Source organism: Streptomyces sp. NPDC048392, assembly GCF_043200575.1.
Lineage (GTDB): Bacteria > Actinomycetota > Actinomycetes > Streptomycetales > Streptomycetaceae > Streptomyces.
This window is the reverse complement of record NZ_JBICYB010000016.1, coordinates 115,344-162,421: the sequence shown is the minus strand read 5'-3', so window position 1 is coordinate 162,421 and position 47,078 is coordinate 115,344. Positions and strand designations below refer to the sequence as shown.

Annotated in this window: 42 protein-coding genes and 3 pseudogenes (1 of these 45 only partly in view); 23 read left to right on the top strand and 22 right to left on the bottom strand. The window is 71.8% G+C overall.

What is annotated here, in order from left to right; genetic code table 11:
* Window positions 1-123 precede the first annotated feature (123 nt).
* The 6 genes and pseudogenes from ACGFYH_RS22315 to ACGFYH_RS22290 form a co-directional block, all read right to left on the bottom strand.
* On the bottom strand, window positions 124-1,875 hold the full coding sequence (locus tag ACGFYH_RS22315; RefSeq protein WP_393804897.1) for a recombinase family protein: 1,752 nt from the start codon (window positions 1,873-1,875) through the stop codon (window positions 124-126).
* A 115-nt stretch (window positions 1,876-1,990) separates the two neighbouring features.
* Window positions 1,991-2,530 (bottom strand): annotated as a pseudogene (locus ACGFYH_RS22310) (biotin/lipoate A/B protein ligase family protein); the annotation flags it as partial.
* Between the two features lie 561 nt (window positions 2,531-3,091).
* Complete coding sequence (locus tag ACGFYH_RS22305; protein WP_393804896.1) at window positions 3,092-3,283, bottom strand: hypothetical protein; 192 nt, start codon at window positions 3,281-3,283, stop codon at window positions 3,092-3,094.
* 726 nt (window positions 3,284-4,009) lie between these two features.
* On the bottom strand, window positions 4,010-4,363 hold the full coding sequence (locus tag ACGFYH_RS22300; RefSeq protein WP_393804895.1) for a GntR family transcriptional regulator: 354 nt from the start codon (window positions 4,361-4,363) through the stop codon (window positions 4,010-4,012).
* 1 nt (window position 4,364) lies between these two features.
* Window positions 4,365-4,850: a hypothetical protein gene (locus ACGFYH_RS22295; protein WP_393804894.1), complete on the bottom strand. Its 486-nt coding sequence runs from the start codon at window positions 4,848-4,850 to the stop codon at window positions 4,365-4,367.
* A complete protein-coding gene (locus ACGFYH_RS22290; RefSeq protein ID WP_393804893.1) occupies window positions 4,847-5,308 on the bottom strand; it encodes a hypothetical protein in 462 nt (153 codons plus the stop codon). The genes ACGFYH_RS22295 and ACGFYH_RS22290 overlap by 4 nt, the downstream gene beginning before the upstream one ends.
* Window positions 5,309-5,630: 322 nt before the next feature.
* Between ACGFYH_RS22290 and ACGFYH_RS22285 the strand changes: the two genes are divergently transcribed.
* From ACGFYH_RS22285 to ACGFYH_RS22255, 7 genes and pseudogenes are all read left to right on the top strand, one after another.
* Complete coding sequence (locus tag ACGFYH_RS22285) at window positions 5,631-6,212, top strand: hypothetical protein (protein WP_393804892.1); 582 nt, start codon at window positions 5,631-5,633, stop codon at window positions 6,210-6,212.
* A gap of 116 nt (window positions 6,213-6,328) precedes the next feature.
* Window positions 6,329-6,928 carry an SdpA family antimicrobial peptide system protein gene (locus ACGFYH_RS22280; protein ID WP_393804891.1) on the top strand — a complete coding sequence of 200 codons (600 nt, stop codon included), beginning with the start codon at window positions 6,329-6,331 and terminating at the stop codon, window positions 6,926-6,928.
* The gene (locus ACGFYH_RS22275) at window positions 6,925-7,911 is read left to right on the top strand and encodes a sporulation-delaying protein SdpB family protein (protein ID WP_393804890.1); all 987 of its coding nucleotides are present in this window, start codon (window positions 6,925-6,927) and stop codon (window positions 7,909-7,911) included. The genes ACGFYH_RS22280 and ACGFYH_RS22275 overlap by 4 nt, the downstream gene beginning before the upstream one ends.
* Before the next feature lie 659 nt (window positions 7,912-8,570).
* On the top strand, window positions 8,571-10,406 hold the full coding sequence (locus ACGFYH_RS22270) for a gamma-glutamyltransferase family protein (protein ID WP_393804889.1): 1,836 nt from the start codon (window positions 8,571-8,573) through the stop codon (window positions 10,404-10,406).
* Between the two features lie 85 nt (window positions 10,407-10,491).
* Window positions 10,492-11,337 (top strand): inositol monophosphatase family protein, encoded by an 846-nt coding sequence (locus tag ACGFYH_RS22265; protein WP_393804888.1) that lies wholly within the window; start codon window positions 10,492-10,494, stop codon window positions 11,335-11,337.
* Window positions 11,338-11,446: 109 nt separating this feature from the next.
* Window positions 11,447-12,856, top strand: coding sequence for a phytoene desaturase family protein (locus ACGFYH_RS22260; protein WP_393804887.1), 1,410 nt, complete (start codon window positions 11,447-11,449; stop codon window positions 12,854-12,856).
* Between the two features lie 64 nt (window positions 12,857-12,920).
* Window positions 12,921-13,196 (top strand): annotated as a pseudogene (locus tag ACGFYH_RS22255) (macro domain-containing protein); the annotation flags it as partial.
* Window positions 13,197-13,358: 162 nt separating this feature from the next.
* Here ACGFYH_RS22255 and ACGFYH_RS22250 read toward each other — a convergent pair.
* Complete coding sequence (locus ACGFYH_RS22250; RefSeq protein WP_393804886.1) at window positions 13,359-14,747, bottom strand: ricin-type beta-trefoil lectin domain protein; 1,389 nt, start codon at window positions 14,745-14,747, stop codon at window positions 13,359-13,361.
* 282 nt (window positions 14,748-15,029) lie between these two features.
* Between ACGFYH_RS22250 and ACGFYH_RS22245 the strand changes: the two genes are divergently transcribed.
* Together ACGFYH_RS22245 and ACGFYH_RS22240 are read left to right on the top strand one after the other, a co-directional pair.
* Complete coding sequence (locus ACGFYH_RS22245; protein WP_393804885.1) at window positions 15,030-18,935, top strand: glycoside hydrolase family 2 TIM barrel-domain containing protein; 3,906 nt, start codon at window positions 15,030-15,032, stop codon at window positions 18,933-18,935.
* A gap of 38 nt (window positions 18,936-18,973) precedes the next feature.
* Complete coding sequence (locus ACGFYH_RS22240; protein WP_393804884.1) at window positions 18,974-19,852, top strand: DUF72 domain-containing protein; 879 nt, start codon at window positions 18,974-18,976, stop codon at window positions 19,850-19,852.
* Here the strand turns inward: ACGFYH_RS22240 and ACGFYH_RS22235 are convergent.
* The gene (locus tag ACGFYH_RS22235) at window positions 19,833-20,195 is read right to left on the bottom strand and encodes an ArsR/SmtB family transcription factor (RefSeq protein WP_393804883.1); all 363 of its coding nucleotides are present in this window, start codon (window positions 20,193-20,195) and stop codon (window positions 19,833-19,835) included. The genes ACGFYH_RS22240 and ACGFYH_RS22235 overlap by 20 nt on opposite strands.
* Window positions 20,196-20,275: 80 nt before the next feature.
* On the opposite strand from ACGFYH_RS22235, the gene ACGFYH_RS22230 reads away from it, so the two are divergent.
* The 3 genes from ACGFYH_RS22230 to ACGFYH_RS22220 all read left to right on the top strand — a co-directional run bounded on the left by ACGFYH_RS22230 (window position 20,276) and on the right by ACGFYH_RS22220 (window position 24,276).
* Window positions 20,276-22,222, top strand: coding sequence for a heavy metal translocating P-type ATPase (locus ACGFYH_RS22230; protein WP_393804882.1), 1,947 nt, complete (start codon window positions 20,276-20,278; stop codon window positions 22,220-22,222).
* A 67-nt stretch (window positions 22,223-22,289) separates the two neighbouring features.
* The gene (locus ACGFYH_RS22225; protein ID WP_393804904.1) at window positions 22,290-23,762 is read left to right on the top strand and encodes an AlkA N-terminal domain-containing protein; all 1,473 of its coding nucleotides are present in this window, start codon (window positions 22,290-22,292) and stop codon (window positions 23,760-23,762) included.
* 19 nt (window positions 23,763-23,781) lie between these two features.
* The gene (locus ACGFYH_RS22220) at window positions 23,782-24,276 is read left to right on the top strand and encodes a methylated-DNA--[protein]-cysteine S-methyltransferase (RefSeq protein WP_393804881.1); all 495 of its coding nucleotides are present in this window, start codon (window positions 23,782-23,784) and stop codon (window positions 24,274-24,276) included.
* 184 nt (window positions 24,277-24,460) lie between these two features.
* On the opposite strand, the gene ACGFYH_RS22215 is transcribed toward ACGFYH_RS22220, so the two are convergent.
* Complete coding sequence (locus ACGFYH_RS22215) at window positions 24,461-24,955, bottom strand: NUDIX domain-containing protein (protein WP_393804880.1); 495 nt, start codon at window positions 24,953-24,955, stop codon at window positions 24,461-24,463.
* Window positions 24,956-25,116: 161 nt separating this feature from the next.
* On the opposite strand from ACGFYH_RS22215, the gene ACGFYH_RS22210 reads away from it, so the two are divergent.
* The gene (locus tag ACGFYH_RS22210; protein ID WP_393804903.1) at window positions 25,117-26,259 is read left to right on the top strand and encodes a glycerate kinase; all 1,143 of its coding nucleotides are present in this window, start codon (window positions 25,117-25,119) and stop codon (window positions 26,257-26,259) included.
* Between the two features lie 343 nt (window positions 26,260-26,602).
* Here the strand turns inward: ACGFYH_RS22210 and pssA are convergent, their stop codons facing one another.
* The 9 genes from pssA to ACGFYH_RS22165 all read right to left on the bottom strand — a co-directional run bounded on the left by pssA (window position 26,603) and on the right by ACGFYH_RS22165 (window position 37,468).
* Window positions 26,603-27,421 carry a CDP-diacylglycerol--serine O-phosphatidyltransferase gene (pssA, locus tag ACGFYH_RS22205; RefSeq protein WP_393804902.1) on the bottom strand — a complete coding sequence of 273 codons (819 nt, stop codon included), beginning with the start codon at window positions 27,419-27,421 and terminating at the stop codon, window positions 26,603-26,605.
* 22 nt (window positions 27,422-27,443) lie between these two features.
* On the bottom strand, window positions 27,444-28,100 hold the full coding sequence (locus tag ACGFYH_RS22200) for a phosphatidylserine decarboxylase (protein ID WP_393804879.1): 657 nt from the start codon (window positions 28,098-28,100) through the stop codon (window positions 27,444-27,446).
* 170 nt (window positions 28,101-28,270) lie between these two features.
* Window positions 28,271-29,476 carry an acyl-CoA dehydrogenase family protein gene (locus ACGFYH_RS22195; protein WP_393804878.1) on the bottom strand — a complete coding sequence of 402 codons (1,206 nt, stop codon included), beginning with the start codon at window positions 29,474-29,476 and terminating at the stop codon, window positions 28,271-28,273.
* Between the two features lie 3 nt (window positions 29,477-29,479).
* Window positions 29,480-29,992: a MaoC family dehydratase gene (locus ACGFYH_RS22190; RefSeq protein WP_393804877.1), complete on the bottom strand. Its 513-nt coding sequence runs from the start codon at window positions 29,990-29,992 to the stop codon at window positions 29,480-29,482.
* 5 nt (window positions 29,993-29,997) lie between these two features.
* The gene (locus tag ACGFYH_RS22185) at window positions 29,998-30,996 is read right to left on the bottom strand and encodes an HpcH/HpaI aldolase/citrate lyase family protein (protein ID WP_393804876.1); all 999 of its coding nucleotides are present in this window, start codon (window positions 30,994-30,996) and stop codon (window positions 29,998-30,000) included.
* Window positions 30,993-33,020, bottom strand: coding sequence for a protein meaA (locus tag ACGFYH_RS22180; protein ID WP_393804875.1), 2,028 nt, complete (start codon window positions 33,018-33,020; stop codon window positions 30,993-30,995). The genes ACGFYH_RS22185 and ACGFYH_RS22180 overlap by 4 nt, the downstream gene beginning before the upstream one ends.
* A 10-nt stretch (window positions 33,021-33,030) precedes the next feature.
* Window positions 33,031-34,368, bottom strand: coding sequence for a crotonyl-CoA carboxylase/reductase (ccrA, locus tag ACGFYH_RS22175; RefSeq protein ID WP_393804901.1), 1,338 nt, complete (start codon window positions 34,366-34,368; stop codon window positions 33,031-33,033).
* Window positions 34,369-34,710: 342 nt separating this feature from the next.
* Entirely contained in the window at window positions 34,711-35,526 is an 816-nt protein-coding gene (locus ACGFYH_RS22170) for a TetR family transcriptional regulator (RefSeq protein WP_393804874.1), read from the bottom strand.
* 136 nt (window positions 35,527-35,662) lie between these two features.
* Window positions 35,663-37,468, bottom strand: a complete 1,806-nt coding sequence (locus tag ACGFYH_RS22165; protein WP_393804873.1) for a 3-hydroxyacyl-CoA dehydrogenase family protein — start codon at window positions 37,466-37,468, stop codon at window positions 35,663-35,665.
* 382 nt (window positions 37,469-37,850) lie between these two features.
* On the opposite strand from ACGFYH_RS22165, the gene ACGFYH_RS22160 reads away from it, so the two are divergent.
* On the top strand, window positions 37,851-38,444 hold the full coding sequence (locus ACGFYH_RS22160; protein WP_393804872.1) for an adenylosuccinate lyase: 594 nt from the start codon (window positions 37,851-37,853) through the stop codon (window positions 38,442-38,444).
* Between the two features lie 227 nt (window positions 38,445-38,671).
* Here ACGFYH_RS22160 and ACGFYH_RS22155 read toward each other — a convergent pair whose 3' ends face one another.
* From ACGFYH_RS22155 to ACGFYH_RS22140, 4 genes and pseudogenes are all read right to left on the bottom strand, one after another.
* Window positions 38,672-39,175 (bottom strand): GNAT family N-acetyltransferase, encoded by a 504-nt coding sequence (locus ACGFYH_RS22155; RefSeq protein WP_393804871.1) that lies wholly within the window; start codon window positions 39,173-39,175, stop codon window positions 38,672-38,674.
* A 38-nt stretch (window positions 39,176-39,213) separates the two neighbouring features.
* Window positions 39,214-39,612 (bottom strand): RidA family protein, encoded by a 399-nt coding sequence (locus ACGFYH_RS22150; protein WP_393804870.1) that lies wholly within the window; start codon window positions 39,610-39,612, stop codon window positions 39,214-39,216.
* 43 nt (window positions 39,613-39,655) lie between these two features.
* Window positions 39,656-41,230, bottom strand: coding sequence for an alpha/beta hydrolase (locus ACGFYH_RS22145; protein ID WP_393804869.1), 1,575 nt, complete (start codon window positions 41,228-41,230; stop codon window positions 39,656-39,658).
* Window positions 41,231-41,374: 144 nt separating this feature from the next.
* Window positions 41,375-41,728, bottom strand: a pseudogene (locus ACGFYH_RS22140) (radical SAM protein); the annotation flags it as partial.
* A gap of 56 nt (window positions 41,729-41,784) precedes the next feature.
* On the opposite strand from ACGFYH_RS22140, the gene ACGFYH_RS22135 reads away from it, so the two are divergent.
* The 9 genes from ACGFYH_RS22135 to ACGFYH_RS22095 all read left to right on the top strand — a co-directional run.
* Window positions 41,785-41,994 (top strand): hypothetical protein, encoded by a 210-nt coding sequence (locus ACGFYH_RS22135; RefSeq protein ID WP_393804868.1) that lies wholly within the window; start codon window positions 41,785-41,787, stop codon window positions 41,992-41,994.
* Between the two features lie 3 nt (window positions 41,995-41,997).
* On the top strand, window positions 41,998-42,180 hold the full coding sequence (locus tag ACGFYH_RS22130; RefSeq protein ID WP_393804867.1) for a hypothetical protein: 183 nt from the start codon (window positions 41,998-42,000) through the stop codon (window positions 42,178-42,180).
* Entirely contained in the window at window positions 42,177-42,470 is a 294-nt protein-coding gene (locus ACGFYH_RS22125; protein WP_393804866.1) for a hypothetical protein, read from the top strand. The genes ACGFYH_RS22130 and ACGFYH_RS22125 overlap by 4 nt, the downstream gene beginning before the upstream one ends.
* Window positions 42,471-42,876: 406 nt before the next feature.
* Window positions 42,877-44,061 carry a helix-turn-helix domain-containing protein gene (locus tag ACGFYH_RS22120; protein WP_393804865.1) on the top strand — a complete coding sequence of 395 codons (1,185 nt, stop codon included), beginning with the start codon at window positions 42,877-42,879 and terminating at the stop codon, window positions 44,059-44,061.
* A gap of 207 nt (window positions 44,062-44,268) precedes the next feature.
* Window positions 44,269-44,583 carry a DUF6415 family natural product biosynthesis protein gene (locus ACGFYH_RS22115; RefSeq protein WP_393804864.1) on the top strand — a complete coding sequence of 105 codons (315 nt, stop codon included), beginning with the start codon at window positions 44,269-44,271 and terminating at the stop codon, window positions 44,581-44,583.
* Window positions 44,580-44,786, top strand: coding sequence for a hypothetical protein (locus ACGFYH_RS22110; RefSeq protein WP_393804863.1), 207 nt, complete (start codon window positions 44,580-44,582; stop codon window positions 44,784-44,786). The genes ACGFYH_RS22115 and ACGFYH_RS22110 overlap by 4 nt, the downstream gene beginning before the upstream one ends.
* A gap of 204 nt (window positions 44,787-44,990) precedes the next feature.
* Window positions 44,991-45,287, top strand: a complete 297-nt coding sequence (gene tgmA, locus ACGFYH_RS22105) for a putative ATP-grasp-modified RiPP (RefSeq protein WP_393804862.1) — start codon at window positions 44,991-44,993, stop codon at window positions 45,285-45,287.
* 5 nt (window positions 45,288-45,292) lie between these two features.
* Complete coding sequence (gene tgmB, locus ACGFYH_RS22100) at window positions 45,293-46,264, top strand: ATP-grasp ribosomal peptide maturase (RefSeq protein ID WP_393804861.1); 972 nt, start codon at window positions 45,293-45,295, stop codon at window positions 46,262-46,264.
* A protein-coding gene (locus tag ACGFYH_RS22095) for a methyltransferase domain-containing protein (protein ID WP_393804860.1) crosses the window boundary here: on the top strand, window positions 46,254-47,078 show its 5' portion. It continues 459 nt past the right edge of the window; the window shows 825 of its 1,284 coding nt (coding positions 1-825); its start codon is at window positions 46,254-46,256; the stop codon falls past the right edge of the window. Before tgmB ends, ACGFYH_RS22095 begins: the two co-directional genes overlap by 11 nt.

Sequence of the window (47,078 nt, the reverse complement as noted above, 5' to 3'; positions counted from 1 at the left end):
CGGGCGGAAGTCGTCCGTGACGGCATCCTGCCCGCTACACTCCCACCGCTCCACGTTCCCTCAGGTCAAGCCACGAAGTACTGCTGGAGTACTAGCCGTCCGGTACGGAGTCGCCGCTGGTGGTCACGAGTCGGATGTCGGCTCACGAGGGACCCACGGCGGTGGGGCTTCCCAGAGTGGATAGACGCGGAGTTTTTCTGGGCCGCTCCTGCCCTTGTTCACGCGGATCTCGCGGACGAGCTTAGACACGAGCTCGCGCCGGTCGGCCTGCCCTGCGGCCAAGTAGATCTTGCGGGCCGTGAGGAGGTCCCCCTGGGGCGGACGGGGCTGCTGCACCGGAACTTCCTTCAACTTGGTGTGCAGTTCGGTCTGTTCCCGGATCAGGGCTTGCCTCTGGGTGTCCAACTCGGTGCGCTTGCGGCGGGCCGAGTCTTCTGACACCAGCTCCGCGAGGACGGCGTCGGTCAGCTTGTCGTCGTTGGTGCGGAGGCCTTGCAGCTGGCTCTGGACATCCTCAAGGCGGCGCAAGAGGGCCTGGTCGCCGTCGTTCTGCGTCCTGAGCGCGGCCGTCCTTGCCGCGAGCGCCTCAGCCTCTCGCTCGCTCATCTGCGCCTCGCGGTCGAGCCACTCGAGGAACCACTTCTCCGCGACGGCCAGAGATACGTAAGTGCCCTTGGCGGGGCAGGACTTCGAGTCGATGTGATTGGCACAGCGGAATGTCACGTCGAGAGGGTTGGGGAGACCGTCGACGAGTGGGCGGCGGTACTTCTTGTTGCGCAGGGCGGTCTGCATCCGGCCGCCGCAGCCCGAGCAGCGGAGGTGGCGGGAGAGCGAGTAGCGGGGTCGGTTCGAGAAGAAACTCTGGCCGCTCTGGGCCATGCGGCGCTTGGCGTAGGCGTCCCAGATGCGCTCGCACTCGGCCGGGTCGTCGATGACCGCGTCGTGGGCGCCGCCGTAGTACAGGAACGCCGTGACGTCGCGCTGCCGGTTCACCCGCTTCCTCTTTGTGGTGCCGTCGTCGTTCGTGACGACCTGGTGGGACAGCTCGGGTATGAGGTAGCGGACGTAGCCGAGACCGAAGCCGCTGTCGAGGACGGCGTGGAGGTCGCCGGAGGCGAAGGGCTTGCCGGTGAAGGTCCTGATGCCCCGTCGATTGAGGTCAGCCACCAACTTGCGGACTGAGATGCCGGCGGCGTAGTCGCGGTAGAGCTGGGCCAACACGGGGCCGGTCACCGGGTCGACCCTCAGGATCCCGTTGCGGCACTTTGGGCACGTCTCCAGCTTCTTGCCGAACTCCCACTTGGGGCAGGTCTCGCAGCGGTAGTACCCGAACCGGCCGCGGTTGGAGTGGGGGAGCCCCTTGTTCCGCCGGCGCTCGAAGGTGTCGCGCCAGGAATCGGCCTTCTGGTTCGACTCCAGCTCGGCGATGTTCAGCATCTGGGCGATGGCGAAGCGGCCGATGGTGGTCTTGCCGTCGAAGTCCTCCTTGGCGGCCCGTACTTCGACGCCGTAGTCCATGAGCGCGTCGAGGTGCTGGAGGGACTCGCGGAGGTTGCGTCCGAAGCGGGACCAGATCCACAAGATGAGCACGTCAAACTGCTTGTCGAGCGCCATCTGTTTGATCTCTTCGATCCGGCGCTCTTCGAACTGACGGCCCGACTCGCCGAGGTCCATGATGGGGTCGGCGATGACGTCGATGTTCTCCGACCTGGCGAGGGCCAGGGCGTGGCCGACCTGGAGTTCGGGACTGATCATGTCGTCACGGGCCTTTGAGACCCGGACGTAGATCAGGCCGCGCTTGCGGCGGTCGGCAGATGCGGGCTGCATCTCCAAGGGGCGCAGCCGGAGTGGTGCGGTTGTCACGGTGGTGCTCACAATCGCGCAGAGTAGGTCGCTCTTTTCCGGCCGACCTTTGTCACGATTGCCGCACTTGTGGTGCTTGAGTGCCGTGTGAAGGCTAGGCAGCGAGGCAGTAGTGCCTTCGCGTTGCGACGAACATCGCGCCGCCGCCGGAGACGCGGCGCACGACCTCGACGCCGTGCCGGGCTGCACCCTCGGCGTCCACCTCGTTGCGCAGCGACTGGAAACTGCCGATGATCACCGCTGGGGCGCCCCACTCCCAGACCCGCAGTGTCGGCGGGCGCCGGCCCGCGGCGACCTCGGCCGTCAGCACCTCGTCGAGCGCCATGTGCAGAGCGGGGGACTGCGGCCCCTCGTGGATCAACTGCCAGTCGTAGTCCGTCCAGTCCGTGGCGTGCGCGAGGGCGCGTCGTACGGCGATGCCGACGCCCTCCGAGGTCAGCCCGTACATCACCGTGCCCTCGGGCAGGGCCGCGTCGATCCGTGCGGCCAGCCCCGCCGCGTCCGTGTCCGCCGGGGCGCCCTCGAGCGCACGGTTCACGGCGTCCAGCGCCTCGTCGGGTTCCAGGAAGAAGTCGCCCGCCACGCGCACGTGCCGCAGCGCACCCCTCTCGGCCTCCACGTCCACGACGACCAGCTTGCCGCCGGGGATCTTGTATTCACCGTGCACCGTTTCGCCTCCGTTTCGCCTCCGGAGACAACAGGGCGCCCGGCCGGTGTGTTCCCGCCCGGCGCCGGTCCGGGCGGTCACCCGCTCCGGCCCCCCGCACCGCGACCGGCGTACCACCACCGCCGCCGCGCCGCCGCGGCGGCACGGCGGCACGGCGGCACGGCGGCACGGCGGCACGGCGGCACGGCGGCACGGCCGCACGGCGGCACGGCCGCACGGGCGGCCGTGGTGCGCCGCGGTCGTCTCCGCTCGGGACCCGGGGCGCGAGGTGGTGCGCCGCGGTCGTCTCGCGCCCCGGTTCGGCACGCCCCGGGTCGCCTCCTACTCCCGGGCCGGAAACCAGAGCCCGTCGCCCCCGGCCGGCCCGGGATCGCGGACGGCACCGCCACCGCCCGACGCGGCCGCCCGGCGAGCGCGCGCCGACGCGGGCCGGATGCTCGCCGCAGCCGCAGCCGCAGCCGCAGCCGCAGCCGCAGCCGCAGCCGCAGCCGCAGCCGCAGCCGCAGCCGCCGTCGGCGGCCGCGTGCTCCGGCGTCATCGGCCGAGGCGCGCCGCCGCTGCTCAGGCGGCTGAGCCCCACTCGCCGGGGAAGTCGTCGTCCTCAGCCGCGCGCTGGTGTGCAGCCTTCTCGCGGGCGCGCAGGACGGCCCAGACGAAGGCGGCGGTGCAGGCGAGATACCAGGGTGAGGGCCAGCAGTAGGCCCACCAGTCGGCCCGCGGTGCGAGAAGCAGCTGTGTCGCGGCGGTGGTCATGCCGCCCGCCAGGCTCCAGCAGAGTAGGCGTCCGGCGTATCGGACGGCGCGGGTGAGCCGGCGCGCGGGGGAGTGATGACGGGTGGAGGGAGAGCAGGGCGCGCGTCTTCCGGTTGGGTCCATCGGGGAAAAGGCCTTCACAGCAGGGGCGGGTGCCGCGGGCTGGGGGACCACGCATGCGGGACGGAGAAAGTGTGCATGGCGCGAGGAAGACGACGCAGCAGGGACTCGTGTACACCGCACCCATCTGAGACAACTTCCCTGCTCGGCGGTCTCCCCTCGTGGCCAGCGAGGAGGCCCGCCGCGTGCCACTCGACAGGCCGTCAGGCAGGTCTGAACCTGGCCGAAGAAGACGGTCGCGGTCTGGGAATGACCGCGGAGTACGCCCAGTCGAAGAGTTCCGGTCAAGGTGATCTTGGAAACCGGTCACGGAGCCGTCGATTCCACCATCGGCTCCTCTCGGTTCGAGTGCATAAGTTCCCCTTTGCCCGTTCGAAGCGGTGGGGCTGGTTCCGGCCCGTATACACAGGACGTTCGTGGGGATGTCGCGCGGGACTGTGTGCCTCCTGTGACATCTTGGGTGGCCCTGATGACCGCTGGGGTCGCCGACTTGGCAAGCGTCCGCATCCCGGTGCCGACCAACGCGCTGACAGAGGTGGCCGGGTGCTCCTCTCCCCCTCCTGGAGACGTCCCGGCCCCGGGTGCGGACGCCGATGCGTGGCTGCGTCAGGTGTGGAGACGGGCCTCGACCATGCTCAGGGTCTCGGGGCCGGAAAGGCCGGCCTGCCGTGCGAGGTGGACGAAGTGCCGGCAGGCGTCGACGGCGAGCGCGCGATCGGGGGCAGCGGCGCTGACGACCGCACCCCGGCCGGGCCGCATCTCGATGAGTCTCTCCTCCTTGAGAATCTGGTAGCCCCGGAGCACGGTGTGCATGTTGATGTCGAGAGCCTTGGCCAGGGCTCGGGCGGCAGGGAGGCGCTGGCCCTTGCGCAGGGTGCCCTCGGCGACCGCGCGGCGCACGCTCGCGGCGACCTGCTCGCCGAGGCTGACCGGGGAGGTGTGATCGATTCGGACCAGCATGTCACCGGGGTCCGTGATCTTGATCGAGCATCTGACCGATGAGGACCGCGGCGGTTTCGGCGTCGTCGACGGTGATGACGAACCGGGTCTTGTCGGTACAGGTGATCCAGAGGGCGTCGCCCTCACGCAGTGAGACGGCGCTGAGACCCGCGTTCCAGCGGTACCCCCATCCGCCGATCTCGGTGGGGCGGGTCCATCGGGCTGTGGCGCTCTCGATCCGGCCGAGAGGGAATCGTCGGCGCAGGAAAGGGAGCAACACCGAACTCGCGGTCACACCGCTCGGGGAGACCGTGACCGTGACGGCTCCGGTGGCCAGGAAGGCGGCGGGAATGATCAGCAGCCAGAGTGCCAGGGGCCGGTGCGCACCGACGAGGACGGCGACGACGAGTAGGCCGACCGTGGTAACCGCGCCGGTCGCGAGCATCCAGCCGGATGTGACGGAGCGGTGCCAGACGGCGACGGTGCCGCGCGGCGAAGGGCGGTTCACGCCCGCCTCCGCCCGACCAGCCAAGCCGCGCCTCCTGCGGCGAGGCCGACGACGACGGCGACGGCGAGCTGGTACGGGGGGAGTTGGGCCGTCCCGTCCTGGAGGGCCGTGCTGGCCTGCATCACCACCACGAAGAGGTAGGTGGTCGCGGCCGACAGACCCCAGGAGAAGGCGGCCACCGAGCCTCCTGCCCGAGGGCCTCTGATCGAAAGGAGCGCTGCGATGGAACCGGCGGCTTCGGTTCCGAATATCAGTAGATACAGGCCAATTGCGACTCCCGGAGAGCGGAATCCGTCGGCCGTCCCGTCCAGCGTGAAATGGGTGGCGATCTCGTCCGCGAAGGAGCCCTTGAAGAGCAGGAAGGCCCCGCCGGTGACGGCCGCTCCCACGACGTAGGGGGTGACCGTCGACACCGTATGGCGTCCGAGTCCGGTGCGGGGTGCTTCTCTGGTCGTCATGTGCGCCTCGTCCCTTCTGTGCGCCTTGCAGGCGATCCGATTGTTCGGCTGCGACTAGAACATTGCCAGGGGTGTTCCCGGATTCCCACGTGTGATGTGCAACGGCCGGAGAACGGCTCGATCCCGTGGTTCGGCGGCTCGCCGCCCCAGAAATCGATAGCGCTTTCGGGTGTCGTTGTTAGCGTGTTGGCGTCCGTGATCGCGGTATCGCGGGCAGTGACCATTCATCTATGACGGGGAGTCACCCATGCACAGACGCACGAGTGTTGCCGTGGCCGGCGTTGCCGTGCTCGCACTGAGCGGCATCGCTGTCCAAGGGGCCATGGCCAGCCCCACGGCACCCCGGACACACTCCGCGGCGACCGCCGCAACCCCTGCCGAGGCCACCGCGGAGGGCCGTGCGCTCTTCGCCGGCCTGACCTTTGCTCAGGGCGGTGTGGCAAAGGAACTCGCCGACTCCGGCAAGTTCGTCGACGTGGCCGCCCTGCGCAAGGAGAACAGCACGGCGGAGCAGAGGAGGGCGGCGGCGGCTCTCCTCGACAAGATCCAGAAGGAGCGGCCGCGGTTCTTCGGCAGCTTCGCGGGCAAGCTCCGCTCCGGCGACCCGAACAAGGTCCGAAGCGGCATCGACGAGGCCCGGGACATCATGAAGTCGCTGGCCGCGAAGGCCGAGGGCCCGGATGCCGGGCAGGGCGTGGGCCAGTGCGCGACCGTTGTCCTCGCCGTCAACGTGCTCGTCGCCGTGAACCTCGGTGGCGCCGTCAACGTCTCCGTCGCCGTCAACCTCCAGGCCGCGGCCAACGTGGCCAACGAGGTCAACTTCTGGTTCTCGCCCCCGAGCGGCGGAGACCAGCTCTCCAAGGACGAACAGGTTGCCGAGCTGACCACGGTTCTGGCCGCCTGAGGCGCTTCGGTGCGGGTGACGGGCCTCTCCAAGGCGCCTGGAGGGGCCCGTCACCCCCGGGAGGACTCTTCACAGCTGTGTCCGCCGGCCGTCAATCCCCTTGGAAATCCAGGATCATGCGCATATCCCGCAGACTTCGGATCAGTCCCGCCCGGCCCGCCCGCCGTGTCCCCGTCCCGCGCCTCTGGATCACCGCGCTCGCCGTGGGCTGGACCGTCGTGGCCCTGTACGTGGCGCAGAGTTTCCTTCCTCACAACGTCATCTCCCTGCCCGGCCAGGACGGTGCCCGAAGCGCGGCCACGGTCGTCGCACCACAGGGATGGGCCTTCTTCACCAAGTCGGCCACCGACCCCCAGTACGCGCCGTACCGCTTCCTGGACGGACGGTGGGAGAGTGCCTCGCTGACCCCCCACTCCCGGGCGCGCAACGCCTTCGGGTTCGACCGCGCCTCCCGGTCCCAGGGAATCGAGATCGCGCTGCTCCTGCACGAGGAGGGCATCGAGTGGACGAGGTGCGACACGTCCGCGCCGTTGGGCGAATGCCTTGGACGTGCGGCTGATCAGACGATCACCCTGACCAACTCCTCACCCTCGCCCACCCTGTGCGGGCGCGCCGCGGTGGCGGAGATGCACCCGGCCCCCTGGGCATGGCGTCACCTCTCCCCGGACCAGCACACTCCGAAGCGCGTAGCCGTCTGGGATGTGAAGTGCCCATGAGTGAGAAGACGATTCCGCTGCCGTGGACCAACGTCTACGGACTCGCCCGCACACTGGTCGCCCTCGGTACCGCCGGCACCCTCGCCGCCTCGAGTGCCGAGGCCCTGTTCCGTCCCGTGGCCACGGTCGGGGTCTACCCCCTGTGCGACTCGACCACCTCTGCCAGCCTGTTCTGCCTGGCCCCGGACAACTACTCGCACCTCACCTGGCTCAAGTGGGGCTGTGTCGCGGCCCTTCTGATCGTCGCGTCCGGATGGCGCCCGCGGTTCACCGCACTTCCACACGCCTACATCAACTACAGCGTCTTCGCCGGTATCGCCATCGTCGACGGCGGGGACCAGATCGCGCTGATCCTCTCGGTACTGCTGACGCTGCCGGCTCTCGGGGACCGTCGCCGGTGGCACTGGCAACCGGACCACGACCGGACGACCGACACGACGGCCGGTCGTGCGCTCGCAGTGGTCGGCGTCAGCGCGCTCGCCGTCCTCCGCCTGCAGATGGTCGTCGTCTACCTTCAGGCGGTCGTCGCCAAGCTCCCGCACCAGGAATGGCAGAACGGCACAGCGATGTGGTACTGGGGGAACAACCTGGAGTTCGGACCCGCGTCCTGGCTCGACACCTTGATCGCACCCGTCATCTCCACCCCGCTCGGCGTGGCGCTGATGACGTGGGTGCCGCTGGTGATCGAAGGGTCTCTCGCGGTCTGCCTCCTTCTGCCTCAGCGGTTGCGCTGGTGGGCCATGGGCGCGGGCATCGCCTTCCATCTGGCCATCGCTCTGACGATGGGGCTGTGGAGTTTCGCCCTGGCCATGTCCGGAGGCATCGTCGTGCTGTGTCTGCCCCTCGGCTCGACGATCCACGTCTCGACCACGCAGAGGCCGCACCCGGACGACGCCGGGCCGGACGACGCCGGGCCGGGCACCGTCCCGGAGCCGAAGGCCGAGCCGGGGTCCGCGCCGATGCCTCAGGCTCAGCCGCGGTAGGGACCGCTGGACGCGGGGCGGGGGCCGTACCCGTACAGCTCCCGCCCGGGCCGGTCTTCGCACCCTCCCTCGCCGGGCGCTCCCTCGCCCCCTGCGAACGCCGTCGTGGCCCAGCGGTGCGACCGGCTCGGCCTGGCGGGCGTTGAGCTGGAGAGGATGGCAGCCGACGATCTCGGAGGTGAGGGCGCGGCGGCTCGGGCGGTGGGTCCAGGACGGCGGTGACGGTGGCGGAGGAGCGCCGCACGAGTGCGGTCCGGGGGCGGGGGGCGTTCCACGTGGCCGAAAGGGCACCACGGACGTGGAGGAAGTCCGCGTCGGGCGGGCGGGGGAGGGGATGGCGCGGGCGTAGAACTGGGCAACGGGGAAGAGCGCGGTCACGCCGATCACCGCGCGGTGGTCCCGCCGACGGCCCCCCTCTTCGGCGCCCGGTCCGTAAGCGACGGTCCGCCGGCGCCCCCGAGGCGCCCACTTCACGCCGCAGGCGGGCAAGAAGGGTCGCAGGGCGATCGATAACCTCCTGAGGGAATCCCCCTGAGGGAAACCTCCTGAAAGAGCGGGAGAACGAGACGCCCAGCACCCACTCCCGGATTCTCCCCAGGTCCCGTCCCGAGCGCCCATCACCCGGGCCGCTACCCATGAACAGCGAGGTGAGAGGCCCTATGTTCACGACCCGACCGACCCTCCAGGGCACCTTCGGCATGGTGTCCTCGACCCACTGGCTGGCCTCGCAGTCGGCCATGGCGGTGCTGGAGGCCGGGGGCAACGCCTACGACGCCGCCGTGGCCGGAGCCTTCGTGCTGCACGTAGTCGAGCCGCACCTCAACGGGCCCGCCGGAGAGGTGCCGATCCTGCTCGCGCCGGCGGGCGGCGAGGTGCGGGTGCTGTGCGGGCAGGGTGTGGCCCCTGCCGGGGCGACGGTCGCGCACTACAAGGGGCTCGGCCTGCGCCTCGTCCCCGGCACCGGACCGCTCGCCGCCGCCGTGCCCGGCGCCGTCGACGCCTGGCTGCTCCTGCTGCGCGACCACGGCACCAAGTCGCTGGCCGAGGTGCTGAAGTACGCCGTCGGCTACGCGGAACACGGTCACGCGCCCGTGGAACGCGTCACGGAGACCGTCGAGACCGTCCGGGGACTGTTCGAGACGGAGTGGACGTCCTCCGCCGAGGTCTACCTGCGGGGCGGACGGCCGCCCCGCCCCGGCGAGCTGCTGCGCAACCCCGCCCTCGCCACGACCTGGAAACGGCTGCTCGCCGAGGCTTCCGGCGCGGGGGAGCGGGAGGCGGAGATCGACGCGGCGCGGGAGATCTGGCGCTCCGGGTTCATCGCCGAGGCCCTCGTGCGGCAGGCCGGGCGGCCCACCATGGACACCAGCGGCGAACGCCACACCGGCACCCTGACCGCCGCCGACCTCGCGGGCTGGTCGGCCCACTACGAGGCGCCCGCGACGTACGACTGGAACGGCTGGACCCTCTGCAAGGCCGGCCCGTGGAGCCAGGGCCCCGTCCTGCTCCAGCAGCTGGCTCTCCTGCCGCCCGAACTGCCCGCCTACGGCTCCGCCGACTACGTCCACCTGCTGATCGAGGGCTGCAAGCTCGCCATGGCCGACCGGGAGGCCTGGTACGGCGACGCCTACGGCGCGGACGAGGTGCCACTCGACGATCTGCTGTCGCCGCGGTACAACACGGCGCGACGGCAACTCGTCGGCGACAAGGCGTCCTTCGAACTGCGGCCCGGCACTCCTGGCGGGCGCACCCCGCGGCTCAGCGCGCACGCCCTCGTCGCGGCCGTGGAGGGGGAGGGCCTCGACGCGCCGGGGGCGGGCGAGCCGACGGTCGCCAAGAGCCCCACGTCCCCGGTGCCCGGCGAACCGGACATCGCCGCCGACGGGGGCACCCGCGGCGACACCTGTCACCTCGACGTCGTGGACCGCTGGGGCAACATGGTCTCGGCCACGCCCAGTGGCGGCTGGCTCCAGTCCAACCCCGTCGTGCCCGAACTGGGCTTCCCGCTCGGCACCCGGCTCCAGATGACCTGGCTGGAGGAGGGCCTGCCCAACACGCTCACACCGGGCCGCCGCCCGCGCACCACCCTCACGCCGTCCATGGCCCTGCGCGAGGGAGTGCCGGTCATGGCCTTCGGCACCCCCGGCGGCGACCAGCAGGACCAGTGGCAGACGCACTTCTTCCTGGCGGTCGCGCTCCGTGCACGGGTGCGCGGCGGTCTCGACCTCCAGGGTGCCGTCGACGCCCCCAACTGGCACAACGACAGCTTCCCCGGTTCCTTCTTCCCGCGCGGCATGCGGGCGGGCGCCGTCACCGTGGAGTCCCGCATGCCGGCGGAGGTCGTCGAGGAGCTGCGGCGCCGCGGACACGACGTGACGGTGGGCGGGGCGTGGTCGGAGGGCCGGCTGTGCGCCGTCGCGCGGGACCCGGAGACGGGCGTGCTGTCGGCGGCGGCGAACCCGCGCGGCATGCAGGGGTACGCGGTCGGCCGCTGACACCCGCTCCGGGTGTTCGTGCCGATTCCACCCGGAGTGCACCACCCGGGCGGGCATTGTCAGCGGCGCGTGCTCTCATGGAAGCATGATCGAGGACAACGAAACCATCGACGAGTTTCTCGCGCGGCACACCGACGAGGTGGAGGAGGCCGTCCGCAAGGCGGCCGCCCAGGAGATCATGCCGCGCCGGCGTCGGCTCGCGGCACACGAGGTCGACCAGAAGTCAGGCCCGCACGACCTGGTGACGGACGCCGACCGCAAGGCCGAGCTGTACCTCACGGAGGTCCTGGCCGACCTGCTGCCGGGCTCGGTCGTGGTCGGCGAGGAGGCGGTGCACGCCAACCCCGCGTCATACGGGGCGCTACGCGGCGAGGCGCCGGTGTGGATCATCGATCCGGTCGACGGGACGCGGCAGTTCGTGCGCGGCGAGGCGGGCTTCTGCACGCTGGTCGCGCTCGCGCGGCACGGAGTCGTGCACGCCTCCTGGACCTACGCCCCGGTCGACGACCGGTTCGCCACGGCCGTACGGGGACGGGGCGCCTTCCTGGACGGCGAGCGGCTGTACGCCGGACCGCCCGAGCCCGGCCGCGACCTGCGGGTCGCCACGTCCCACCCGGACTACACGACGGACGAGCAGAAGCGCGACCTGCTGGCCCTGCGCACCCCCGGTGTGGCACCCCGCCCCTGCGGCTCGGCGGGCCTGGAGTACCTGGCGGTCGCCCGCGGCGAGTCCGACGCCACGGCCTTCTCCTGGGAGGCCGCCTGGGACCATGCCGCGGGGCTCCTCCTGGTCGAGGAGGCGGGCGGCATCCACCTGACCCGCACGGGCGAGCCCTTCCGCATCACCGGTGACAATGCCCTGCCCTTCACCGCCGCCCGCGACGCGGCCACGGCGCGCCGGGTGGTGGCACTGCTGTCGGGCGGAGCCTGATCTCCACCGGCCGCCGCGGGCGGGCCCCGCGACCGCGCGGCGCCGGACCCCGGGCATATCCTGATCCCCAGTGGCCATCGGCTGACGAAGGGGTCCGAAGGTGCCGTCGATGCTCGATGCGGTCGTAGTAGGTGCGGGGCCGAACGGGCTGACCGCTGCCGTGGAGCTGGCCCGCCGCGGCTTCTCGGTCGCCGTGTTCGAAGCACAGGGCACCGTGGGCGGCGGGGCCCGCACGGAGGAGCTGACCCTGCCGGGCTTCCGGCACGACCCCTGCTCCGCCGCACACCCGCTGGGCATCAACTCGCCCGCCTTCCGCGGCCTGCCCCTGGAGCGGTACGGCCTCGAGTGGCTGCACGCCGCACTTCCCATGGCCCATCCCTTCCCCGACGGCTCGGCCGCCGTGCTGTCCCGGTCGGTCGGCGAGACGGCCGCCTCCTTCGGAGCGCGCGACGCGGGCGCGTACCGCAGGCTGGTCGAGCGCTTCCTGCCCAGGTGGGACACCCTGGTCCGCGACTTCATGTCGCTGCCGCTCACCGCGCTGCCGCGCGACCCGGTCACCCTCGCCCGGTTCGGCCTGGTCGGCCTGCCGCCGTCGACGTGGCTGATGCGCCGTTTCCGAGACGACCGGGCCAAGACGCTCTTCGCCGGGCTCGTCGCGCACGTCATGGCCCCGCTCGGCGGCTTCGCCACCGGCGCCATAGGCCTGGTCTTCGCCCTGGCCGCGCACGCACGCGGCTGGCCCGTGGCCCGCGGCGGCTCCCAGGCCGTCTCCGACGCCCTCACCGCCTACCTCAAGGACCTGGGCGGCACCGTCCACACCGACTACGAGATCAAGCGCCTCGACGACCTGCCGCCCGCGCGCGCGTACGTCTTCGACACCTCGCCCACGGCCCTGGCCCGCATCGCCGGCCTCGGCAGCCACTACGCGAACTACCGGTACGGCCCCGGCGTCTTCAAGATCGACTACGCCCTGGACGGCCCCGTCCCGTGGACGGCCGAGGAACCCCGCGGCGCGGGCACCGTGCAGATCGGCGCCGACAGCGCGGAGATCGGCGCCGCCCTGGACGCGGCCTCCGGCACGGACCGCGCGCCCGAGCGGCCGTTCCTCATCACCGTGCAGCCGAGTGTCGCCGACCCCACCCGCGCACCGGAGGGCAAGCACGTCTTCTGGGCGTACGGCCACGTGCCCAACGGCTGGACCGGCGACCTCACCGACGCCATCGAACGCCAACTGGAGCGCTTCGCCCCCGGCTTCCGCGACCGCGTCCTCGCCCGCGCCACCGCCGGACCGCCCGAACTCGCCGCCCGCAACGCCAACTACGTCGGCGGCGACATCTCCTCCGGCGCGGTCTCCGGCCTCCAGCTCCTGCTGCGCCCGAAGCTGTCCCTGTTCCCGTACTCGACCCCGCACCCGGCGGTCTTCATCTGCTCGTCGGCCACGCCGCCGGGCCCCGGCGTGCACGGCATGTCGGGACACAACGCGGCGAAGGCCGTCTGGCGCAGGCTGCGTCAGACCTGACCCCGGAAGGCCACCGGGCCGAGCGAGAAGCGGCCATGGTCCCCTCACCCTCGTCCCGGGCGGCATCACCCGGGAGAGCGCCGACGCGATCGTCAACGCGGCCAACTCCTCCCTCCCCGGCGGAGCCGGCGTCGACGGCGCCGTCCACCGGCGCGGCGGCCCCGCGATCCAGGCGGACTGCCGCAAGCTCGGGACGGGGCACCCGGGCAAGGGCCGCCCCACCGGTCGTGCGGCCGCCACCACCGCGGGCGACCTGGACACACGCTGAGTGATCCACACGGCCGGCCCGGTGCACCGCACCACCGAGGACCGCTCCGGCCTCCTCACCTCCTGCTACCGCGCCCACCGGTCCGGGTGGCGGAGGCGCACCGGGCCGCCACCGGCGCGGGGCCGCCGGCCGTCGGCCACGACCGCGTTCCCCTCGACCGCTGGCGCACCGCACCGTCGAGTGGGCTCCGAGGCCTCCACGACGACGGAGCGCCGACCCCTTCCCGGGGGTACGTCAGCGGGTGCTCCACTTCTGGTCGTCCTGGCCGTCGCACTCCCAGAGCTGGAGCCTGGCACCGTTGCCGGTCTTCCCGTCGACGACGTCCACGCACTTGTTGGCCTGCACGTTGACCAGGTCACGGGGGCCGGCCAGGATGAACTGCTGTGCCGGATTGCCGCTGCACACCGCCACCTGGACCACCGTTCCGTTGGCCGTGCCGCCCCAGGCCGCGTCCATGCACAGGCCCATCGACCGGATCGTGCCGTCGGACCGGAAGTCCCACCTCTGCCAGTTGTCGCCGTTGCAGTCCGCGATCTGCAGCGGCGCACCGTCCCTCCACTTGTGGCCCGTCACCTCGATGCAGCGGTCCGAGGCGTGGCCGTAGATGGTCGTGCCGGGAGCGACGGTCTCCGGGGCCGCGACGCGCGGCTCCTCCTTGTCGCCCCCGTCCGACGTCTCCTTCGCGGATTTCCTGGGCGCCGGTGCCTCTTCGCCGCCGTCACCTCCGCCCCCGTCGGCCTTCGGCTCCTGCGCGACCGGCTGCCGGGTCCGCGGCTGCTCGACGGGCGCGGACCCGGCGGTGCTGGGCAGGGTCTCGGGGGTGGTGCCGGGGCCGGGGGCGAGTGCGGCGCCCGCCTGCTGGGTCTGCTCGGTGGCGCTGGTGCGGACCTGCGGCTTGTAGGCGATCCAGATCATCACGAACGCGATGGTCAACGCCACCGCGATGCCGAGGAACGTCGCCAGCCAGCGGGGCAGGAAGCCGCGCTGCACGTAGGTGCCCTCGACCTCGGCCGGATCGACCCCCGACCGCCGCACCGCCAGCCGGTACGGCCGCTCCTCCTTCGACCCGAACCAGATGATCTGCCGCGGCTTCAGCGTGGTCTCCACGAAGGCCGCACGACCCGGCTCGATCTGCACGTTCGACGGCCGGATCTCGTACGACAGGTGGTCGCCGGTGTCACTGCCCGCGACCGACGCCGTGACCCTCGTGTTGCCGAGGTTGTCCACCGCCAGCCGCGGCCGCCCCCGGAAGCGACCCTTCACCGTCGGCGGCACCAGCTCGGCCCGCACCTCGGTGAACGGCGTGATCGTGAGGTTCCCCTCCGGAACCGTCACCGCGTCCGGATGCTCCGTCGGCGTGATCCGCACCGCATACGGATGCGGACCCGCCACCGCGTCAGGGGTACGCGGCGGAGCGAACGTCAGCTCCACCGTGCCCGTCGTCCCCGGATACAACCGCAGGGTCTGCGGCTCGACCGTCGTCCAGGGAGCCACCTCCCCGACCGGCTCGAACCGGTACTCATCCACCACGTCACCGGTGTTACGCACCCTCAGGCGCACACGCGTACTGCTGCCGGGGTCCACCGTCGCGGACGCGGGCTCCAGGGAAGTCCACAGGCTCACGGGAAGACGTTACGTGGTGACCGAGCCCCCGTCAGGAGCCCTGGGGGCAATCATGGGTGCCCCCGGGGCCCCGGGTCACGTGACCGGCCGCCCTGGAGACGGCCCTGCCCACCAGGAACAAACAAAGTCCGACGGGATAATTGCTTCGGTTCTGTTCGAGTTCTAGGGTGACCCTGATCCAGTAGTCACCGCGCCACCGGCAGTTGAGTCCCGCCCCACCGCCAACTGTCGTCGAGGCACCGTGTGTTGAGCCGCCCCCGAAGCCCACGGAAGGCCACGGTCATGCCGCACTCGCCCGTGTCACCCGCCCAGTTCCCGCCCCGCCAGGCCGTCAGCCGCCGCCGCCTCCTGGAGGGCGGGGCCGCCGTCCTCGGCGCGCTCGCCCTCTCCGCGTCGCCCGTCGCCGCGCACGCCACCGGCCGGAGAGCGGCGGCCGACGAGCCCCCGGAGTGGAACGACTTCGGTGTCTTCCGGCTCGGCACCGAACCGCCGCACGCCACGCTCACGCCGTACGCCGACATCAAGCAGGCCCTCGCCGGCGACCGCGCCCGCTCGCCCTACCGGCTGAGCCTGGACGGCACCTGGAAGTTCGCCTACGCCGACCGCCCCGAGGACCGGGACGCCGACTTCCACCGCACCGACCTGGACGACGGGGACTGGGAGACCGTCCCGGTCCCGTCCGTGTGGCAGCTGAACGGCCACGACTTCCCGATCTACGTGAACATCACCTACCCGTACTGGGGCCCCAACGGTCTCGGCGAGGAACCGCAGCCGCCCGCCGCGCCGACCCGCTACAACCCGGTCGGCCAGTACCGGCGGACCTTCACCGTCCCCCGCGACTGGAAGGGCCGCCGCACCTTCCTCCACTTCGAGGGCGTCAAGTCCGCGCACTACGTGTGGATCAACGGCGAACTGGCCGGCTACGACGAGGACTCCTTCACCCCGTCCGAGTACGACGTCACCGATCACCTCAGGCCGGGTACCAACCAGATCGCCGTCGAGGTGTACCGCTACTCCGACGGCGACTGGATGGAGGACCAGGACATGATCCGGCTGAGCGGCATCTTCCGCTCGGTCCACCTCTACTCCACCCCGGCCGTGCACCTGCGCGACTTCAAGCTGGACACTCCGCTCGACGACACCCGCACCGGCGCCGAACTGGCCGTCACCGCGAGCGTGCGGGCCTACGGCGAGGGCGGCACGGGGCGCTACACCGTCGAGACCCAGCTGTACGACGAGCGCGGCCACGCCGTCTGGTCCCGGCCGCTGAAGCAGCCGGTCGACGTCGGCGAGGCCCGCACGGGTGAGGACGTCACCGTACGGGGCGCGAAGGCCGTACCGAAGCCAAGGCTATGGTCCGCCGAACACCCCAACCTCTACACGGCCGTACTGCGCCTGCGGGACCCCGCCGGCAAGGTGACGGAGACACTGTCCCACCGGGTCGGCTTCCGCGAGTTCGCACTCGAGGACGGGCTGATGCGGATCAACGGCGAGCCGGTGTCCCTGCGCGGCACCAACCGCCACGAGATGCACCCGTCCCGCGGCACCGCGCTCACCCGCGAGGACATGGTGGAGGACATCAAGATCATCAAGCGGATGAACATGAACAGCGTCCGCACCTCGCACTACCCCAACAACCCGTACTGGCTGGAGCTGGCCGACGAGTACGGCCTCTACCTCGTCGACGAGACGAACCTCGAAACCCACGGCATCCGCGGCGAGTACCCCGGCGACCACCCCGAATGGACCGCCGCCTGCGTGGCCCGCGTCCAGAACATGGTGCACCGGGACAAGAACCACGCCTCGGTCGTCATCTGGTCCCTCGGCAACGAGGCGGGCGGCGGCTCCACCTTCACCGCCATGCACGACTGGATCCGCTCCTACGACGAAACCCGCGTCATCCAGTACGAGGGCGACGACCGTCCCGGCATCAGCGACATCCGTTCGGCAATGTACGACAGCCCGCAGCGCGTCGAGCAGCGCGCGCAGGACACCTCCGACACCCGGCCGTACGTCATGATCGAGTACGCCCACTCGATGGGCAACTCCACCGGGAACTTCAAGAAGTACTGGGACGTCGTGCGCGCCCACGACGTGCTGCAGGGCGGCTGGATCTGGGACTTCGCGGACCAGTCCATCCACACGCCCGTCCCCGCCCGCACCCTGCTCACCGAGGCCGGACCGGCCGGGCTGCGCGGCGAGATCCTCGCCACCCGCGGCACCCTCGACCGGGACGAGGGCCTGTCCGGCATCACCGTCTTCGAGCGCGACGACAGCCTCGACCTCACCGGTTCGCTCACCCTGGAGGCCTGGGTCACCCCGCACGTGACGGGCTACCACCAGCCGATCGTCGCCAAGGGCGACACCCAGTACGCGCTGAAGCAGAACGGCCGGACCCTGGAGTTCTTCATCCACTCCGAGGGGCAGTGGATCACCGCGAACTGGGCCCTGCCCGACGACTGGACCGGCCGGGAGCACCATCTCGCGGGCGTCTTCGACGCGGACGCCGGGACGCTGACCCTCTACGTCGACGGCACGGTACGGGCCACCCGCACCACCGACCGGCGCCCCAGCAGCAACACCGCACCCCTCGCGCTCGCCGGCGACGCCGACAACCAGGTACGGGAGTTCAGTGGCACCGTCCGCCGCGCCCGCGTCTACGCCCGCGCCCTCGGCGCCGCCGAACTGGCCTCCGACGGCCGCGGCCCCGGCGACGACGGCGCGCGGTTCTGGTTCGACGCGGCCACCGTGAAGAGCGAGCAGAAGCGGCCCGGGGACAAGACGTTCCTCGCCTACGGCGGCGACTGGGGCGACCACCCCAACGACGGTGCCTTCGCCGCGGACGGCATCATCACCGCCGACCGCCGTCACACCGGCAAGGCCGCCGAGGTCAAGCGCGTCTACCAGGCGATCAACGCCGCCCGCACCCCCGGTGGCGGGCCGGGCGCGGTCACTCTGACCAACGAGTACCTGTTCACCCACCTCCGCGAGTTCGACGGCCGCTGGGAACTCGTCGCCGACGGCAGGACCGTACGGCGCGGGAAGCTGACCCGGGACCAGCTGGACGTGGCACCGCGCTCGGAGAAGGACATCACCGTCCCCGTGCGTCTGCCTCACGACCCGGAACCGGGCACCGAGTACTTCCTCGAACTCTCCTTCACCACCAAGGAGTCCACCCCCTGGGCGAAGGCGGGCTTCGAGGTGGCCCGGCAGCAGCTGCCCGTCAGGACGGGCGCACCCGCCCCGGTCCCGGCACGCCTGGACAGCGTCCCGGCCCTGCGCCACAAGGAGCGCGACAGCGACGTCAGGATCACCGGCAGGGGATTCTCGGTCACCGTCGACAAGCGGACCGGCACCATCACCTCCTACGAGGCGAAGGGCACCCGGCTGATCACCGCCGGGCCCGTGCCCAACTTCTGGCGCGCGCCCACCGACAACGACAAGGGCAACGGCCAGCACACCCGCAACCAGACCTGGCGCGACGCGGGCGCCCGCCGGACGGTCACGGACGTCGCCGTGCGCGCGCTCGGCGACCGGGCCGTCGAGATCAAGGTCACCGGCACGCTGCCCACCACGGCCGAGTCGGCGTACACCACCACGTACACGGTGTTCGGCAACGCCGAGGTCAGGGTCGACAACACGCTGCACCCGGGCGCCGCGGACCTGCCCTACATCCCCGAGGTCGGCACGATGCTGTTCCTGCCGCGCCACCTGGACCGCCTGCACTGGTACGGGCGCGGCCCCGAGGAGAACCACTGGGACCGCAACGACGGCACCGACGTCGGCCTCTACTCAGGCACCGTCGCCGAGCAGTGGACCCCCTACATCCGCCCCCAGGAGAACGGGAACAAGACGGACGTCCGCTGGATCGCCCTCACCGACCGCCACGGCGTGGGCCTGCTCGCCGCCGGCGAGCCCCTGCTGGAGGCCAACGCCTCGTACTTCACGCCGGAGGACCTGTCGGCCGGCGTACGGCACGACTACCAGCTGACGCCGAGGGACGAGGTCGTCCTGCGCCTGAACCACCGTCAGATGGGCGTCGGCGGCGACAACAGCTGGGGCGCCCACACACACGACGAGTTCAAGCTCCTCGCCGACCGGAACTACGCGTACACCTACCGGCTGCGCCCGCTCACCGACGTCCGCGACGCGATGCGGGCCTCGCGGCGGCCCACGGCGACCGAGTAGCCGGGGTCGGGCCGGGAGCCCGGGGTAACCGGGCTCCCATGGGTGACATTCTGGTCGGGGCATGCTCGTGGACGGACCGGCGACTCCTCGCGAGCGGCTGGTATCCGCGCGGGCGCAAGGACGCCGAGGGGCGGCTGCGGCACTACGCGTCGCGGCTGCCCGTCGTGGAAGTGGACGCCGGGTACTACGCGTTGCCGAGCCGCCGCAACAGCGAGCTGTGGGTGGAGCGCACTCCCGACGGCTTCCGCTTCGACGTCAAGGCCTTCTCCCTGCTGACCGGTCACCCCACACGCGCGGAGGCGCTCCCCGCCGACCTGCGCGGGTCCGGCCCCGGGCGGACCGGGCGCGGGCAGGCGGGTGAGGGGCTGCTGGACGAGGTGTGGGGGAGGTTCGCCGAGGCGGTCGAGCCGCTACGGAAGGCCGGGCGGCTGGGCACCGTGCTGTTCCAGTTCCCGCCGTGGTTCGCACCCGGCTCCCGGGCGGAGGCCGCCCTGGAGGCGTGCGTCCGGCGGACGGAAGGCTGGCCGATCGCGGTGGAGTTCCGGCATCCGGGCTGGTGGGAGACGGAACGGGCGGACACCACCCACGCCCTGCTCGCCGCCCTTGAGGCTTCGGCCGTCGGCACCGACATGGCCCAGGGACTGCCCGGTTCCCTGCCGCCCGTCGCGCCGGTCACCCGTCCAGCCCTCGCCGTCGTCCGGTTGCACGGTCGCAGCCGGGCGTGGGGGAGGGGCAGCAAGGAGGACCGCTTCCGGTACGACTACGACGTGGGCGAACTCGCCGCCCGGGTGCCCCGCCTGCGGCGCGCCGCCCGGCTGTCGGACGAACTGCACGTGCTGTTCAACAACTGCTGCGCGGATGCCGCGGTACGCGCGGCCGAAACGATGCGGCGGCTGCTCACCGAGCCGCGTCGCTGATCCCCAGCCGCAGATGCTCCACGTGGTACACGGCCTGGTCGAGCAGTTCGGCGACATGGTGGTCGTGCAGGGCGTACACCACCGAACGGCCCCGGCGCTCGCCGACCACCAGGCCCAGGTTGCGCAGCAGCCGCAGCTGGTGCGAGCAGGCCGACTGCTCCATGCCGACCTCCGCCGCCAACTCCGTGGCGGGCAGCGGGCCTTCGCGCAGCCGGGCGAGGATCAGCAGCCGGGACGGGGTGGACAGGGCCTGGAGGGTGGTGGCGACCTTCGCGGCGTTGTCCGCGTCCAGGCGCACCCGCTCGGCGGCGTTCTGCGCGGTGGTGGCGGCTCCGTGACCCATGCGGTCATCCTACGCACCCCGTCACGGCCCATGAACGGACGAACGACCGAAAGAATGAATGGGTCTTCATGTGTTCCTGTATGGTGTGCGGCGTGTCCACCACCCTCGCCCCCGTCCCACGGGCCGCGCCGTCCGCCGCGCCGCCGCCCCGTCGCCGCACCCGCGTCCTCGCCCTCGCCGAGGCCCGCTGGGCGCTCGCCGCCCTCCTGGCGTTCCTGGCGGCCCTGCCCCTCGACCTCGGCGGCGCCCCCGCCTGGACGTACGGCCCGCTGTACGCGGCCGCCTACGCCGCCGGCGGGTGGGAGCCCGCTCTCGAAGGCCTGCGGGCGCTGCGCGAGAAGACCCTGGACGTCGATCTGCTGATGATCGTCGCGGCACTGGGCGCCGCCTCCGTCGGACAGGTCCTCGACGGCGGCCTGCTGATCGTCATCTTCGCCACCTCGGGCGCCCTTGAGGCCCTGGCCACCGCCCGCACCGCCGACTCCGTGCGCGGCCTGCTCGACCTCGCGCCCACCACCGCGGCCCGCGTGCGCGAGGACGACGAGGACCGCGAGGAGACCGTCCCGACCGCCGACCTCGCCGTGGGCGACCTGATCCTGGTCCGGCCGGGGGAGCGGATCGGCGCCGACGGCAGGGTCGCCGAAGGAGCCGGGGAGGTCGACCAGGCCACCATCACCGGCGAGTCCGTGCCCGCCCTCAAGCGCCCCGGCGACGACGTCTTCGCCGGCACCCTCAACGGCACCGGCGCCCTGCGCGTCCGCGTCGGCCGCGACCCGGCCGACTCCGTCATCGCCCGGATCGTCACCCTGGTCGAGGAGGCGTCCCGCACCAAGGCGCCGACCCAGCTGTTCGTCGAGAAGATCGAACAGCGCTACTCGGTCGGCGTGGTCGTCGCCACCCTCGCGGTCTTCGGTGTCCCGTTCGCCTTCGGCGCGGACCTCACGGACGCCCTGCTGCGCGCCATGACCTTCATGATCGTCGCCTCGCCGTGCGCGGTCGTCCTCGCGACGATGCCGCCCCTGCTCTCCGCCATCGCCAACGCCGGCCGGCACGGTGTGCTGGTCAAGTCGGCGGTCGCCATGGAACGCCTCGGCGAGATCGACACCGCCGCCCTCGACAAGACCGGCACCCTCACCGAAGGCACCCCCGAGGTGACCGCCGTACGCCCGCTGCCCGGCCCCGGCCTCGACGAGGACGCCCTCCTCGCCCTCGCCGCGGCGGCCGAGCACCCCAGCGAACACCCGCTGGCCCGCGCGATCGTGAACGCCGCTCGCGGCCGTGACCTGCGGCTCGCCGCCGCACAGGACTTCACCGCGGCCCCGGGGCGCGGAGTCACGGCGCTCGTCGACGGCCACCGCGTGCACGTCGGCCGCGCGGAGACGCCCGAGGGCGCCGAGACCACCGTCCGGGTCACCCGCGACGGCACCCTCCTCGGCACCCTCGCCCTCACCGACCGTCTCCGCGCCGACGCCGCCCCGGCCGTCGCCGCGCTCACCGCCCTCACCGGCACCGCCCCCGCCCTGCTCACCGGCGACCACGCGGCCGCCGCCGCCCGCGTGGCCGACGCCACCGGCATCACCGAGGTCCGCGCCGGCCTGCTGCCCGAGGGCAAGGTCGAGGCCGTACGGGAACAGGAGCGGGCCGGCCGCAAGGTGCTCTTCGTCGGCGACGGCGTCAACGACGCGCCGGCGCTGGCCGCCGCGCACGCCGGCCTCGCCATGGGCCGGGCCGGTTCGGACCTGGCCCTGGAGACGGCCGACGCGGTCGTCGTACGCGACGAGCTGACGGCCGTACCCGCCGTCGTACGCCTCTCCCGGCGCGCACGCCGGCTGGTGCTCCAGAACCTGGCCGTCGCCGGTACCTTCATCACCGTCCTCGTCCTGTGGGACCTGATCGGGCACCTTCCGCTGCCGCTCGGCGTCGCGGGCCACGAGGGCTCGACCGTACTGGTCGGCCTCAACGGCCTGCGGCTGCTGCGCGAGTCGGCCTGGCGGCCGGAGCGATCCCCAGCAGCCCGGGAAGCGTGACGTCCATGTCGGATTCCCGCCAGCCCCGGCCCCGCCGACGGGCCATCCTGGACCCATGCAGACGGGAATGCACACCGACACCGAGCGCTGCGTGCGCGCCGTCCGGTCGAAGGACGCGCGCTTCGACGGCTGGTTCTTCACGGCCGTCCTGACGACCGGCGTCTACTGCCGGCCCAGCTGCCCCGCGGTGCCGCCCAAACCCGGGAACATGACCTTCCACCCGAGTGCGGCGGCCTGCCAGCAGGCCGGATTCCGGGCGTGCAAGCGCTGCCGCCCGGACACCAGCCCCGGCTCCCCGGAGTGGAACCTGCGCGCCGACCTCACCGCCCGCGCCATGCGGCTGATCGCCGACGGCGTCGTGGACCGCGAGGGCATCCCCGGCCTCGCCGCCCGCCTCGGCTACAGCACCCGGCAGATCGAACGCCAGCTCCTCGCCGAACTGGGTGCGGGCCCCCTCGCGCTCGCCCGCGCGCAACGCGCCCACACCGCCCGGCTGCTCGTCGAGACCACCGCGCTGCCCATGGCGGACATCGCCTTCGCGGCCGGGTTCGCCTCCGTCCGCACCTTCAACGACACGGTCCGCGAGGTCTACGCGCTCTCCCCGAGCGAACTGCGCACCCGCGCCCCCGGGAGCCGCCCCGCCGGCACCGCCCCCGGCGCCCTGTCCCTCCGCCTCCCCTTTCGCACTCCGCTCAACCCCGACAACCTCTTCGGCCACCTCGCCGCCACCGCCGTCCCCGGTGTGGAGGAGTGGCGGGACGGTGCGTACCGCCGCACGCTCCGCCTTCCCTACGGTCACGGCGTCGTGGCCCTCACCCCGAACCCCGACCACATCGCCTGCCGCCTCACCCTCGGCGACCTGCGCGACCTGACCGTCGCGATCAGCCGCTGCCGGCGGCTGCTCGACCTGGACGCCGACCCGACGGCCATCGACGACCAGCTGCGTGCCGACCCGCTGCTCGCGCCGCTCGTCGGCAAGGCCCCCGGCAGGCGCGTCCCGCGCACCGTGGACGAGGCGGAGTTCGCCGTACGGGCCGTGCTGGGCCAGCAGGTGTCCACCGCCGCCGCCCGCACCCACGCCGCCCGCCTGGTCGTCGCGCACGGCGATCCGGTGGACGACCCCGAGGGCGGGCTGACCCACCTCTTCCCGTCACCCGGGGCGCTGGCGGCGGTGGACCCGGAGACGCTGGCCATGCCGCGGACCCGCCGCACCACCTTCACGACCCTGGTCTCCCGCCTGGCCGACGGCTCGGTCAATCTGGGCGTCGAGTGCGACCGGGACGAGACCCGCGCCCGGCTCCTCGCCCTCCCCGGCCTGGGTCCCTGGACCGCCGACGTCATCGCCATGCGCGCCCTCGGCGACCCCGACGCCTTCCTCCCCACCGACCTCGGCATCCGCCGCGCCGCCGCCGGACTGGGCCTGCCCTCCACCCCGGCCGCGCTCACCGCCCGCGCGGCGGCCTGGCGGCCCTGGCGGGCGTATGCCGTCCAGTACCTGTGGGCGACCGACAGCCACCCGGTCAACTTCCTGCCCGTATGAGCCCTCCCGAGGAATCGCCGTGAAGCAGCACACCGTGATCGACAGCCCCTGCGGCGCACTCACCCTCGTCGCCGAGGACGGCGCCCTGTGCGGCCTCTACATGACCGGTCAACGCCACCGACCGCCGGAGGAGACCTTCGGAACGGCCGACGACCGACCGTTCGCCCGGGCGGAGGAGGAACTGACGGCGTACTTCGCCGGTCAGCTGAAGGACTTCACCCTCGACCTGCGCCTGAACGGAACCCCGTTCCAACGCACGGTCTGGGACCAACTGCGCCGCATCCCCTACGGAGAGACCCGCACCTACGGCGAACTCGCCGCCGCCCTCGGCAACCCCACCGCCTCGCGCGCCGTGGGCCTCGCCAACGGCCGCAACCCGATCGGCATCATCGTCCCCTGCCACCGCGTCATCGGTTCGAGCGGCAGCCTCACCGGCTACGGCGGCGGCCTGGAACGCAAGCGGCGGCTGCTCGACTTCGAACGCGGACCGACGGGACCGGAGCCACTGTTCTAGCCTGCGCCCGCACGGTCCGTATCCGGTCCGCGCCCGCATCCGGTCCGCACCCGCTGGTGCAGTCCGTCCACGTTCTGCGTGAGCACCCCGAGCCGGTCGAGACGCCGGCACCGCTCAGGACGGCGACGAGGGGCTTGCTGGTCAGCGGTCGAGGGCAGGACGCCGGTGCGCGACCGGCGAGAGGTCATCGGTCGACTCGGACGCCGTCCTCCAGCTCGGCCGTCCCGGACCCGTCCGCCAGCACGTCCAGCGCGGCCAGCACCCGGCCGTGCAGCGCGCCGAGCAGGTGGTCGCCCAGTTCCTCGCGCGGCACCAGCCGCCAGGACAGCAGCTCCTCCTCCTGCAAACGGATCGCCTTGAGGTCGTCCTCGGACAGGACACCGCCGTCGTAGAGGTACGCCACGATCGGCGGCCGGTCCGGCCCGCTCGCCCAGTCCACCGCGAGCAGCCGGCCGATCCGCAGGTCCAGCCCGATCTCCTCGACGGTCTCCCGCCAGGCCCCCTGCCGCGGGGTCTCCCCGATGCCGGACTCGATCGTCCCGCCGGGCAACGCCCACCCCTCGCGGTAGTTGGGTTCGACGAGCAGCACCCGCCCTTCGGCGTCCCGGAGCACCGCGGCCGCACCGGCGAGCACGCGGGGGAGACCGGCGATGTAGGTGGCGTAGTCAGCAGTGGTCATCCCGAAAGCGTAACGAGCCCCGTGCGCCGTTCCCGGCCGTTCCAGGGTGCGGGCAGGGCATGACGACGTGGGCGTCCTCCGGTTAAGGTCGCAGCGGCGCGACTGCCTTGACGTGCGCAAGGCTCGGAGAGCAAGGGGAGATCAAGGTGGCTGACGCTGCTGTGGACGGGGCCCGCCGGGTACTCGTCGCCGCGGACAAGTTCAAGGGATCGCTGACGGCCGTGGAGGTCGCCGAGCGCGTCACGGCCGGACTGCGCCGCGTCGTGCCGGACGTACGGGTCGAGGCGCTGCCCGTGGCCGACGGCGGCGACGGCACGGTGGCCGCCGCGGTCGCGGCCGGTTTCGAGCGCCGGGAAGTACGGGTCGCCGGGCCCCTCGGTGACGAGGTGACGGCCGCGTACGCGCTGCGCGAGGGCACCGCCGTCGTGGAGATGGCCGAGGCCAGCGGCTTGCAACGGCTGCCCGCCGGTGTCCTGGCACCGCTGACCGCGTCGACGTACGGCTCGGGCGAGCTGCTGCGGGCCGCGCTGGACGCCGGGGCGCGGACGATCGTGTTCGGGGTCGGCGGCAGCGCCACCACCGACGGGGGCGCCGGGATGCTGTCCGCCCTGGGCGCGCGGTTCCCGGACGGGAACGGGGCACCCGTCGCGCCGGGCGGGGGCGGCCTCGCCGGCCTGGCCTCGGCCGACCTGTCCGGTCTCGACCCGCGACTGTCCGACGTGGAACTGGTGCTCGCCAGCGACGTCGACAACCCGCTGACCGGGCCGAAGGGCGCCCCGGCCGTCTACGGCCCGCAGAAGGGTGCCTCGCCGGACGACGTGACGGCCCTGGACGCCGCCCTCGCGCACTTCGCCAAGGTGCTGGAGGGGACGGAGGGCGTGGGTGCGCGGGCCGCCGAGTACGCCGCCTCCCCGGGGGCGGGTGCGGCGGGTGGCATCGGTTTCGGCGCGATGCTGCTCGGCGCCCGGTTCCGGCCCGGCATCGAGGTGATGCTGGACGTGCTGGGCTTCGCGCCGGCGCTGGAGCGGGCGGACCTGGTGATCACCGGGGAGGGCTCGCTGGACGAGCAGACCCTGCACGGGAAGGCCCCGGCGGGCGTCGCCGCGGCGGCACGGGCCGCGGGCAAGGAGGTCGTCGCGGTGTGCGGGCGGCTGGCGCTGCCGGCGGAGGCGCTGGGGCGGGCCGGGATCCGGCGGGCCTACCCGCTGACGGATGTCGAGCCGGACGTGGCGAAGTGCATCGCGGACGCGGGGCCGATTCTGGAGCGGGTGGCGGAGGCCATCGCGCGGGACTACGTCGCGTAGAGGGGTTTCGGGGTTTCGCTCCCGCCGCCCCTGCCGGTCTCCGCCCCTGCCGGTCCCCGCCCCTGCGGGTCCCCGCCCCTGGGGGCTGCCGCCCCGGGCCCCCGCTGCCGGCCCGAACGGCCTCGTCCTCAGACGCCTGACGGGCCGGAGGCCGCGGCATCCTTCCAGCCCACCGAGTCGGGCGCTTCCAGCCCACCGAGTCGGGCGGTGGCTGGGCACGGGCCCGGAGGCCGGGGGCGGAGCCCCCGGGGACGCCGACACCGACGCCTGGCACGCACAGAACAGAGCACAGAACAGAAGGGCCCCGAACCCGACCCGGGTCCGGGGCCCACTCGGCGGAGCGCTACGGCAACTGTGCCGCCCGCGCCTCCCGCCGGTTGTCACGGAAGTTGTTCACCCGCCGAGCCGTCGCGAACAGCGGAATCACCGCGCCCATGACCAGTTGCAGCGCGCACCCCGTCTGGAGCAGCAGCTGTCCGCTCGGCGCCTCGAAGGCCCAGCCGGCCAGCAGCCCCATCGACAGGACGATCCACGACAGCATCGCCACCGCGAGGCGCCCCCGGGGCTTCGGGTACTCGACCCGGCTCACCATCAGCCAGGCGGTACCGATGATCGCGAGCAGCGTCGCCACGAACGGCAGCTCCAGCAGCACGATCGACACCACCGTCAGCGCGCCGAACGGCGACGGCATGCCCTGGAACGTGCCGTCCTTGACGGTCACGCAGGAGAACCGTGCGAGCCTCAGCACCACCGCCAGCAGCACCACGATGGCCCCCACCGCCGCCACCCGCTGGTAGGCGTCGTCGGCGACCATGCCGTAGACGAGGACGAAGTACGCCGGCGCGAGGCCGAAGCTGATGAGGTCGGAGAGGTTGTCCAGCTCCGCGCCCATGGGCGAGGAGCGCAGCTTGCGTGCGACCAGGCCGTCGCACAGGTCGAAGATCGCCGCGCACAGCATCAGGATGACCGCGGTGGCCGCGCTGTGCCGGGCCATGCCCGACTCGTCGCTGCCCATCAGGTGCGGGATGAGGATGCCGGTGGTGGTGAAGTACACCGCCATGAAGCCGCACGTGGCGTTGCCGAGCGTGAGCGTGTCCGCTATCGACAGGCGGAGCGAGAGCGGCATCTCCTCGTCGTCGTCCACGTCGTCGGCCTCCGGCACCCATCCCGCCTGGGTCTGTGGATCAATCACGGTCAATTCGAGTCACCCCAGCCACCGTCTTCTGACCCACCTCGACCGCGACGTCCACACCCTCCGGCAGGTACAGGTCGACACGCGAACCGAAACGGATCAGACCGACCCGGTCGCCCTGCTCGACCTTCGTGCCCCGCGGCATGTACGGGACGATGCGGCGGGCCACCGCGCCGGCGATCTGGATCATCTCGATGTCGCCCAGCTCGGTGTCGAAGTGCCAGACGACGCGCTCGTTGTTCTCGCTCTCCTTGTTGAAAGCGGGAACGAAGCCGCCCGGCACGTGCTCGACCGACGTCACCGTGCCCGACAGCGGGGCGCGGTTCACGTGGACGTTGAGCGGGCTCATGAAGATCGCGACGCGGGTGCGGCCGTCCTTCCACGGCATGATGCTCTGCACCACACCGTCGGCGGGGGAGACGACCCGGCCCTGGGTGATCTCGCGCTCGGGGTCGCGGAAGAACCACAGCATCCCCGCCGCGAGCGCGGTGGCGGGGACGGCGACGGCCTTGGCGGCGCCGGAGCGGCGGGCGCGCAGGAGGCTGACGGCTGCGGTGGCGACGGTCGGCAGAAGCCACGGCGATGCTCCGCGCGCGAGGCGTACGCCGGCGAGGCTGTCGCGAGGTGCAGAGGTTTGGCTGTGGGGCATGGATGACCTTCGTAGCGGATGATGCCGCGCTCTGACGGGGGACGGCGGCTTTCCGGCGATCGTAGCGGCTTCCTGCCGCAACTGGGTAAGCCAGGAAGCCGAGTCGGCGGCCGAACCGTGCCTACGGGGTGTGACCTTCTTCTCCAAGAAAACACCCCGTATCCGGACATCTAACCCTGGAACCGATACTCTTCGAGCAGTCGGCGGCCGATGATCATTTTCTGGATCTCGGCGGTGCCTTCACCGATGAGCAGCATCGGGGCCTCGCGGTAGAGGCGCTCGATCTCGTACTCCTTGGAGAAGCCGTAACCGCCGTGGATGCGGAAGGCGTCCTCGACGACCTCCTTGCAGTACTCGGAGGCGAGGTACTTGGCCATCCCCGCTTCCAGGTCGTTTCGTTCGCCCGAGTCCTTTTTGCGCGCGGCGTTCACCATCATCGCATGCGCCGCCTCCACCTTGGTAGCCATCTCCGCGAGCTTGAACTGAATGGCCTGGTGCTGGGCGATCTGCTTGCCGAAAGTGTGACGCTGCTGGGCGTACCGGACACCGAGTTCGAAGGCACGCTGCGCGACGCCGCAGCCACGGGCCGCCACGTTGACGCGGCCGACCTCGACGCCGTCCATCATTTGGTAAAAACCTTGGCCGGTGACGCCGCCGAGCACCCGATCGGCCGGAACGCGCAGGCCGTCCATGATGAGCTCGGTGGTGTCGACGCCCTTGTAGCCCATCTTGTCGATCTTGCCGGGGATGGTCAGACCGGGGCGGACCTCGCCGAAACCGGGCTCCTTCTCCACCAGGAAGGTCGTCATCGACTTGTGGGGAGCGGTCCCGTCGGGGTGACCCTCGTCACTCCGCACCAGAACGGCCACCAGCGACGACGTACCGCCGTTCGTCAGCCACATCTTCTGGCCGTTCAGGACGTACTCCCCGCCGTCCTTCACCGCCTTCGAGGAGATGGCCGACACGTCGGAGCCGAGCGCCGGCTCGGACATCGAGAAGGCGCCCCGGATGTCACCGGCGGCCATGCGGGGCAGGAAGTGGTCCTTCTGCTCCCGCGTGCCGTGCTGCTTGAGCATGTACGCCACGATGAAGTGCGTGTTGATGATGCCGGACACCGACATCCAGCCGCGGGCGATCTCCTCCACGCACAGGGCGTAGGTCAGGAGCGACTCGCCCAGGCCCCCGTACTCCTCGGGAATCATCAGGCCGAACAGGCCGAGTTCCTTCAGCCCGTCGACGATGTCCTGCGGGTACTCGTCCCGGTGCTCCAGCTCGGTGGCGACCGGGATGATCTCCTTGTCCACGAAGTCCCGGACGGTGGAGAGGATCTCCCGCTGGACGTCCGTGAGGCCGTGGGTCTGGGCGAGGCGGCTCATCTTCTACTTCTCCTGTTCCTTCGGCTCGGGTCGGCCGGGCTGTTCGCCGCCGCGCTCCTTGACGTACGTCTCGGTCGGCACCATCACCTTGCGGCGGAAGACGCACACGAGCGTGCCGTCCTGCTTGTAGCCCCTGGTCTCGACGTGGACGATGCCGCGGTCGCTCTTCGACTTCGACGGCCACTTGTCGAGCACGGTCGTCTCGCCGTAGAGCGTGTCGCCGTGGAAGGTCGGGGCCACGTGCCTGAGCGACTCGATCTCCAGGTTGGCGATCGCCTTGCCCGAGACGTCCGGGACGGACATGCCGAGCAGGAGCGAGTAGATGTAGTTGCCGACCACCACGTTCTTGCCGAAGTCCGTCGTCGTCTCGGCGTAGTTGGCGTCCATGTGGAGCGGATGGTGGTTCATGGTGAGGAGACAGAACAGGTGGTCGTCGTACTCCGTGACCGTCTTCCCTGGCCAGTGCTTGTACGTCGCCCCGACCTCGAACTCCTCGTAGGTGCGTCCGAACCGCATCGCCCTCAGCCCTCCGGGATCTCGAACTTCGACGTGCGCCGCATACCGGCCGCGCGGCCCTTGCCCGCCACGACCAGGGCCATCTTGCGGCTGGCTTCGTCGATCATCTCGTCGCCGAGCATCGCGGAGCCCTTCTTGCCGCCCGCCTCCGAGGTGCAGTACTCGTAGGCGTCCAGGATCAGCTCGGCGTGGTCGTAGTCCTCCTGCGAGGGCGAGAACACCTCGTTGGCCGCCTCGACCTGACCCGGGTGCAGTACCCACTTGCCGTCGAAGCCGAGCGCGGCGGCGCGACCGGCGACCTCGCGGAATCCGTCCACGTTCTTGATCTGCAGGTAGGGACCGTCGATCGCCTGCAGGTCGTTGGCGCGGGCGGCCATCAGGATCTTCATCAGGATGTAGTGGTAGGCGTCGGCCGGGTAGCCGGGCGGCTGCTCGCCCACGACGAGGGACTTCATGTTGATGGAGGCCATGAAGTCGGCCGGACCGAAGATGATGGTCTCGACCCGCGGACTGGCCTGTGCGATCTCGTTGACGTTGTTGAGGCCCTGCGCGTTCTCGATCTGCGCCTCGATGCCGATGCGGCCGACCTCGAAGCCCATCGTCTTCTCGATCTGGGTGAGCAGGAGGTCGAGGGCCACCACCTGGCGGGCGTCCTGGACCTTCGGCAGCATGATGCAGTCCAGGTTCGGGCCGGCGCCCTCCACCACCGTCACGACGTCCCGGTACGTCCACTCGGTCGTCCAGTCGTTGACGCGCACTACGCGGGTCTTGCCCGTCCAGTCGCCCTCGTTGAGGAACTTGACGATGGTGTGCCGCGCCTCCGGCTTGGCGAGCGGCGCGCAGGCGTCCTCCAGGTCCAGGAAGACCTGGTCGGCGGGGAGACCCTGGGCCTTCTCCAGGAAGCGGGGGTTGCTTCCAGGGACCGCGAGGCAGGAGCGCCGGGGGCGCGATCCGGAGGTGCCCTCCCGTAGGGGCGTCGTCCGAGGGCGGTTGACGGTGGTCATGCGGGGACCTCCAGGGGGTCGAGCTTGTTCGCGTTCCGGATCTCGTCGACGATCCGGCCGATGATGCCGGTGATGTCGAAGTCCTTCGGGGTGAAGACCGCGGCCACTCCCGCGGCCCGCAGTTCCTCGGCGTCACCGTTCGGGATGATGCCACCGGCGATCACCGGTATGTCCGTGGCACCGGCCACACGGAGCCGCTCGAGCACGTCCGGTACCAGCTGGGCGTGCGAGCCGGAGAGGATGGACAGGCCCACCGCGTGCACGTCCTCCGCGAGGGCGGCGTCCACGATCTGCTCCGGGGTGAGCCTGATGCCCTGGTAGACCACCTCGAACCCGGCGTCGCGGGCCCGCACGGCGATCTGCTCGGCGCCGTTGGAGTGGCCGTCCAGGCCGGGCTTGCCGACCAGGAAGCGGAGCTTGCCGACGCCCATCTCCTTGGCCGTCAGCTCCACCTTGCGGCGCACCCGTGACAGGGCCGAGCCCTCCTCGGCGGTGACCGCGACCGGCGCCGACGACACGCCGGTCGGCGCCCGGAACTCGCCGAACACCTCGCGCAGCGCTCCCGCCCACTCGCCGGTCGTGGCGCCGGCGCGGGCGCACTCCAGAGTGGCCTCCATGAGGTTCCCGGTGCCGCGCGCGGTCTCCTTCAGTTTCTCCAGCGCCTTGCACGGGCGCGGGTGGTTGAAGGGCGGCTGGTAGCGGGTGTCGCGCCAGTTCTCCAGCGAGGCGATGACGCGGGCCTCCACCGCCGGGTCGACCGTCTGGATCGCGGTGTCCAGGTCGGCGGTCAGCGGGTTGGGTTCGGTGCCCTCGAAGGCGTTGACACCGATGATCTTCTCCTCGCCGGACTCGATCCGGGCCCGGCGCTCGGCGTGCGAGGCGACCAGCTGGGACTTGAGGTAACCGGACTCGACGGCCGCCATCGCGCCGCCCATCTCCTGGATGCGCTCGATCTCCGCGAACGCCGCGTCGGCCAGCTCCTCGACCTTCGCCTCGATCACCTTCGAGCCCTCGAAGATGTCCTCGTACTCCAGCAGGTCGCTCTCGTGCGCCAGCACCTGCTGGATGCGCAGCGACCACTGCTGGTCCCAGGGGCGCGGCAGACCGAGCGCCTCGTTCCAGGCCGGCAGCTGCACGGCACGCGCGCGTGCGTCCTTGGACAGGGTGACGGCCAGCATCTCCAGCACGATCCGCTGGACGTTGTTCTCCGGCTGAGCCTCGGTCAGGCCGAGCGAGTTGACCTGGACGCCGTAGCGGAAGCGGCGGTGCTTGGGGTCCCCGATGCCGTACCGCTCGCGGGTGACACGGTCCCAGATGCGGCCGAAGGCACGCATCTTGCACATCTCCTCGACGAAGCGGACGCCCGCGTTCACGAAGAAGGAGATGCGGCCGACCACGTCGCCCATGCGCTCCTGCGGCACCTGACCGCTGTCGCGGACCGCGTCCAGGACGGCGATCGCGGTGGACATCGCGTACGCGATCTCCTGCACCGGCGTGGCGCCCGCCTCCTGCAGGTGGTAACTGCAGATGTTGATCGGGTTCCACTTCGGGAGGTGCGAGACCGTGTACGCGATCATGTCGGTCGTCAGGCGGAGGGACGGTCCCGGCGGGAAGACGTGCGTCCCCCGGGACAGGTACTCCTTGACGATGTCGTTCTGCGTCGTGCCCTGGAGCCTGGTGATGTCCGCGCCCTGCTCCTCCGCGACGACCTGGTAGAGCGCCAGCAGCCACATGGCCGTGGCGTTGATGGTCATCGAGGTGTTCATCTGCTCCAGGGGGATGTCCTGGAACAGCCGGCGCATGTCACCGACGTGCGCCACCGGCACGCCGACCCGGCCGACCTCGCCGCGGGCGAGGACGTGGTCGGAGTCGTACCCGGTCTGGGTCGGCAGGTCGAAGGCGACCGACAGGCCCGTCTGGCCCTTGGCGAGGTTGCGCCGGTACAACTCGTTGGACGCCTCGGCCGTGGAGTGACCGGCGTAGGTGCGCATGAGCCACGGCCGGTCCTTGTGACGATCGGTCATGCGGCGCTCCTCAGATGTTCCGGAAGCGGTTGATGGCGTCGACGTGCCGGTCGCGCATCTCCCGGTCGCGCACGCCGAGGCCCTCCTCGGGGGCGAGGCACAGGACGCCGACCTTGCCCTGGTGGAGGTTGCGGTGGACGTCGTAGGCGGCCTGGCCGGTGTCCTCCAGGGAGTACACCTTGGAGAGCGTGGGGTGGATCTTGCCCTTGGCGATGAGGCGGTTGGCTTCCCAGGCCTCGCGGTAGTTGGCGAAGTGGGAACCGATGATGCGCTTCAGGGACATCCACAGGTAGCGGTTGTCGTACTCGTGCATGTAGCCGGAGGTCGAGGCACAGGTGGTGATGGTGCCGCCCTTGCGGGTGACGAAGACGGAGGCGCCGAAGGTCTCGCGGCCGGGGTGCTCGAAGACGATGTCGATGTCCTCGCCGCCGGTGAGTTCGCGGATGCGCTTGCCGAAGCGCTTCCACTCCTTCGGGTCCTGGGTGTTCTCGTCCTTCCAGAACCTGTAGCCCTCGGCGTTGCGGTCGATGATCGCGTCCGCGCCCATCGCCCGGCAGATGTCCGCCTTCTGCTCGCTGGAGACGACACAGATCGGGTTGGCGCCGCCGGCCAGCGCGAACTGGGTCGCGTACGAGCCGAGTCCGCCGCTCGCACCCCAGACGAGCACGTTGTCGCCCTGCTTCATCCCGGCGCCGTTGCGCGAGACCAGCTGGCGGTACGCGGTGGAGTTGACCAGGCCGGGAGCGGCGGCCTCCTCCCAGCTGAGGTGGCCGGGCTTGGGCATCAGCTGGTTGGACTTGACGAGGGCGATCTCCGCGAGGCCGCCGAAGTTGGTCTCGAAGCCCCAGATGCGCTGCTCGGGGTCGAGCATCGTGTCGTTGTGGCCGTCGGACGACTCCAGCTCGACGGAGAGGCAGTGTGCGACGACCTCGTCGCCCGCCCGCCAGGCGTTGACGCCCGGACCGGTGCGCAGCACCACGCCCGCGAGGTCGGAGCCGATGATGTGGTACGGCAGGTCGTGGCGCTTGGTGAGCTCGCTGACCCTGCCGTAGCGCTCCAGGAACCCGAAGGTGGACATCGGCTCGAAGATCGAGGTCCACACCGAGTTGTAGTTGACCGAGGAGGCCATGACGGCCACCAGGGCCTCGCCGGGGCCCAGCTCGGGCAGCGGCACCTCGTCCAGGTGGATCGACTTGCGGGGGTCCTTGTCGCGGGTCTCGAGGCCCGCGAACATCTCCGTCTCGTCCTTGTGCACGGTGATCGCGCGGTACGACTCGGGGAGCGGCAGAGCGGCGATGTCGGCCGACGTGGTGTCGGGCGACTGGATCGCGTCCAGGATGTCCTTCACGGTCACGGTGTTGCCTCCGGCGGTGAGCGCCCTGAGGGAGGGGGCGCTGAGGGTTACGTCGGTGCTGCTGAGGTGAGGGTGTGTGCCTGTGACGCAGGCGTTCGGACGCGCAGGGGGTGAGGTGCGGGGACAGCCCGAACACCATCAACGTATGACACCGCGTGTCACCTCGCAAGGCACTGAGTGCCAGAAAATGCTCTCAGATGAAATCTTTACGCTACAGATGAGCGATGATCGATCGGATTGTCTCTCGCCGAAGGGGAAAAAGGCGCACCGACATGCGAAAACGGCCACCCGATGGGTGGCCGTCGTCACAGTGCGATAGGTCGGTCAGCGCATCGGTCAGCGCTCCTTGAGCGCCTGCTCGATGGTGCGCATGACCTCGTGCAGCGGCGCGTCGGTCCGCGCCACCGTCACGAGCACCTCGCCCTGCGCGGAGGCCGAGGAGGCGGCCGGCCGCGCGGTGGAGGCGGTGCTGCGTCCCGCCCCGATGCCCGTGCCGAAGGTCCTCCGCACGATCGCGAAGGCGTGGTCCAGCTGGGCCTCCACGTCGCCCTGGCCGTCGGCCCGCAGCCAGCGCCGCAGCACGTGGTTGTGCGCGGTGACCACGGCGGACGCGGCGACCTCCGCCAGCAGCGGGTCGTCGTTGGCGTCGTCGTCGTGGGCGTGCTCGTCGAAGTGGCCGAGCAGGTAGCGCGTGAACAGGCGCTCGTAACGGGCCACCGAGGCGATCTCCGCCTCGCGCAGGGTGGGCACCTCGCGCGTCAGCTTGTAGCGGGCGACCGAGATCTCCGGCCGGGCCGCGTACATCTTCATGACCTCCTTGATGCCGCGGCACACCGTGTCGAGCGGGTGCTCGTGCGCGGGTGCCGCGTTGAGCACCGCCTCGGCGCGTACCAGGGTGTCGTCGTGGTCCGGGAAGATCGCCTCCTCCTTGGACCGGAAGTGGCGGAAGAAGGTGCGACGGGCGACTCCGGCGCGGGCCGCGATCTCGTCGACGGTGGTCGCCTCGTACCCCTTGGCCGCGAACAGCTCCATCGCCGCCGCCGCAAGTTCCCGGCGCATTTTGAGCCGCTGGGCGGCGGCTCGGCTGCCGGCCGCGCTCTCCGGCGCGTCGGGCGTGGCTGAGGTACGTGAGGACTTGGCGGGCTGGGGCATGACCCGAACGTACTGCATGTGTGCGCAATCATGCGTGTGACCGGGGATTCCCCCGCCCGCAGGGGGCGGGGGAGACCCGGCCGGACCGAGCAGTCCGCCCCAGTCCCCCGTGGACCGGAACCAGTCACCCGGCCTCTCAGCGCCGGGCATGCTCACGGAAGCCGCGGCCCGTCTTGCGGCCGAGGCAGCCCGCGGCCACCAGGTGCTCGAGCAGCGGTGCCGGAGCCAGGCCCGGGTCGCGGAACTCGCGGTGCAGGACTTTCTCGATGGCCAGCGACACGTCGAGTCCCACCACGTCGAGCAGCTCGAAGGGGCCCATCGGGTAGCCGCCGCCCAGCTTCATCGCCGCGTCGATGTCGTCGAGGGTGGCGTAGTGCTCCTGCACCATCTTGACCGCGTTGTTGAGGTAGGGGAACAGCAGCGCGTTCACGATGAAGCCGGCCCGGTCGCCGCAGTCCACGGCGTGCTTGCGCACCTCGGCGCAGACCTCGTGGACGGTGGCGTGCACGTCGTCGGCGGTCAGCACCGTGCGCACCACCTCGACGAGCTTCATCGCCGGGGCCGGGTTGAAGAAGTGCATGCCGACCACGTCCTGCGGGCGCGAGGTGGCGCGGGCGCAGGCGACGACCGGCAGGGAGGAGGTGGTGGTGGCCAGCACCGCGCCGGGCTTGCAGACCTTGTCCAGCGTGGCGAACAGCTGCCGCTTCACCTCCAGGTCCTCGGCGACCGCCTCCACGGCCAGGTCGACGTCCGCGAAGTCGTCGTAGGTCCCGGTCGGCGTGATCAGCTCCAGCGCCCGCGCGGCGGCCTCGGCGGTCATGCGCCCCCGGTCGACACCGCGCGCGAGGGACTTGCCGATCCGGGCCTTGGCCGTCTGCGCCTTCTCCGCGCTGCGTGCGGCGAGCACGACCTCGTACCCGGCCTTGGCGAACACCTCCGCGATGCCGGACGCCATGGTGCCCGACCCGGCCACCCCCACCGACCGGACCGGCCGCCCGGCGACCGGGGCGCCCCCCCTGCCCGGGGTCAGCGCGTCCGGCACGACGACCGCGCTGCCGGGCGCCTCGTAGGTGTAGAAGCCGCGTCCCGCCTTGCGCCCGGTCAGGCCCGCCTCGCTGAGCTGCCTGAGGATCGGCGCGGGGGCGTGCAGACGGTCGTGCGAGGCGGTGTACATGGCCTCCAGGACGGTACGCGCGGTGTCCACGCCCACCAGGTCCAGCAGGGCCAGCGGCCCCATCGGCAGACCGCAGCCGAGCCGCATCGCGGCGTCGATGTCCTCGCGGGAGGCGTAGTTCGCCTCGTACATCGCGGCAGCCTGGTTGAGGTAGCCGAACAGCAGGCCGTCCGCGACGAAACCGGGCCGGTCCCCGACCGCGACCGGCTCCTTGCCGAGGTCGAGGGCGAGGTCGGTGACGGCCGTGACGGCGCTGGGCGCGGTCAGCACCGAGGAGACGACCTCGACCAGTTTCATCGCCGGCGCCGGGTTGAAGAAGTGCAGGCCGAGCACCCGCTCCGGGTGGGCCGAGTCCGCCGCCAGCCGCGTGACGGACAGCGCGTTGGTGCCGGTCGCCAGGATCGCCTCCGGGCGCACGATCGAGTCCAGCTCCCGGAAGACCTGCTGCTTGACCTCGTACGACTCCGGAACCACCTCGATCGCCAGGTCGGCGCCGGCCGCCGCCCGCAGGTCGGTGGAGGTCCGGACGCGGCCCAGCACACCGGCCCGCTCCTGTTCGGTCAGGCGCCCGCGCTCGACGGCACGGGCGGTGGAGGACTCGATCGCGGCGAGCGCCTTCGCGGTCTGCGCCTCGCCGACGTCGATGCCGACGACGTCACGGCCGGCGGCGGCCAGGACCTCGGCGATGCCGGTGCCCATGGTGCCGAGACCGACCACGGCGATGGTCCGGAGCGGGGACAGAGGGGGGTCGGACAGGGGAGTGGCCATCGCGGGACTCCAGGAATGAGGGTGACGACGGGAACGCCCCCCGGACGCGCCGTGGGGCGCGCCGGGTGCGTGGGAAAGGAAGGAGTGCGGGTGTTGCCGGGCCGAGTCGCGCACACGCCCGGTGCCGTCGCGGAGGGCGTGCACACGCCCGCCCCGCCCGGCGGCCTTCGACCGGCCCTGTCCCGAGGCCGGGTCCTGATGCGGTACCCGAGGTACCGGACCGACTGCTCTCCCGGGGGTTGCGTCACCAGACCACCGGGAGGGGTTGCTGCGAGTGGGTGACCCGCTCGTCTGAGATTAACTCGCGGGTAACGAGCGCGCCAGCCCTCGGTGTTCGTGATGTACGTCCCACCCGCGGGGTGACGCCCCTAACCTCGGTGCCATGGACGAAGAGTCGCGCATGCTCACGGAGCGCTTACGGGCCGAGTCGGCCGCGTCGGACGCTCCGGGCGCCCCGGCGGCGTACGACCGCCTCGTGGCGACCGGGGACCACGACGAGCTGGCCGCGGTGCTCACCGAGCCCGGGCACCCGCTCTGGGCGCGGGAACTGGCCGCGTACCGGCTCGCAACCGCGGGGGACCGGCGGGCCTTCGAGTCGCTCGTGCTGCTGCTGAACCACCGCGACCCGGCGCGCTGCGCCTCGGCCGCGCACGCCCTGGCCCGCCTCGGTGACCCGCGCACCGCACGCGCCGCCGCGACCCTCGCCACCAACGAACTGCGGGTCGCCTACGCACTGCACCCGGTGCGGCTCCTGGTCGAGCTGCGGGCCCCCGAGTCGGTGCCCGCGCTGGTCACCACGCTGGAGCGGCGGCTGCGCCCGCACGATCCGTACCGGCGTGTGGCGCTCGCCTGTGTCGAGGGCCTCGGCACTCTCGGCGACGACCGCGCCGGCCCCGTCCTGAACGACGCCCTGGCCCACCCGGCGCTGGCCGAGGCGGCCGTGCGGGCGCTGGCGCGCATTCCGGGGCAGCGGTGAGGGGGCGGGCGCCGGTACCGGGACGGTGGCGGCCGGCGGGCCCGTGCCGGAGTGGTGGCGGCCGGAGTGGTGGCAACCTGGACGGTGACGCCCGGAGTGGTGGCGGCCGGAGTGGTGGCAACCTGGACGGTGGCGGCCGGAGCGGCGACGGCCGAGACGGTGACGCCCGGATGCCGACGGCCGAGACGGTGACGCCCGGATGCCGACGGCCGGGTGGTGACGCACCGTCAGCCGGTCAGCGGCCGTGCGTACCGCACCTCGGGTACGGCGACTCCCGCCACCACGAACGGCTCCTCGGCGCCGTCGGGGCCGAAACCCGCCCGCTCGTAGAAGCGCCGGGCACGGACGTTGCCCCGAAGCACCCACAGGAGCATGCGCGCGTGCCCGGCGCTCTCGCACCGGCGTACCGACTCCCGGAGCAGGGCCCGCCCGACGCCCGCGCCGAACCGGCGGGCGTCGACGTAGATCGCGTACAACTCGGCGTCCGCGGTGCGCACTTCGCCGTCGCGGTAGGGGCCGTGGCAGGCCCAGCCGGCGACCTCGCCGTCCTCGCCCTCGGCGACCAGGTTCACCACGCCCTCCGGCGCCCGCGCGAACAGCTCGCGGCGCCGCCCGGCGTCCTCGGCGGCGTCCATCGCGTCGAGGTAAGGCTGCGGCACCAGGCCGCGGTAGGCGGTCTGCCAGCCCCGGACGCGGATCTCCGACACCCGCTCGCAGTCGGCGAGCGTCATCGGCCTCACCAGCACCCGCGGTCGCGCCTGCGGGCCGGTCACGGGGCCACGACCGCGAACGCCTCGATCTCCATGAGGAACTCCGGCCGGACCAGCGCGGCGACCTGCACCGCCGAGGCGGCCGGCAGCCGGTCGTCGGGCAGGTGCTCGGCGCGGGCCGCGCGGATCGCGCCCATGTACGCCATGTCCGTGACGAAGAAGGTCAGCTTCGCCACGTCGTCGAAGCCCGCGCCGGCGGCGGCCAGACACCGGCGCAGGTTCTCGAAGACCTGACGGGCCTGGGCCGCGGGATCGCCCTCGCCGACCACCCTGTTGTCCTCGTCCAGGGCGAGCTGACCCGAGACGGCCACGAACCGCCCGGTGCCGAGGACGACATGGGTGTACTGCGCGGCGGGCGCGACGCCCTCGGGAGCGGGGATCCTGGTCAGCTCACTCATGCGCCCATCGTGGACCACGGCACCGACGGCGCCCGCCGCGGGGTCAGCCGCGGAAGCCGAGCAGCCCGTGCAGGGTCGAGCCGCGGGACGACGTCGACGCCGCCTTGGACTCCAGCGGCTCGGGGTCCGGCAGCGCCGGGCACACCGCGTCCGCCTCGCCGCCCTCGCCGTGTGGCACGGTGCCGTCGGTCAGGTAGGCGGACAGATGCCGGTCCAGGCAGGAGTTCCCGCTCAGCGTGATGCCGTGGTTGCCGCCGCCCTCCTCGACGACGAGGCCGGAGCCGCGCAACGACCGGTGCGCGGCGACGCCGCCCTCGTACGGGGTGGCCGCGTCGCCGGTCGCCTGGAACAGCAGCGCGGGCGGCAGTTCGCCGTTGGCGACGTCCACCGGCTGCCGCGACCGCGTGGGCCAGAACGCGCACGGCGCGTTGTACCAGGCGTTGTTCCACACCATGAAGGGCGCCTTCTCGTACAGGCCCCAGCTGTCGTCGCGCCACTCTTCCCAGTCGCGCGGCCAGCCGGCGTCCCGGCACTCCACGGCGGTGTAGACGCTGTACCCGTTGTCCCCGGCGGAGCCCTGCGCCCCGAAGTTCTCGTACGCCTCGACGAGCAGGTCGGTGTTCCCGTCGTCGGCGTACGCGGCGAACGCCTCGGCCAGGTAGGGCCAGTAGCCGTTGTAGTAGCCCCCGGGGATGAAGGTGTCCTCCAGTTCGGAGGCGCCCACCCGCCCGTCCGCGGGCTGCTTCGCCAGCGCCGCCCGCATGGCGTACCAGGCGGTCTCGACCCGCTCGGGGTCGGTGCCCAGTCCGTAGGCGGCGTCGTGCTCGGCGATCCAGGCCAGGAACGCCCGGTGGCGGTCGTTGAAGGCGAGGTCCTGGTGGAGGTTGGCGTCGTACCAGACGTCGGCCGGGCCGACGACGGAGTCCAGGACCAGCCGCCGTACCCGTAGCGGGTAGAGCTTGGCGTAGACGGCGCCCAGGTAGGTGCCGTAGGAGTAGCCGAAGTAGTTGATCTTCTCCGAGCCGAGCGCCTCGCGGATCACGTCCACGTCCCGCGCGGCGCTGACCGTGTCGATGTACGGCAGTACGTCCGCGTACCTGTCACCGCAGGCGTCGGCGAAGGACTTCGCGCGCGCCAGGTTGGCCTGCTCGACGCCCGGCGAGTCCGGCAGCGAGTCGGGACGCACCGGATCGAAGTGCCCCGGCCTGCAGTCCAGCGCGGGGCTGCTCCTGCCCACGCCGCGCGGGTCGAAGCCGATGACGTCGTACTGGGCGGCCACCTTCGCGGGCAGCGAGGACGCCACGAACCCGGCGAGCGTCAGCCCGCTGCCGCCGGGTCCTCCGGGGTTCACCAGCAAGGGGCCCTGGTACGTCGCGGCGGTGTGCGGGACGCGGGACAGCGCCAGCGTGATCTGCCTTCCGCGCGGACGCCCATGGTCGAGCGGCACCTTCAGGGACGCGCACTGGAGCGTCGGGTAGTCCTCCGTGGCGCACTTCTTCCAGTGCGGGGCCGCCGCGGCGGGCGCGGGCCGCGGTGCGCTCGCCTCGGCGGGGACGGCCGTGACGGTCCCGGCGGCGATGACGGCGGCGCCGCACAGTACGGCTGCGCGTTGTCTCATGGCGTACTCCCAGGACTCCCGGACGGAGCGGCTGCGGTCCGCGCGGGTCGCGGTCCTCGCCGGATCGTCCCGGGGAGAGCCCGGGGAAGAACGCGAGCCGTCCATACTTGACCCGATTGGGCCGGAAGATGCCCTCCAATGCCCTCACAGCAGCGAAAGCTGGATCGGCTCCGGCTCCGGCTCCGGCTCCGCGATCCGTCGTGGCATCCCCGCGCGTGCGGGGCCGATGCCGTACTCGCGGGCCAGGTCGTGCACCTGGCGCGTGACGCGGCGCTGATACCACTTCGGGGCGTAGGCGCCGTCCGCGTAGAGGCGCTCGTAGCGGCGGACCAGGTGCGGGTGGTGCTGCCCGAGCCAGGTCATGAACCATTCGCGGGCGCCCGGGCGCAGGTGCAGTACCAGGGGTGTCACCGATGTGGCACCGGCAGCGGCGATGGCACGCACCGTGGCCCTCAGCTGGGCCGGCTCGTCGCCGAGGAAGGGGATGACCGGTGCCAGTGTGGGCTCACCCCATCGCCAACCCCGCCCGGCCGGATGGGAGCGGGAAGCCGTCGATGACGCCGGCGGCTTCGTTCCAGGAGTCCGAGGACAGCCACTTCGACTTCCTGCGTGGCCGGCTGGAGCACCTCCAGGCCACGGTCGACGCGCGAGAGAAGCAGCCCCTGACGGGCGCGCAGATCGCGCAGATCACTGCGGCGGTCGCCGCGAGCCCTGCGCTCGCGGAGTCTCTCGCCGACACCATCGCCGCCCGACTCAAGGACTGAGCCATGAGGATCTCCACCATCGCGAAGTCGATCGTCGGCGGTGCCGCCGCCGGCACGGCCGCTATGGCCACCGCTGTGCAGGACGGGACGCTGACGGCCGGAGAGGGCGTGACCGTGGTCCTGGCGGTGCTCGCCTCTCCCGGGCTGACGTGGGCGGTCCCGAACCGGAAGCCGACGGACTCGTGACCGCGGCTCCGGGCCCGGCGACCAACGTGGCCGTGGAACTGGCGCAGCTACGAGGGGAGACCCACACGGGCCTGGAGCAGATAAAGGGCACCCTGGGGGTCCTCGTAGAGAGGACCCCCAGGACCGACGCCGACGTCCGCCAGCTGCGTGCCGACATGGAAAAGGAGATCGACGATCTGCAAAAGCAGATCGACGAGCTGAACAGGGGGCGCTGGCCCCTCGCGCAGATCGGCGCTCTCGCCGCGGTAGTCGGTGTCGTCGCGGCGGTGATCGCTCTGTTCCTGACCTGACCGCTGGTAGGCGTCTTCTGATCGATGTCCCCGCCGCCTTCGGGTGGCGGGGGCTTTTGCGCGTGTCCGAGACCTTGTGCGTTCCGGCCATGGTGGCGCATTGTGGTCGTCCCATCGCCTCACCGGTGCCCTCCGCAAGAGGTCCGGCACCTCCCGGGGGCGGTGGACTGGCGCCCCATGTCACGCCCCAGGTGGATGTGGTGTCGCTGCCCCCGCTGTCGCCCCCGTCAGCGGGGGCTTGATCGTGTGCCCGGGCACGCCGGGCGGCCACGGTGGGGGCTGTGGCGTCCGGGCGGTGGCCGCTCCACCGGCAACGGCCCCCGCCGTGGAGCGGGGGCCGCTGAGAGGGTCCCCGACTGTGCGTACGGGGTACCGTTCTGAGTGTCGAGTTCAGAACGGAGCCAGTATGCCCCCGTACGCTGAAGAACACACAGGCGCACGCATCGCGCACGCACGCAAAGTTCGCCGTTTGACGCAACGCGAGCTGGCGGACCTCTCGCACGTCTCCTACAGCAGCCTGACGAAGATCGAGCAGGGCATTATGCCGGCGAGCCCGTCGGTGATAGGCGCGCTCGCCCGCGCCCTGTCCGTGCCGGTCGCGGAACTGCACGGCCAGCCCTACCTCGATGAGCTGAGGCAGGATCAACTGGACGGGCTGATCAACCCGATTCGTGAGGCCCTCAACATCTACGACCTCGGGCCTGACCCCGACGTTACGCCGCGCTCCCTGGACGAACTGGAAGCGGCTGCTGACGAGCTGTGCGCCCAGGTGCGCGCCACGAACATCAAGCAGGTCGCTGCCGAGCTGCCCGGCCTGATCCATGAGGCTACGACGGCCGCGCACACCGAGGCGACCGACCGCAGCTGGCAGTTGCTGGCGAGCACGTACCGGACTGCGTACGACGTGACGACCAAGCTCGGGTTTCCCGACCTGTGCACCGTGGCCCTGGACCGGATGGACTGGGCGGCGCAGAAGGCATCCGACCCCGTACTCGCCGGCATGCGGCAGTACCTGCGGGCGCTGGCCTACCTGAGGGCCAGCGACTACAAGACCGGCAAGCGCCTCATCAACCTGGGCATGTCGACGCTGGAGCAGGCGGAACAGGGCCGGGTCCTGGACGTCGTCACCGGCCAGCTGCACCTCGGAGCCGCCGTACTCGCCGGCCGGGACCAGGACGAGGACTCCGCGGAGGCGCACCTGACCGAGGCCGGTCGGATCGCCAAGCGAACCGGCGCGGCAGAGAAGGTGCACTGGCTCAGCTTCGGCCCGACCAACGTGGGCGTACACCGCGTGAGCGTCCTCGCAGAGCTGGACTTGTACCCGGAGGCCGTCGACCAGGCGCAGCAGCTGCCGATCCCGGACGACTGGCCGCCGTCCCGGCTCGCGCACCACCACTCGGAGGTCGCGCGGGCGCAGATGTGGACTGGCCGGACAGACTCTGCCTTCAAGAGCCTGCTGGCCGCGCGCAAGCTCGCCCCCCAGCAGACGAAGTACCACCCGACCGTGCGGGAGACGTACGTCGGGCTGGAAGCGGCGAAGCGCCGGATGCCCGACACTTTCTCCAACTATGGTGCGTGGCTGGGCGTGTGACGCTGCGTCAAAGCTGCAGCCGGAACTATCAGTGAGGACTGATAGTTCCGGCCTTTTCGTGTCGGCACTCTGAAATGGCAGACAGGACCCCCGCAACCGAGCGACCGGTCCGGGGGCATGGCCAACGCCACTAGGAGCGTCGACACCATGAACGCTACCGCCCGCCCGTCCGATGCGTCACCGCGGCCTCCGCTCAACACCGCGGAGATGAGAGCCACCACCCGCCGCCTGCTGGCCGCGGATGCCGAGCCGCCCTCGCCCGAGGACCTGGAGATGCTCACCCTCCGGCTGCGCGGCTACATGATGCTGGCCATCCCCGTTGTCGAGTCGGCCGCGCTCACCTGGCCCAAGGACGACGTGCCGCGCGCCTGCGCGCTCGCCTGCATCGGCGAGGCCCGCATGCGGCTGCGCCTGGAACCCGGCCGCAACCTGCCCGCCGGCATCCGGCACGCGAAGCGCCTCGCCCGGTCTGTGAACGCCCTGTGCGACCACTACCAGACGGTGGGCGGCGGGCACCGGTGACCGCCGAGGTGCACGTGTGCCGGTACTGCGACAGCCCGATCCCCGACCCCGACGATGCCGTCCTCGTCTCCCACGAGGGTGGCAACTCCGGGCCCGGCTGGAACATCTGGGCCCACCGGGCGCACGCCGACCTGGTGGAGCCCGACCCGGCAGCCGTCCGCATCCTGGCCCGGGTCCTGCTCGTGCGGGCGACACGGCCGTGAAGGCGATCGTCGGGCTCCTCGCGTACGTGGCGGCCGTCTCAGGCCCGGTCCTCGCCCTGGTGCTGGCGCGGACACCCAGCTGACGCACCCCCATGGCGACCGCAGGGTCAGGGTCGCACCCCATGAACGCCCGTCCCGTCGGCGGACCGCAAGCAGCCGGCGGGGCGGGCCCCGACCGAACACGATTCGAGCAAAGGACTCACGATGTCTCTTCTGGACCTCGGGCGGGAAGTTTTCCCGCTCGTACCCGAGGGCGGGCGCATCCCGCACAGCACCGAGGCGCCGAGCAGCCCCGAATCGCGGCCGTGGGCCCTCCGCTTCGCCGCGCTGCCCGACGCCACGCAGGCCATCGTTCGGCCCCCCGCCGTCTACGACGAGGACGCGCAGATGTCGGTGGGCGTGTACGACGGGCCACTGCCGTACATGCAGACGCACTCCCCGACCATCCCCGACGGCAGCACGACCAACCCGCCGCCGCTGGACGAGGGCCCGAAGGACTGACGCCGATGTCCACCATTCTCGTGATCGCGGCACGCGACGACTGGCCGACCGACCGCGTCGTCAAGGCCCTCACGGACGGTGGCGCGGAGGTGTTCCGCATGGACACCGCAGAGTTCCCGCAGGAACTCACCCTCGCCGGGCGCATCGACGCCCGGCGAGGGTGGTCCGGCGGACTCACCACCGCCCACCGCGCCGTCGACCTCGCTGACGTCAGCGCCGTCTACTACCGCGCCCCGAACGCCTTCGACCTGCCCGCCACCATGTCCGGGCCGGAACGCCGATTCGCCGCCGCCCAGGCACGCGCCGGGCTGGGCGGCATCATCTCGGCCCTGGACTGCCGCTGGGTCAACCATCCGGCCGCCACGTCCCGCGCCGAGTACAAGCCGCTACAGCTGTCCACCGCCCGCGCCTGCGGCCTGACCATCCCGCCCACGCTCATCACCAACCGGCCCGACGCTGCCCTCGCGTTCGCAGGCGAGATGCACGGCGACATCATCTGCAAGCCGGTCGCCTCGCCAGTCCTCATCGAGGACGACCAGCTGAAGACCGTCTACACCCGCCGTCTCACGCCGGCCGACATGAGCGACCTGCGCGGCATCGACACCACCGCCCACCTGTTCCAGGCCTGGGTCGACAAGACCCACGAAGTGCGGCTCACCGCCGTCGGCGGGCAGCTCCTCGCCGCCGAAGTCCACGCGAGCAGCGACCAGGCCCACACGGACTGGCGAGCCGACTACGCGTCCCTGACCTACCGGGCCACCGAAGTCCCCACCGATGTGGCTGCGGGCGTGCGACGCTACCTGGACGCGCTCGGTCTGCGGTTCGCCGCCCTGGACTTCGTCGTCAGCTCCGACGGCGGCTGGACGTTCCTGGAGGCCAACCCGTGCGGGCAGTGGGACTGGATCCAGCACGCCACCGGCCTGCCGATCGCCGAGGCCATCGCCGACGAACTCCGAGGAGACGCGCATGAGCACTGACGCGGCCCGCCGGTACATGGCCGGCCTCACCGCAGAGCTGGAGCACGCGGGCGCCATCCGCAGCCGGGCCTGGTCCCGGGCGTTCGCCGCCACGCCCCGGCACGTGCTGGTGCCGTCCTGGCTGGAGCAGGAGACCAACGAGCGCGGCATCGCCGTGTGGCGGCAGCGCCAGGCCAGTGACGAGGTGGGGCTCGCGGCCGTGTACCGCGACGTGACCCTCGTGACAGCCCTTGACCCGGCCACCGCCGACCAAGTCGACACCGGTGCGTGGACGGGCATCCCCACGTCGTCCAGTACCCAGCCCAGCCTCATGGCCGGGATGCTCGAAAGCCTGGACGTGGCGGACGGGCAGCGCGTCCTGGAGATCGGCGCGGGCACCGGCTACAACGCGGCCCTGCTCAGTGCCCGCCTCGGTGACAGGGCCGTCTACTCGGTGGACGTCGACCAGGCCCTGGTCGACGCCGCCCGCGAGCGCCTCGCCGCGGTCGGCCACCATCCGCGGCTGACGGCGAGTGACGGCACCCACGGCTACCCGGACGCCGGCACCGTCGACCGGATCATCGCCACCTGCTCGGTGCCGGCCGTTCCGGACGCGTGGCTGGACCAGCTGAGGCCCGGCGGCATCATCGTCACCGACATCGCGCTCGGCATCGAGGGCGGACTCGTCAGGCTCTCCCGCCGCGACGACGGCAGCGCCCGCGGGGTCTTCACCGCGGCGTCGGGCCGCTTCATGCCGGCCCGGCGCGAAGCCAGCACCTACCCGGCCCGCCGGCGTCCCGAGCGGGCGTCCACGGCCGGGACCCGGCCTACCAGC

Coding starts and splice junctions, on each gene's coding strand:
- ACGFYH_RS22240 (WP_393804884.1), top strand. CDS start 18,974: ATGGGTGACATTCTGGTCGGGGCATGCTCGTGGACGGACCGGCGACTC.
- ACGFYH_RS22215 (WP_393804880.1), bottom strand. CDS start 24,955: ATGACCACTGCTGACTACGCCACCTACATCGCCGGTCTCCCCCGCGTG.
- ACGFYH_RS22290 (WP_393804893.1), bottom strand. CDS start 5,308: ATGACGACCAGAGAAGCACCCCGCACCGGACTCGGACGCCATACGGTG.
- ACGFYH_RS22150 (WP_393804870.1), bottom strand. CDS start 39,612: ATGAGTGAGCTGACCAGGATCCCCGCTCCCGAGGGCGTCGCGCCCGCC.
- ACGFYH_RS22185 (WP_393804876.1), bottom strand. CDS start 30,996: ATGACCACCGTCAACCGCCCTCGGACGACGCCCCTACGGGAGGGCACC.
- ACGFYH_RS22305 (WP_393804896.1), bottom strand. CDS start 3,283: ATGACCACCGCCGCGACACAGCTGCTTCTCGCACCGCGGGCCGACTGG.
- ACGFYH_RS22265 (WP_393804888.1), top strand. CDS start 10,492: ATGATCGAGGACAACGAAACCATCGACGAGTTTCTCGCGCGGCACACC.
- ACGFYH_RS22245 (WP_393804885.1), top strand. CDS start 15,030: ATGCCGCACTCGCCCGTGTCACCCGCCCAGTTCCCGCCCCGCCAGGCC.
- ACGFYH_RS22300 (WP_393804895.1), bottom strand. CDS start 4,363: ATGCTGGTCCGAATCGATCACACCTCCCCGGTCAGCCTCGGCGAGCAG.
- ACGFYH_RS22230 (WP_393804882.1), top strand. CDS start 20,276: ATGGTGTGCGGCGTGTCCACCACCCTCGCCCCCGTCCCACGGGCCGCG.
- tgmB (WP_393804861.1), top strand. CDS start 45,293: ATGTCCACCATTCTCGTGATCGCGGCACGCGACGACTGGCCGACCGAC.
- ACGFYH_RS22225 (WP_393804904.1), top strand. CDS start 22,290: ATGCACACCGACACCGAGCGCTGCGTGCGCGCCGTCCGGTCGAAGGAC.
- ACGFYH_RS22280 (WP_393804891.1), top strand. CDS start 6,329: ATGCGCATATCCCGCAGACTTCGGATCAGTCCCGCCCGGCCCGCCCGC.
- ACGFYH_RS22135 (WP_393804868.1), top strand. CDS start 41,785: ATGACGCCGGCGGCTTCGTTCCAGGAGTCCGAGGACAGCCACTTCGAC.
- ACGFYH_RS22120 (WP_393804865.1), top strand. CDS start 42,877: ATGCCCCCGTACGCTGAAGAACACACAGGCGCACGCATCGCGCACGCA.
- ACGFYH_RS22270 (WP_393804889.1), top strand. CDS start 8,571: ATGTTCACGACCCGACCGACCCTCCAGGGCACCTTCGGCATGGTGTCC.
- ACGFYH_RS22285 (WP_393804892.1), top strand. CDS start 5,631: ATGGCCAGCCCCACGGCACCCCGGACACACTCCGCGGCGACCGCCGCA.
- ACGFYH_RS22235 (WP_393804883.1), bottom strand. CDS start 20,195: ATGGGTCACGGAGCCGCCACCACCGCGCAGAACGCCGCCGAGCGGGTG.
- ACGFYH_RS22165 (WP_393804873.1), bottom strand. CDS start 37,468: ATGGCCACTCCCCTGTCCGACCCCCCTCTGTCCCCGCTCCGGACCATC.
- ACGFYH_RS22180 (WP_393804875.1), bottom strand. CDS start 33,020: ATGACCGATCGTCACAAGGACCGGCCGTGGCTCATGCGCACCTACGCC.
- ACGFYH_RS22195 (WP_393804878.1), bottom strand. CDS start 29,476: ATGAGCCGCCTCGCCCAGACCCACGGCCTCACGGACGTCCAGCGGGAG.
- ACGFYH_RS22190 (WP_393804877.1), bottom strand. CDS start 29,992: ATGCGGTTCGGACGCACCTACGAGGAGTTCGAGGTCGGGGCGACGTAC.
- ACGFYH_RS22160 (WP_393804872.1), top strand. CDS start 37,851: ATGGACGAAGAGTCGCGCATGCTCACGGAGCGCTTACGGGCCGAGTCG.
- ACGFYH_RS22115 (WP_393804864.1), top strand. CDS start 44,269: ATGAGAGCCACCACCCGCCGCCTGCTGGCCGCGGATGCCGAGCCGCCC.
- ACGFYH_RS22170 (WP_393804874.1), bottom strand. CDS start 35,526: ATGCCCCAGCCCGCCAAGTCCTCACGTACCTCAGCCACGCCCGACGCG.
- tgmA (WP_393804862.1), top strand. CDS start 44,991: ATGTCTCTTCTGGACCTCGGGCGGGAAGTTTTCCCGCTCGTACCCGAG.
- ACGFYH_RS22145 (WP_393804869.1), bottom strand. CDS start 41,230: ATGAGACAACGCGCAGCCGTACTGTGCGGCGCCGCCGTCATCGCCGCC.
- ACGFYH_RS22130 (WP_393804867.1), top strand. CDS start 41,998: ATGAGGATCTCCACCATCGCGAAGTCGATCGTCGGCGGTGCCGCCGCC.
- ACGFYH_RS22260 (WP_393804887.1), top strand. CDS start 11,447: ATGCTCGATGCGGTCGTAGTAGGTGCGGGGCCGAACGGGCTGACCGCT.
- ACGFYH_RS22155 (WP_393804871.1), bottom strand. CDS start 39,175: ATGACGCTCGCCGACTGCGAGCGGGTGTCGGAGATCCGCGTCCGGGGC.
- ACGFYH_RS22275 (WP_393804890.1), top strand. CDS start 6,925: ATGAGTGAGAAGACGATTCCGCTGCCGTGGACCAACGTCTACGGACTC.
- ACGFYH_RS22200 (WP_393804879.1), bottom strand. CDS start 28,100: ATGCCCCACAGCCAAACCTCTGCACCTCGCGACAGCCTCGCCGGCGTA.